At 44.9% G+C, this 57,671-nt stretch carries 48 protein-coding genes (1 of these 48 running past the window's edge); 24 read left to right on the forward strand and 24 right to left on the reverse strand.

What is annotated here, in order from left to right; genetic code table 11:
* Positions 1–113 precede the first annotated feature (113 nt).
* From VIS94_05470 to VIS94_05485, 4 genes are all read left to right on the forward strand, one after another.
* Entirely contained in the window at positions 114–5,804 is a 5,691-nt protein-coding gene (locus VIS94_05470) for an FG-GAP-like repeat-containing protein (GenBank protein ID HEY9160513.1), read from the forward strand.
* Between the two features lie 17 nt (positions 5,805–5,821).
* On the forward strand, positions 5,822–6,310 hold the full coding sequence (locus VIS94_05475; protein HEY9160514.1) for a hypothetical protein: 489 nt from the start codon (positions 5,822–5,824) through the stop codon (positions 6,308–6,310).
* Between the two features lie 232 nt (positions 6,311–6,542).
* Complete coding sequence (locus VIS94_05480; GenBank protein HEY9160515.1) at positions 6,543–7,235, forward strand: hypothetical protein; 693 nt, start codon at positions 6,543–6,545, stop codon at positions 7,233–7,235.
* A gap of 11 nt (positions 7,236–7,246) precedes the next feature.
* Complete coding sequence (locus VIS94_05485; protein ID HEY9160516.1) at positions 7,247–8,245, forward strand: GGGtGRT protein; 999 nt, start codon at positions 7,247–7,249, stop codon at positions 8,243–8,245.
* Between the two features lie 82 nt (positions 8,246–8,327).
* On the opposite strand, the gene VIS94_05490 is transcribed toward VIS94_05485, so the two are convergent.
* Complete coding sequence (locus VIS94_05490; GenBank protein HEY9160517.1) at positions 8,328–8,576, reverse strand: hypothetical protein; 249 nt, start codon at positions 8,574–8,576, stop codon at positions 8,328–8,330.
* The gene (locus VIS94_05495) at positions 8,555–8,815 is read right to left on the reverse strand and encodes a hypothetical protein (GenBank protein HEY9160518.1); all 261 of its coding nucleotides are present in this window, start codon (positions 8,813–8,815) and stop codon (positions 8,555–8,557) included. Before VIS94_05495 ends, VIS94_05490 begins: the two co-directional genes overlap by 22 nt.
* Before the next feature lie 160 nt (positions 8,816–8,975).
* Between VIS94_05495 and VIS94_05500 the strand changes: the two genes are divergently transcribed.
* Positions 8,976–9,665 (forward strand): potassium channel family protein, encoded by a 690-nt coding sequence (locus VIS94_05500; GenBank protein ID HEY9160519.1) that lies wholly within the window; start codon positions 8,976–8,978, stop codon positions 9,663–9,665.
* An 85-nt stretch (positions 9,666–9,750) separates the two neighbouring features.
* Here the strand turns inward: VIS94_05500 and VIS94_05505 are convergent, their stop codons facing one another.
* The 7 genes from VIS94_05505 to VIS94_05535 form a co-directional block, all read right to left on the reverse strand.
* On the reverse strand, positions 9,751–10,491 hold the full coding sequence (locus VIS94_05505) for an ABC transporter ATP-binding protein (protein HEY9160520.1): 741 nt from the start codon (positions 10,489–10,491) through the stop codon (positions 9,751–9,753).
* Positions 10,488–11,297 (reverse strand): cobalt ECF transporter T component CbiQ, encoded by an 810-nt coding sequence (gene cbiQ / locus VIS94_05510; GenBank protein HEY9160521.1) that lies wholly within the window; start codon positions 11,295–11,297, stop codon positions 10,488–10,490. Before cbiQ ends, VIS94_05505 begins: the two co-directional genes overlap by 4 nt.
* A 126-nt stretch (positions 11,298–11,423) precedes the next feature.
* Entirely contained in the window at positions 11,424–12,464 is a 1,041-nt protein-coding gene (locus VIS94_05515) for an energy-coupling factor ABC transporter permease (GenBank protein HEY9160522.1), read from the reverse strand.
* Between the two features lie 100 nt (positions 12,465–12,564).
* A complete protein-coding gene (gene nikR, locus VIS94_05520) occupies positions 12,565–12,981 on the reverse strand; it encodes a nickel-responsive transcriptional regulator NikR (protein ID HEY9160523.1) in 417 nt (138 codons plus the stop codon).
* A gap of 55 nt (positions 12,982–13,036) precedes the next feature.
* Positions 13,037–15,901 carry a glycosyl hydrolase-related protein gene (locus VIS94_05525; protein ID HEY9160524.1) on the reverse strand — a complete coding sequence of 955 codons (2,865 nt, stop codon included), beginning with the start codon at positions 15,899–15,901 and terminating at the stop codon, positions 13,037–13,039.
* 24 nt (positions 15,902–15,925) lie between these two features.
* Positions 15,926–18,520 carry a hypothetical protein gene (locus VIS94_05530; protein ID HEY9160525.1) on the reverse strand — a complete coding sequence of 865 codons (2,595 nt, stop codon included), beginning with the start codon at positions 18,518–18,520 and terminating at the stop codon, positions 15,926–15,928.
* A gap of 9 nt (positions 18,521–18,529) precedes the next feature.
* Positions 18,530–19,885, reverse strand: a complete 1,356-nt coding sequence (locus tag VIS94_05535) for a GH1 family beta-glucosidase (protein ID HEY9160526.1) — start codon at positions 19,883–19,885, stop codon at positions 18,530–18,532.
* Between the two features lie 105 nt (positions 19,886–19,990).
* On the opposite strand from VIS94_05535, the gene VIS94_05540 reads away from it, so the two are divergent.
* From VIS94_05540 to sppA, 6 genes are all read left to right on the forward strand, one after another.
* A complete protein-coding gene (locus VIS94_05540) occupies positions 19,991–20,698 on the forward strand; it encodes a PTS system mannose/fructose/sorbose family transporter subunit IID (GenBank protein HEY9160527.1) in 708 nt (235 codons plus the stop codon).
* Between the two features lie 12 nt (positions 20,699–20,710).
* Entirely contained in the window at positions 20,711–20,980 is a 270-nt protein-coding gene (locus tag VIS94_05545; protein ID HEY9160528.1) for an HPr family phosphocarrier protein, read from the forward strand.
* Positions 20,977–22,746, forward strand: a complete 1,770-nt coding sequence (gene ptsP / locus VIS94_05550; protein HEY9160529.1) for a phosphoenolpyruvate--protein phosphotransferase — start codon at positions 20,977–20,979, stop codon at positions 22,744–22,746. Before VIS94_05545 ends, ptsP begins: the two co-directional genes overlap by 4 nt.
* Before the next feature lie 77 nt (positions 22,747–22,823).
* On the forward strand, positions 22,824–23,291 hold the full coding sequence (gene smpB / locus VIS94_05555; GenBank protein HEY9160530.1) for an SsrA-binding protein SmpB: 468 nt from the start codon (positions 22,824–22,826) through the stop codon (positions 23,289–23,291).
* A 7-nt stretch (positions 23,292–23,298) separates the two neighbouring features.
* The gene (locus VIS94_05560) at positions 23,299–24,699 is read left to right on the forward strand and encodes a TldD/PmbA family protein (protein HEY9160531.1); all 1,401 of its coding nucleotides are present in this window, start codon (positions 23,299–23,301) and stop codon (positions 24,697–24,699) included.
* Positions 24,689–25,573: a signal peptide peptidase SppA gene (gene sppA / locus VIS94_05565; protein HEY9160532.1), complete on the forward strand. Its 885-nt coding sequence runs from the start codon at positions 24,689–24,691 to the stop codon at positions 25,571–25,573. Before VIS94_05560 ends, sppA begins: the two co-directional genes overlap by 11 nt.
* A 67-nt stretch (positions 25,574–25,640) precedes the next feature.
* Here sppA and VIS94_05570 read toward each other — a convergent pair whose 3' ends face one another.
* From VIS94_05570 to VIS94_05590, 5 genes are all read right to left on the reverse strand, one after another.
* Positions 25,641–26,381, reverse strand: coding sequence for a cyclic nucleotide-binding domain-containing protein (locus VIS94_05570; protein HEY9160533.1), 741 nt, complete (start codon positions 26,379–26,381; stop codon positions 25,641–25,643).
* 39 nt (positions 26,382–26,420) lie between these two features.
* Complete coding sequence (locus VIS94_05575) at positions 26,421–27,428, reverse strand: histone deacetylase (GenBank protein HEY9160534.1); 1,008 nt, start codon at positions 27,426–27,428, stop codon at positions 26,421–26,423.
* Positions 27,429–27,642: 214 nt separating this feature from the next.
* The gene (locus VIS94_05580; protein HEY9160535.1) at positions 27,643–29,364 is read right to left on the reverse strand and encodes an FAD-binding oxidoreductase; all 1,722 of its coding nucleotides are present in this window, start codon (positions 29,362–29,364) and stop codon (positions 27,643–27,645) included.
* A 30-nt stretch (positions 29,365–29,394) separates the two neighbouring features.
* Positions 29,395–31,032 carry a glycerol-3-phosphate dehydrogenase/oxidase gene (locus VIS94_05585; protein HEY9160536.1) on the reverse strand — a complete coding sequence of 546 codons (1,638 nt, stop codon included), beginning with the start codon at positions 31,030–31,032 and terminating at the stop codon, positions 29,395–29,397.
* Positions 31,029–31,757: a FadR/GntR family transcriptional regulator gene (locus VIS94_05590; protein HEY9160537.1), complete on the reverse strand. Its 729-nt coding sequence runs from the start codon at positions 31,755–31,757 to the stop codon at positions 31,029–31,031. The genes VIS94_05585 and VIS94_05590 overlap by 4 nt, the downstream gene beginning before the upstream one ends.
* A 123-nt stretch (positions 31,758–31,880) precedes the next feature.
* Between VIS94_05590 and VIS94_05595 the strand changes: the two genes are divergently transcribed.
* From VIS94_05595 to VIS94_05625, 7 genes are all read left to right on the forward strand, one after another.
* Positions 31,881–32,765, forward strand: a complete 885-nt coding sequence (locus tag VIS94_05595) for a fibronectin type III domain-containing protein (protein HEY9160538.1) — start codon at positions 31,881–31,883, stop codon at positions 32,763–32,765.
* 87 nt (positions 32,766–32,852) lie between these two features.
* A complete protein-coding gene (locus VIS94_05600; protein ID HEY9160539.1) occupies positions 32,853–34,445 on the forward strand; it encodes an acyl-CoA dehydrogenase family protein in 1,593 nt (530 codons plus the stop codon).
* An 84-nt stretch (positions 34,446–34,529) separates the two neighbouring features.
* Positions 34,530–35,198, forward strand: coding sequence for a response regulator transcription factor (locus VIS94_05605; GenBank protein ID HEY9160540.1), 669 nt, complete (start codon positions 34,530–34,532; stop codon positions 35,196–35,198).
* Positions 35,182–36,678, forward strand: coding sequence for an ATP-binding protein (locus VIS94_05610; GenBank protein ID HEY9160541.1), 1,497 nt, complete (start codon positions 35,182–35,184; stop codon positions 36,676–36,678). The genes VIS94_05605 and VIS94_05610 overlap by 17 nt, the downstream gene beginning before the upstream one ends.
* An 87-nt stretch (positions 36,679–36,765) precedes the next feature.
* Positions 36,766–37,080: a hypothetical protein gene (locus tag VIS94_05615; protein ID HEY9160542.1), complete on the forward strand. Its 315-nt coding sequence runs from the start codon at positions 36,766–36,768 to the stop codon at positions 37,078–37,080.
* Positions 37,081–37,109: 29 nt separating this feature from the next.
* A complete protein-coding gene (locus tag VIS94_05620; GenBank protein HEY9160543.1) occupies positions 37,110–37,481 on the forward strand; it encodes a hypothetical protein in 372 nt (123 codons plus the stop codon).
* A gap of 36 nt (positions 37,482–37,517) precedes the next feature.
* A complete protein-coding gene (locus VIS94_05625) occupies positions 37,518–38,162 on the forward strand; it encodes a hypothetical protein (GenBank protein ID HEY9160544.1) in 645 nt (214 codons plus the stop codon).
* Positions 38,163–38,202: 40 nt separating this feature from the next.
* On the opposite strand, the gene VIS94_05630 is transcribed toward VIS94_05625, so the two are convergent.
* Positions 38,203–39,972, reverse strand: a complete 1,770-nt coding sequence (locus VIS94_05630; protein ID HEY9160545.1) for an amidohydrolase family protein — start codon at positions 39,970–39,972, stop codon at positions 38,203–38,205.
* Between the two features lie 146 nt (positions 39,973–40,118).
* Between VIS94_05630 and VIS94_05635 the strand changes: the two genes are divergently transcribed.
* The 6 genes from VIS94_05635 to VIS94_05660 all read left to right on the forward strand — a co-directional run bounded on the left by VIS94_05635 (position 40,119) and on the right by VIS94_05660 (position 46,243).
* Positions 40,119–41,459, forward strand: a complete 1,341-nt coding sequence (locus VIS94_05635; protein ID HEY9160546.1) for a Gfo/Idh/MocA family oxidoreductase — start codon at positions 40,119–40,121, stop codon at positions 41,457–41,459.
* Positions 41,456–42,109 carry a GNAT family N-acetyltransferase gene (locus VIS94_05640; GenBank protein HEY9160547.1) on the forward strand — a complete coding sequence of 218 codons (654 nt, stop codon included), beginning with the start codon at positions 41,456–41,458 and terminating at the stop codon, positions 42,107–42,109. Before VIS94_05635 ends, VIS94_05640 begins: the two co-directional genes overlap by 4 nt.
* Before the next feature lie 69 nt (positions 42,110–42,178).
* The gene (locus VIS94_05645; protein HEY9160548.1) at positions 42,179–42,760 is read left to right on the forward strand and encodes a PilZ domain-containing protein; all 582 of its coding nucleotides are present in this window, start codon (positions 42,179–42,181) and stop codon (positions 42,758–42,760) included.
* A gap of 42 nt (positions 42,761–42,802) precedes the next feature.
* Positions 42,803–43,999 carry a MiaB/RimO family radical SAM methylthiotransferase gene (locus VIS94_05650; GenBank protein HEY9160549.1) on the forward strand — a complete coding sequence of 399 codons (1,197 nt, stop codon included), beginning with the start codon at positions 42,803–42,805 and terminating at the stop codon, positions 43,997–43,999.
* The gene (locus VIS94_05655) at positions 43,992–45,677 is read left to right on the forward strand and encodes a PHP domain-containing protein (GenBank protein HEY9160550.1); all 1,686 of its coding nucleotides are present in this window, start codon (positions 43,992–43,994) and stop codon (positions 45,675–45,677) included. Before VIS94_05650 ends, VIS94_05655 begins: the two co-directional genes overlap by 8 nt.
* Before the next feature lie 53 nt (positions 45,678–45,730).
* Positions 45,731–46,243, forward strand: coding sequence for a bifunctional nuclease family protein (locus tag VIS94_05660; protein ID HEY9160551.1), 513 nt, complete (start codon positions 45,731–45,733; stop codon positions 46,241–46,243).
* A 42-nt stretch (positions 46,244–46,285) separates the two neighbouring features.
* Here the strand turns inward: VIS94_05660 and rpoD are convergent, their stop codons facing one another.
* From rpoD to VIS94_05705, 9 genes are all read right to left on the reverse strand, one after another.
* A complete protein-coding gene (gene rpoD / locus VIS94_05665; protein HEY9160552.1) occupies positions 46,286–48,010 on the reverse strand; it encodes an RNA polymerase sigma factor RpoD in 1,725 nt (574 codons plus the stop codon).
* Complete coding sequence (dnaG, locus tag VIS94_05670) at positions 48,007–49,725, reverse strand: DNA primase (GenBank protein ID HEY9160553.1); 1,719 nt, start codon at positions 49,723–49,725, stop codon at positions 48,007–48,009. The genes rpoD and dnaG overlap by 4 nt, the downstream gene beginning before the upstream one ends.
* A 2-nt stretch (positions 49,726–49,727) precedes the next feature.
* Positions 49,728–51,968: a Smr/MutS family protein gene (locus VIS94_05675; protein HEY9160554.1), complete on the reverse strand. Its 2,241-nt coding sequence runs from the start codon at positions 51,966–51,968 to the stop codon at positions 49,728–49,730.
* Between the two features lie 45 nt (positions 51,969–52,013).
* A complete protein-coding gene (locus VIS94_05680) occupies positions 52,014–52,451 on the reverse strand; it encodes a GatB/YqeY domain-containing protein (protein HEY9160555.1) in 438 nt (145 codons plus the stop codon).
* Positions 52,451–52,654 carry a 30S ribosomal protein S21 gene (rpsU, locus tag VIS94_05685; protein ID HEY9160556.1) on the reverse strand — a complete coding sequence of 68 codons (204 nt, stop codon included), beginning with the start codon at positions 52,652–52,654 and terminating at the stop codon, positions 52,451–52,453. Before rpsU ends, VIS94_05680 begins: the two co-directional genes overlap by 1 nt.
* 96 nt (positions 52,655–52,750) lie before the next feature.
* Complete coding sequence (gene trmFO / locus VIS94_05690; protein ID HEY9160557.1) at positions 52,751–54,046, reverse strand: methylenetetrahydrofolate--tRNA-(uracil(54)-C(5))-methyltransferase (FADH(2)-oxidizing) TrmFO; 1,296 nt, start codon at positions 54,044–54,046, stop codon at positions 52,751–52,753.
* Positions 54,039–56,378 (reverse strand): type I DNA topoisomerase, encoded by a 2,340-nt coding sequence (gene topA, locus VIS94_05695; GenBank protein HEY9160558.1) that lies wholly within the window; start codon positions 56,376–56,378, stop codon positions 54,039–54,041. The genes trmFO and topA overlap by 8 nt, the downstream gene beginning before the upstream one ends.
* Positions 56,371–57,453, reverse strand: a complete 1,083-nt coding sequence (dprA, locus tag VIS94_05700; GenBank protein ID HEY9160559.1) for a DNA-processing protein DprA — start codon at positions 57,451–57,453, stop codon at positions 56,371–56,373. The genes topA and dprA overlap by 8 nt, the downstream gene beginning before the upstream one ends.
* 89 nt (positions 57,454–57,542) lie before the next feature.
* Positions 57,543–57,671, reverse strand: partial view of a YncE family protein gene (locus tag VIS94_05705; GenBank protein HEY9160560.1) — the final stretch only. Its footprint extends 1,014 nt past the window's final position; 129 of the gene's 1,143 nt are visible here — the last part of the coding sequence; the start codon falls outside the window, past its right edge; it ends in the stop codon at positions 57,543–57,545.

Below are 57,671 nucleotides of genomic sequence, written 5' to 3' on the forward strand. Positions count from 1 at the left end.
ACCCCGGCTTCTCTCTCCTTCAGTATCCGGATTATCTGCTCCTCTCCAAATCTCCCTCTCCTCATGGTACGATCCTCCTCTTACCTTTTTACCAGATCATACTCGCTTCAAATATGGCTTATTTTTCGGGGGGAAGGTCAGAAACATCTGATAATTCCAGGATATATGCACAGGGAAGAAGCGATAATACAGTCTTGATCTGGGCATTGAGTGAAATAAAAGACAGGGCTGGCAATAAAATAACATATACATATGGCAAGAATACAGATACAGGCGAATATTGGCCTACTAGGATTGATTACAGGTATCTTTCATCTAGCAATCCTACTTGTTCAATTATTTTCGATTATGAGGATAGACCAGATATGATTCAGCGGTACCTAGGCGGATCTGCTGATTTTATGACAAAAAAGTTAACCCACATAAAAACTTATTCCGGTGGTCGATTGATTAATGATTATTTTTTAAATTACGAACAGGGATTTTCAACTAAAAGGTCCAGGTTGAAGAGTATAACGCTTTACGACGGGAATAATAATTATATACCATCAACTCTCTTTACATGGAGTGACAATAATGGCGGGTTCCAGGATGAGGCACAATGGAAACAGGGATCAATTCCAAGCGGTGATGCACACTATGCTGATTTTGATGGTGATGGAAAGACAGATCTTTTAATCAGGAAATACAACTCTAATGAACTTATTGTATATAAATCAAATGGTAATAATTATGAAGCAGGTGTTCTGTGGGGAACATTGGATGTTGTAAATAATTCAACTGCAGAAATTTTTGTAGGTGATTTCAATGGAGATGGCAGAAAAGATATTGCTCAAATTTATGGAACATTTAAAGGCGCGATCTTAGTATATTTATCTAATGGAAATTCTTTTGAACCATATCAGGTATGGTTACCATATGGAGGAATATATAGTGATAGCAGAAGTTTTATAGCAGCAGATATGAATGGTGATGGCCGTGATGATATAGTTGGTACACCATCAACCTCTACAAGCAATGATAGGGATAAATTTTACGTTTATATATCAAATGGGGTTGCCTTTAATACTTACAATTGGTCTACTATATCATATGGAATAGATTATATTAAAACTGGTGATTTTAACGGAGATAAAAAAATAGATTTTATTGGCAAAGGAAGAGGTAATGGTGTCTGGTATACATGGTTATCTAATGGGAATGGATTTGACAGAATCGAATGGCCTGATAGCCCTTTTAATAACATATCTCTACTCAAAAACATACTTATTGGAGACATGAATGGAGACAATAAGGACGATGTAGTTGAGATCGGACCGAATGGCGATATTTATGTAAGAGTCTCCACATGTAAGGGATTGTTACCCAAACAGAGATGGGGAGGTGGATTGACATCAATTCCATTTACCTCGAATAACAAAACAACATATTCTTCTACAGCCAAAATCGGAGACTTCAACGGAGATGGTAGAGCTGATATTGCTGAAAATTATTCTCAGGGCAATTTAAACGTAACTCTTTCAAATGGAACCAGCTTTGCTCCTTTAACTTACTGGGGTAGAAATACTCAGTGGAATATGGGTGATTGGGTTTCAGTGGCTGACTTTAATGGAGATGGCATTGATGATTGTGTTACTGAAGCTAACCCAGCTATCGGAATTGATTATGATTGTGTTACGGTATCGAGATCAGGATTGCCTGATTACCTGCTGTCTATAACAAACGGCCTAGATGAATTAATAGAAATTGGTTATGGCCTTCTAAGTGACAGTAGCATTTATACTAGAATAACCACATCATTATACCCAATAGTAGATTATGAGGGTCCTTTAGCTGTAGTTAAAAACGTCTTCAGGAGCAATGGAGTTGGAGGTACACGAACATACAGTTATACTTACAGCAGTGCAAAAATGGATATAGTCCGCAGACGATTCCAGGGATTCTATGAGATCAGAATGCGGGATTATGATAGACAGATTGATACAATATATAATTATCTACAAACATTTCCATTCGTTGGTCTGGTGGAAAAAACTCAAACAGTTAAATCCATCAGCGGCATTTTGCTGAATTCATCTGAATACATATGGGAAATTTCAGTATATAAGTTCGGCAATTCATTTGATGCATCCTATGTACCAGTAAACACACTAAATTCGGAAAACTACAATCTGAGCTCATACAGCTCTATCTGGAATATCGCACAAACTTATTTTCCGTATGTAAAGCAATCTGTGCAGAGATTGTATGCCCTCCCACCAAAATCTATGTTGTTAAAGGAAACAACTACAGTACAAAGTTATACGGGTATGGGAAACCTCTTAAATAAAGAAGTTACCGCAACGGCAATAAGTAAAGACACTTTAAAAAAGAAATATAATTATAATTATTATCCAGTCAGAGTCATTGATCTGATCTGGAACACGGGGTTGTTGAAATCCGAAGAAATTACATCTGAATATACTTATATGGATCCTGTAACAAATGAATACAAATCTATTGATCCAGTAACGAATATGACATTATACGAATATTTTACTGATGAAACTCCTCTAGATAGCGATTTAAACCGGCCCAAATACGGAAAGCTAAAAAAGATAATAATAGAACCCAACGAATCGACTACTTCATCCCTTAAAAAAATTACCGAATATGATTATGAAACTAAATATGGTTGCATTGGCTCAGACAAGATTTCGGGGTATGGAGTATCAGCAAGAGAAACCACTTATTCATATGTCTATACGGATACAACACATACGCTTGAAACAAAGAATCCTTTGAATCACATAACAAAACAGAAATTTGATGATGGTTATGGCACAATAGTATCATTGATTGATCCGAATAATTTGGAAACCACCTTCTCAAATGACGGTTTCGGAAGAAAAATATCAGAAAAAAGACCTGACCAGACACAGACAACATATTCATATGGTTTTTCAAGTCTTGAAAACTGCGCATATTTTATAAAGAATGAAAGTTCGGGAAAACCACCGATAACAAGGCATTACGACATATTTGACCGTGCTATCTATACATATTCCATTGGATTTAATGGTGAGGATATTGTGATGTCATCCGGTTATGATGCTTTTGGCAGAAAAACTGTCGAAACAAGGTTCCATTATATTTTTGGCGACCCTCAGGCTACAAGCTACAATGAATATGACGACTATGACAGGCCGGGTATTATAACAAGGTATGATTCAGGTACTACATCATATACTTATAATGATGAAGATGGCATGACAACAACTGCAGTCAACCAGAAGGGACAGAAGACCAGACGCGCATATAATGTATTTGGTAGTATTGCCAAAGTTCAACAGTTGGATGATTCAATTTCAACAACCTACGCTTATGACCCGCTGGGAAATTTAACAGAGATTAAAGACAAATCGGGTAATGTTATCAAAATGGTCTATGATAAGTTAAGCAGAAAGACGAGCATGACCGATCCTGATATGGGTACATGGAGTTATACATATAATCCTTTTGGTGAACTGGTAATTCAAACAGATCAAAAACAGCAGACTATAACCAACGGGTACGACCTGTTGGGGCGTATAAAAACAAGGGAAGCAATTGAAATACAGGGAACCGATGATACAAAACCTAAATGTTTTGCATCAACAGCAAAATCAAATCTTTTATCTGAAGTATTCGGAACAACAAAAACGAAAGAAACTACAACCTGGATATATGATAAAACACAGACAACCCTTGGTTTACTTTCAGATATTAATGTTACCGCACCGGACAAAACATATAAAGAAACCTATCAGTATGATTCATACAACAGGCCTACAATAGTTACAAAGACTATTGATGAAAAGGAATATGTCATTACTACAACATATGATTCCGAGAGCCGTATTCAATCGATAACATATCCGGAAACAAGTGAATCGACCAGGTTCATGGTTACATACGGATACAAAAACGGATACCTGGAAAAAGTGTATGATTCAACAAAGGAATACTGGAAAGCTAACTCACTTAATGCACTTGGACAGGTTACAAACGTAAGTCTGGGTAACGCCCTGACGACAGAGTATATTTATGATAATAGCACAGGGCGGCTTGCCGAAATCAACACTTCAGGGAATGTTCAAAAATTATCATTTACTTATGATGAAATTGGAAACATGAAAACCAGGGCTGATGCATCAAACCCCTCAAAGACGTTAAATGAAACGTTTGAATATGACAGATTAAACAGGCTTAGAAGCTCCAAGATATCAGGCGTTACAGATATGACATATGATTATTACGATAATGGAAACATCATGACAAAAACTGATATGGGTACTTACCAGTATGGCTCAAAACCGCATGCGGTAAGCACAATTAAAAAATCCGGCAGTGAATTGAATTATAGTTATGATGATAACGGGAATATGATCGAGGAGTCTGAGAAAAAAGCAGGTGTATCCAATTCATTGAGAAAGCTGACCTACAACGCATACAACATGCCTTACAAAGTCACAAAAGGCTCAGATTCGGCAACATTTACTTATGGCCCGATGCTTGAGCTTATCAAACAGGAAATCGTGATCAACGCAAACACAACAACTACTGTCTATTGCAGTGAGTTGTTTGAAAAAGTCAGCACAGGTGATGTTGTTGACTACAAACATTATATTCAGGTTGCAGGCGAATCTATTGCGATTCACAATATACACAGAGAAAACTCACAATCGGATGTTAAAAATTATTACCTGCATAAAGATAACCTTGGGTCGATTACCTGTATTACAAATGATCTGGGGCAAAAGGATCAGATATCCAGCTACAGCACCTATGGTTCAAAGCGTGATCCCGCTACTTGGGACTGGAAAACTGTTCCTACCTTGACAGGTTTAATAACCAATCGTGGGTTTACCGGCCATGTGCAGTTGGATGAGTTAGGCTTGATCCATATGAAAGGCCGTATATATGATCCCAATATGGGGAGATTCATAAGTCCTGATCCGTTTATTCAGGCTCCTTACAACTCGCAGTCATTAAACAGATATAGCTACTGTATGAACAACCCTCTCGTATATATTGATCCGATGGGATTTTTATGGGGTATATCCGCGCCATCTGGTTTTCGTGTGAATGGAAGCAGTTCCGGAATTTCAACGGGAAGCGGTTCCAGCTCAGGGACAGCAAGTGCACCATCTACAGAGAAGAATAGCTCCTCGTCAAAAGACAGTAAATCCCATTCATGCGGTCAGGATTTCTTTGGAATTCATATTGGTGCACCGCATAGGAGTACAATGGCTAGTGCAGGACTGCCTGGGGGATTATCTGACAGCGCTTATGAAGCACAAAAAAGGAATTTTGATAGTTGTAATAAACAGAGAGGAGTGAGTAATCCTGGTGACAAAGAGATCGGCGATACTAAAGTAACTAATAGCAAAAACATTCAAAATGATGAAACCTATTTAAATGGGAACATGCAATTTGAAATAGATACACGCACACCGGATGAATTCTACAGTGAAATTGAACCTATATCATGGGAAGAAACAAGATGTTTTCTTGAAACCCTCGGTATAATAGGTGATGGTGTAGATCAAGCAGAAAAAGCAAAAGCTGCTGATAAATGCATTGATGAATATAAGAATGCTAAGTGGAAATGTGATATGGCTCTAAGAGCTTATGATGCTTGTCCAAACTATAGAGAAAAAGGCATGCAAAAAGAGTATAATGATTGTATTTCTACTGCTCAGAGATGGCAAGAAGAATGTATTGAAGGAATGAGTGGTCTGAGAAGATCAAAAAATGTGGGGAAAGTAAGTAATCCTTTTTAAAAAAGGTATTAAAAGTTATGAAAAAGAAAACTCAAAAATATTACAATATATTGGTTTTTATTATATTAATTTTATTTTCTTGTTCATCTAATAAAGAATCAAGCAAATTTTATGACATGAATAAAACAATAATATGGAATGGTATGAAAATAACTTACCCAAGTGATAGAATATCAAGTTATATTAATGGGGATCTTGGACTTCATTTAATTTCAATTGATACAAAATATGTGGATGGTCTTCAAATTATAAAGTATTCAAGAGGTCCTTTGACATTTTCAAATATAAAAGAATTTACTGAAGGTAATGGAAATAGAATAATAAAATATGGAGAAATTAATTATAAAGGAAATAAAGCATTCGAAATATCTTATCTGAACAATAAATCTAAATATATTTATGAATTATATGTAAAAAGCATTAACATGGTCTTTATGTACCAAGGGAATGAAAATAGATTTTCTGAATATAAATTAATTATTAATAACATAGAACTCATTGAATAGGGAAAATACACAAGAAAGCAAACTGGTTACCCATTAAAATTTAGTACCTTCAACTTGATATGACAGCTCTCCTTTCCGAGGGGATCTGTACATTAAAGTTTAAGCTTCCAAATACTCATGGCATTTTTTTGAGAAATACAAATTTAAGGCTTGATGGGAGAGCTTAAAATATTCAACAATATACATGAGAATTTCCGCTAAAACATAAAACCTTTAAAAGGAGAAAATGACCGTGGAATACACAGAAGAGATTCAGCATATGTGTCAGGTGGCAAAAGGCCCCAGAAACGGCCCTGCACCGATTCCCGAGGAAGGCAAATGGGTAATGGCGAAAGAAATAAAAGATATATCTGGACTTACGCACGGTGTGGGCTGGTGCGCACCGCAGCAGGGGGCGTGCAAACTTACACTCAATGTCAAGGATGGCATAATTGAGGAAGCCCTTGTCGAAACAATAGGCTGCACCGGTATGACTCATTCAGCAGCAATGGCAGCTGAAATTCTTCCAGGAAAGACCATCCTTGAGTCCCTGAATACAGACCTTGTCTGTGATGCGATCAACACGGCGATGCGTGAGCTGTTTCTTCAGATTGCGTATGGACGGACACAAACTGCATTTTCAGAAGGGGGTCTTCCGATAGGTGCTTCCCTTGAAGATCTGGGTAAAGGCCTGTGCAGCGTTTGCGGGACCATGTTCGGGACAGTTGCCAAAGGTCCGCGTTATCTGGAAATGGCCGAGGGTTATGTACTGGAACTTGCATTGGATGCGGACAGCGAGATCATCGGCTATAAGTTTGTCCATATCGGCCGCATGATGGAAATGATAAGGAACGGGATGGATGCAAACGAGGCGCTCAAGAAAGCAACAGGGACTTACGGCCGTTTTGCCGAAGCTGTCAAGGTAATCAATCCGCGGCACGAATAGGGGAGGAGAATATGGCACTATTTGAAGGATACGAAAGAAGGATAGCACAAATAAATCCGGTGCTTGAGAAATATGGTATTGCCACAATTGAAGAAGCTGAAAAAATCTGCAAGGACAAAGGGCTTGACGTATATAAGATAGTCAAGGATGTCCAGCCGATATGCTTTGAGAACGCATGCTGGGCGTATATTATGGGTGCGGCTATTGCAATTAAGAAAGGTCAGAAAAAGGCTGCCGAAATCGCCGAAACGCTGGGTGAAGGCCTTCAGGCTTTCTGCATTCCGGGCTCGGTCGCGGATGACAGGAAAGTAGGCATCGGCCACGGCAATCTTGCCGCAATGCTGCTCCGTGAAGAGACAAAGTGTTTTGCGTTTATTGCCGGCCATGAATCATTTGCTGCGGCTGAAGGCGCCATAGGCCTTGCGAAATCCGCAAACAAGGCTCGCAAAGAACCGCTCAAGGTAATCCTTAACGGCCTCGGCAAGGACGCGGCCCATATCATTTCCCGTGTCAACGGGTTTACCCATGTTGTGACAAAGTTCGATTACCTTTCGGGCAAGCTCACTATTGTAAGCGAAATGGCATATTCGACGGGCGAACGCGCAAAGGTGCGATGCTACGGTGCTGACGATGTGCGCGAAGGCGTGGCAATCAATCATCATGAGGGCGTTGACGTGTCGATCACGGGAAATTCTACTAATCCTACCCGCTTTCAGCACCCGGTAGCAGGCACATACAAAAAGGAATGTCAGGAACAGGGCAAGAAATATTTCTCTGTTGCTTCGGGCGGCGGAACAGGCCGTACGCTTCATCCCGACAACATGGCTGCCGGACCTGCTTCCTACGGTATGACAGACACCATGGGCCGCATGCATTCGGATGCACAGTTTGCAGGCTCGTCATCCGTGCCCGCCCACGTAGAAATGATGGGCTTTTTGGGAATGGGCAACAATCCGATGGTGGGTGCGTCAGTGGCTGTTGCGGTTGCGGTGGAACAAGCCATGAAATAGGAAAGCAGGGCCTGACAACTTAACTCAGGAGCTTCAGCTGATAAGCTGTTGAGCTGTTAACCAGAATCGATACGATGGAGGCTTAGAACTGAAGCTTTAAATCAGCGCCGGTGGCCCATCCGCTGAAGTATTCTCCCCAGAAATAAGACGCGCCAATACCCAGCCAGCGGGTTCTCCAGAGGTTGCCCATCATGTCGAGCACAATGCGGCCGTTCACCGTATAAATGAGGTCTTCATGGAAGCCTTCAGAGGCGTCACCGAACAGGCCTGTTGCCGCTATAAACCCGCCGGTATGAAGCTCTCGTTTCGTCAGTCTGATACCAAGCGGCACGTCAACATCAAGCTTGTTTTCCCATTGAGATTGTCGGTCGTCTTGAATTCGTAGAATCCGTCTACGGCACCGTTGTTGCCGCCGAGAATAGTAACCGCTTCGACGCGCTGTTCAGTGGTATTCTCAAGCTGTTCGATTATTTCAGAAGGCGGGGCAGGCAATGCGTAAACCGAAAGAGGGGTGGATATGAGGAATATCAGTATTAGGAAAACCTGGAAGAACCCTTTTCGGTGCCCCATGTTTGGCTGGCTTTACATGCGGTGTTCATCCGGGTATTTTACAGGTGTAGTTATCACCATGCAACGCTATCCTTCATTATTATCGAAAATGATGCCGATTAACATGTAAAATGAACATGATTGAAAGAGCGTTTTCTTTTAAGCATATTCGGGGTGAGACATGGGAGAAAATAAACAATTAAGAGAGACAAGATTCCTTTTCATATGGCTCTTCATATTCATTCTCTTGAACATGCTTATAGAACCCTTTATGCAGGACAACCTGCCGGTAAGGATGCTTAATGACGTCGCATTGATCATTGTTCTGGGAATCGCCGTGTTTATTCTGAAAAAACGTTTCATCGGTACGATTCTTTTCATATTGACAGTTCTCAGCACAGCATCCACATATCTGCTTTTGAGCAAAACAGCGCTTGTGATCACCTGCATAACGTCCAGCTGTTTTCTATGTATGGTCATTTATCAGATTGTTGCCTATATTTATTCCCAGGAGAAAATAACGGCAGACGCGGTTATAGGCGGATTCTGCGCTTATATGCTGATCGGTGTATTATGCGGCATTCTCTATATGAATATCGAAACGATAAATCCTGGTTCTTTCGATTTCGGTCCTCATGCCACAATCAGTGAATTCGGAAGAAACAGTTCCCTCCTAAACTATTACAGCTTCTCAGCTCTTCTTACCATAGGAATGGGAGATATCATTCCCATCTCACCTACGGCAAGGGCGCTCACAATAATTGAAGGTCTTTTAGGGCAGTTCTATATAGTATTTTTCATATCATCGCTCGTCGGTATGTTCATTTCACAAAGGAAGGTCCGGAAAGAATGGCCTGACGATGAGGAGTGAAGCTATTACACAATCCGGCAAAAGTGTCTGAATAATGAAATCAGACAATATAGCCAGCTTTTTTTATCGACATGGCTGATCGGCTTCAAGTCGATTTTATTTGCATGCTCAGGGGTTTTTCCAAATGGTTGACTTCCAGGAGCATGGTGTCCGAAAAAATATCATGAGTATTTCCATCCGCCGCAACACGACCGTCATTTATGACTATTGTTCTTTCGCAGACATCAAGCACGAGATCGAGGTCGTGAGTCGCTATTATCTTCGTATGATGAAAGGACTTGAGCCAGTCGATGAGCTGCCTTCTCGATTTGGGGTCGAGCCCGCTGCTGGGTTCGTCAAGGAGCAGTATGTCGGGCGTCATGGAAAGGACTGTTGCGATTGCCACCGCCTTTTTCTGCCCTCCCGAAAGCCTGTACGGCGGCCTGTTCTTCAGGTGTATTGCATCAACCATTGCAAGTGCTGTTTCCACCCGGTTTTTTACTTCTTCAATGGGAATGCCCATATTGAGCGGACCGAAAGCTACATCGTCATAAACAGTAGGCATGAAAAGCTGGTCGTCGGGGTCCTGAAAAATCGTGCCGACCCTTTTACGCACATCTTTGACTGTTTTATCAGTAAGCGGAAAATCGCCGATCCTGACAAAACCCGATGACGGAGTAAGGCAGCCGTTTAAAAGCAGAAGCATCGTTGACTTGCCTGCACCATTAGCTCCCACAATGCCAACGCTTTCCCCGTGGATTATTTTGAAATTTATACCGTCAAGGGCCTTTGTGCCGTCCGGGTATGTGTATTCAAGGCTGACAGCTTCAACAATATGATGGCTCATGATACTGTCCTTATTATCAGATGGCCAAGGGCCTGCGGCAGGTTATAAGTTCTGCACAGAAAGAAGAACACGCACCAGAATATCATGTATGAATAGTCAGCAGGTCTCATTCTCATTGTTTTCATTATTCTAACCTCGCCGTCGAAACCTCTTGAAATCATTGCGTTGTGGATTCGCTCCGCCCTGTTCATTGACCTTAACAGAAGTTGACCGACAAGGGAGCCGGTAATTTTTATGTCAGGGTAAGTGCGGAATGACCTGAGACTGTATGCGCGGATCATTCTTAATGCTTCATCGAACAGCACATATATATACCGGTACATGAACAGAAGCTGAACCGCAAAGACCCTCGGGATCTTGAGCCTGATGAGACCGGCACACATGGTCTCGAATCCGGTTGTAGCAACCAGTGTAAGAGCGGTTCCAACTGTCAGGATAAACTTAATCAATATCGATATGAATGAAATTGTACCGCCTGAGATGTCCAGGCTGCCGATACTCATTACAGTCTGACGGTCAATAAAGGGGTTTGCAATACCTATGGCGATGGCGAATGGCGACACTGCAACGATTTTCAGGCCCATGTTCTTTAAGGGTACCCTTCCCAGAGACATTGTGGCAACCGGATATATGATCAACGGCAGCAGACCTGAAAGTTCATACTTCGGAAAAGAAACGGTAATGAAAATAAAAAAAACGGTCACCAGAATCTTTGAACGCGGATCAACCCTGTGAACGGGTGTGTCCTGGAGGGACAGCAGGTTAAGGCTGCCGATAGAGTTCAGTGCTTTTTCAATACCTGCCAAAAATATTCTCCGTGATATCCAAACAGCCGATTTAAATCATCCGGGGGAAAGGAAGAGGGCCTTGTCCCCCGGATGATTGATATCATGCAGTCTGCATGATACTCGCAACAGAAAATCAAATCAATTTTATGTTTTTGCCTGATTGCCCGCTTTTCTGAGAACTGTGCCAATGAGAAAAGCTAATGCCAGGGTAAGGATTCCTCCGATGATTCCGGCAAAAGAAGTTCCTGCACTTATACCCGGCCAGGACTCGGAAGTCTCTGCCACTTCGGATTCACTCTTCGAAACGGTCTGTTTGAAATTATAGTCGGGCAGTATTGCGGTCTTTTCCTGAATTGATGCAAACGCTTTGTGGATACTGTCTGCGGGTGCGGCCAGTTCTTCTTTTCCGGCAGTACGGAACATCGACCATTCGAGACCGTCCGGTTGCGATGAAGCGAACCATGCGAGGATGCCTCCTATAAGCGCAGCAGCGATGCCGATTGCGATGACGACGCCTTTTATCGGGGTGTTCATTTTAAGCCCTGCCCCCTGTGCGACAATTTCCGGTTTTGCCTTCCAGACAAACGAGACTACCGCGGCGGTTACAACACCCTCGACTATGCCGATTGCAAGGTGTATCGGCTGCATGAGCAGGACGAATGTATTGAACGGAAGCTCGCTGATTCCCGAAGACATTGTTTCAATGACTACACTGAAGGCTCCGAGCTGGAGACCTATGATTGCGGCGAGGAGAGACCCTGTAATAATTCTTCCCTGTGTGGGCTTTTCTCCCGCAATCTTTTTGTAAATGAGGGGATAGGCGACAAAACATGTCCAGAAACCGAGATTGAATATGTTACAGCCGAGGGCAAGCAGTCCACCGTCACCGAATATGAGGGCCTGTACAGTAAGGATAGAAGCCATGACAATGAACCCTGCGTAAGGCCCCAAAAGAATCGATAGAATAAGCCCCCCTCCAAGGTGTCCGCTCGATCCTGTTGCCGGGATCGTAAAATTAATCATCTGTGCTGCAAAGACGAATGCCCCGAGTACACCCATGAGTGCTGTTCGGCTGCTCTGATCCTCGCTTGATACCTTTTTGGACGAATAAGCCACAAGTCCCGCCGAAACAGCCCACATCGCACCACCTACAGCCGGTGATATAAGCGCATCCGCCATATGCATGATTCGAACCTCCGGAATAAGAAGTGAAGATAGCGTAGCACGAAATTAAAAAAGGTAGCAAGATAAAAGTACGTTTTTTAATTTAATAACATCAATATTATCACTCGATTTCTTTACCTGTAGACGTCATGCTCAGATCGCCGTGGCGGACGCCTTTAACCGACCTGAGAGCGTATGCAAGCGCCACGACTTCTTCGGCCTTTCCTTTTACTGCTATTATTTCCAGGCAGTTGTCATGGTCAAGGTGGATATGCTGGGAAGATATTATCGTTTCCTGATAGTCATGCTGTATATGGGCCAGTGTGTGGAGCAGGTCGCGCTTGTGGTGATCGTATATGAATGTGATTGCGCCGGCTACATCCTGGCCCTCCTCCCATTCGTCCTTTACAAGTTCCTGGCGGATGAGGTCACGGATTGCCTCGGAGCGGTTGGTATAGCTCCTGTCCCTGATGAGCTTGTCGAATTTATCCAAAAGCCCTTTTTCTACCGATACGCCGAATCTTACAAGCTCTGACATAAATCACCTGCATATTATAATAGTTTAGTACAGCGTGATAAACCACGTGTAATGCCTATTTAAGTCTTATGGTAACGATCTCCCTCGGCCGTGCGGAAAAACGGATAACGCCGTCATGTATGGTGACCGGTTCAATTGCCGTCTCGTCAAGCATCACCCTTAAGGCTGTTTTGAATTTCAAGAGAGGCTTTAATGAAACCTCTGTCACCTCATCGGCAATGCTGTAGCCGCGAACTATTATCCCTTTGCCGTCTTCTGCGGGTTTAATTGTGCTTATGATGAATGATTGAGGTTCAGTCTTCAGCATCGATGCACTTGCAGGAAGGCTGCCTTTGTGAATCGTCGTTTGAAGACCGGTCATGGGGGAGTTGAACGAGTATGCAAGGTTTGCAGCATTTATGCAGCCGCCCTTATGCGGAATTATGGAATAGTAAAACGCATGACCGCCTATCATCTGCGCATCCGGAGTCGGGGTAAGCGGCGGGCCGGCATGGCCCCTGCGGTTTGCAAAGTCATCCCTGGAAAGCCAGCCGACACAGTTTAAAAGTGTAAGGGCTATTTCGGAGCCGTCGCTGGTCCTGATTACTTCAACCTCAGGCAGTCCGCGGCTTGCTATCATCATGCCGTTTTTGCTGTCGTTAACATCGGTAAATGACTTTTGCGGGACTTCCGGTCTTGCATCTTCCGGCCACGCCGGATTGGGTGCGGCACAGCCTAGCGGCCTCTCGATTACATCGAAATGGCCGTCATAAAATGCGGAATCAGCTTTAAAGGGCGTCGGGAAATGGACCCTCAGCCTGTGGTCGCTCGAGAGGTTTTCAACATAGGTCTCGATGTCGATTCTTTCAACATTATCAGAGATTGAAACACGCGTGATGATTTCAAGCGGAAGTGTTATCTCATCCCTTGATTTTCTGTCTTCAGTAAGGGCCTGCGGGATATTCAGTATCTTGTGTATCTCAAGCGTCCTGGCGCAGGGTGTTTCCACGGCAAGTATCGAAAGTATTTCGGCGTTGTCAGAGGATACCATACGGTCGTTCTCAGGCGGGCAGTAGTTGTATTCATCGCCCTTGTTGCCTCCGTCCCGGAAACTGTTAAGACCTTTGAATACGATCCCCGTCCTTTTGTCGGTAACGGTAAGAGTCCCGGTGGACATATCCGCCTTTACCGCAAACATGCTGTTTTCGATTCCGTTAGAGTTTTCGTATGAATAATCATGTGAAACATCCGATTTTTTCACTCCGAATACGGCATAGCCGATTCCGGGGACGTCTTTTGCAAGGAATCTTATTGCAGCGGGTTTTACTATCCTGACGCGCAGATGAAAATCTTTTATGGAATCGTCATTGAGCCATGTATTGATCTTTTCATCCATTAATGCGAGAGGTTCTGCAATAACTTCATCAACATCGCAAATTCCTATTTCAAGTTTGAGGCAGTCGCCGTCCTTTTTTGCATCAATATCATAGATTTTTATGATTTCGGGAAGCTTTCCCTGTTTGGCCATCTCAATCATTCCCAGGATGCCGGCCTTGTCCATCTCCGAGTCGAGATAGTTTTCAGATTGCATCGGTTCGATAATTTCATATGGAACGGTGTTTCCATCCGCATCTACAATCTCGACAGAGCAGGAGCCGATGGGCATCAGAATGTCTGCGGTAACAACTTGGGTTGCCTGCCGGCTTGCCGGGTTATAGACAAGAATCGACGAGAACAGCTTTGAAGAGTCCACAATAGAAGAGGTATTGATATTCATCCCTAGGCTGGTGAGGCCGTGCCGTGCGGCATTCTCTCCGATCTGCATGACCTGATCAAAACGCGAGTGCATTTCTTCATGAACCTCATCGATCGAGCAGCCGCAGATGGAGTCGTGAGGGTGGCATTCCAGAAGCAGTTTCCAGGCCCTTTTCACAAAAGGATAGATATCGCTGATGAGCCAGGAGTCTTTCAATGCCCTCACTTCTGCGCCCGTTCCTTTAAGCAGACGAGCCCATGCCGAAGCCGGTTCGGCAAGCTTTTCAAGAAGAGTTTCGCATGCATGATTATCCTGCTTTATCCACATCCTCATGGAGAGAACGCCCGGCAGCAGATGATTTCTGGCGGGAGAGCGCAGTTCTCCCTTTATGACGGGCAGTTTCAGGTTTTGCCTGTCCACTTCTGAAAATATCCCGTCAAAATATTGAGTAAGCGTCGAATGAATTATTTTATGTTCTTTCAGTACCTTGCAGGCCTTTTTGAGATGGTCCGGCGTCGTCCTGTCGGGTTCAAGGTGGTCGGTCCCCTGCATTAGAAGCACATGGCCGGTTTTTATGTGAGGCAGAAGCGAATCGATGATTGCCTTAAGCTCATTCGGTGAATTTTCCCCGGTCTTTGCCGGATAGAAACTCGCATTTCCATAATGATCCCTGAGGTATGACAGAAGCACGCCTGTTCCGTCAGGCGCCTCCCATATCAGCTCTACCGGCTCATCTGACAGACCCCTGGCAAGTGATGCGCCCCTGAAACCGAATCCGGCAAATATCTGGGGAAGCTGGCTGATGTGGCCGAATGTATCCGGAATATACCCTATGGGCATGACGGCACCGAACTTCCTGCAGTCGGCTTTTCCGATAATCAGGTTTCTTATTATGGCCTCGCCGCTTACCAGAAACTCATCGGGCAGGCAACGCCACGGGCCTATCAGTATGCGTCCTTTCTTTATGAAGGCCTTCAGTTCAGCTTCTTTTTCAGGTCTTATGTCCAGATAGTCTTCAAGAACCACCGTCTGGCCGTCGAGCATGAAATGTTTATACTCCGGATCGCTTTTAAGAATTTCCAGCAGCTTGTCCATCAGATGGACAAGTCTCATCCTGAACGTCTGGAAGGTCTGATACCATTCCCTGTCCCAGTGGGTGTGGGATATTATGTGTATTACGGCCATTGTTAGGCTCCTTTCATAATTCAGCTACAGTTCCACCTTTTCTTTCATCAGGGACTGCGCCTCGATAAGTGCCTCATGCCTTATCGTAATCGGGAAGCGGTTATGCAGGGGGCTTATCCTCGCGCCAATCTCCCCGCATTTATAGAAGAGCATCGAGAGAGGCTTCATGAAATTGCTGAGCTTTGCACCGTGCTTGAATTCTTCCAGGGTCTCGTTGTCCCATCCGCCGAAAAACGCATAGAGGAAGCTGAACAAGAACATCCCGGGTACTGCACCTACAAAGAACAGTATCATGCTGGTGATCTGATCGCATTTCCACGTGTATGTACCGAAGACACGCAGGATGCCGTACATCACGGCTCCCGACAGCAGCGGCGCACCGATCGACTGCCAGAAATAGAAGCGCTGCTTGAAGCAGACTTTATTGTTAACAAAATACGAGACGATGTCTTTTGTCAGAAGTCCTACGAAATAGGCTATTATTAGTCCGACCACCTGGTATTTGTCCATCAGTACGAAGACAAGCGTTACCCTTATCGCCTGCTCCATCGTGCACAGGGCAGTAATGAGCCACGGTTTGTTGGCGCCCCTCTGCACGTTGTCTCCTATCCAGGAAGGATATTGTATCGTGCCCCATATCATGAGCGGTATGGAATAAAGGGCAGCCCTGGCGAACTGTGGGCCGGTTGCACCCAGGATGAACCTGTCTGATACGGCAAGCAGGAAAGAACCCAGGAAAGCGCTTATCATGCCGCCGTATTTATAGGCAAGAGTCGCATAATACTGGCTGAGGATCTTCCTTCCCCTGGAAAATGCTTCGGAAATTGCTGGCATCAGGTTGTTGTACAGCGTTCCGATGACCTGAAATGCAAAGACGAAGTTCTTGGCGAGCATCCAGTTTCCCCATATCTCGGTGTAGTTTATGAGCTTTGTCTGGGTGATCAGTATTTCGAGGGCCTGGGCTCCTGAGACCACGAGGGATCCCATCATGTCGAAAACGCCGAACTTGAGGCTCTTCTTGACCACTTCCCAGTCGAAATGAGCCAGAAAGAGCAGTTTCATGCTGTAACCGACCCTGCGGTAGAGGATATAGCCGATGATGAATGTAAGGAGTTCCGTTCCATAAAGCGCAAATGCCATGCCCAGCGCCCCGCCCAGAGCGGGACCGATCATTGGATTTGAAAGTCCCCATTTGTACACGGGATAGACAACAATGAGCTGGGCTATAATAGGAAAGACGACTGCAAATCCTATGTCCACGATCTGTGCGTAATCGAAGCGCTGGAAGCCTGTAAGTGCGTAGCGCATCAGCTGGTATATGCCGGGCATCTGAATTATTGCGTGCGTTATGATTATCCATGTGTAAATGGCATAGGTTGTTTTGGGCAGGAAAAAGCTGGAAAGCGCCACAAAGATTGTTACCTGAAGAGCTCCTGTCAGCATTTGCCACCAGACATACATCTGACCGAACTGAATGCCTTTTCTGGGGTCTTTTATACGGTATTCGCTCAGGAACTTGACAAAAGCAAAACTGGTACCCATGTCGAAGAACATCCATGCCACCTCGAAAAACTGCAGCACTCTGAACCACAGTCCGAGTCCCTGTGCGGAAGGCAGAAGGAATGATGGAAGAATGAGGTTTTGATAGATGATAAGCGGGACAAAAAGAATCAAACCTATTGTAAGTGCAAACAGAAATCCGCCAAGCGGCCTGTGGAAACCTATGTTTTCCCAGTCGGTTCCCTGTTCGCGCTCTTCATAATTTTCCCGGTTGCTGACGATTGAATCAAGGGCCTCAGGGTGTTTCCTGCTGTAGCGTCTGACGATTACGAACAGGCCGAAGAATGTCACATTTATAAGTAGAAGAAGGGTGATGATTGTCATCTGCTCATCTTTGTGGGGGACTGGTGATGCGGGATAATCGGCAAATGACTGGGGTGTTCGTCCCGAAGCGCTTACAGTAAGATTATAAATGAAATAATTGAAATAAGGCCATTCCTGAAAGTCTTTGTTTAAGAGTTCATCCCTGCCGTCTTTGTCTCTTGACATCACAAGGTGAGGTGTCAAAATATAGACTTGGCCTTTACCCAGTGCGGACTTTCCGAGGATTGTTTCCTTGCTTTCGTATCCGTAAACGAGTGTATTCAGTTTCATACCGCTGATTTCGGTGCGTTCTCTGACCTGGGGTGCACTGTTCCATACGATATCGGTAACAACAGAACCAGCGGCGCCTGGAAGGTTGTCGATGCTTTCCTCTTTTTTCAGCAGTTCTTCCACTACAGGGGTTTCAAACAGCTTCTTCAGCTGTTCCTGGCTTATCTGCGGACCCATGATAAGTATAAGGCCCGCGCCTTGTTTGACTTTTAACGAGATATTTTCTGGATCTGGAATCGAGTTGTTCAGAACATACACATCCGCATCAGAAGAAGGTGTTATTTCAAAATCCTTTGCCAGACTGAGCGCCCGTGTGACACTTCCCTCAGGGCCTGCATAAAACACTTTCAGTCCGCTTCCTGCAAACGAAGCTTCAGGCAGCAGGAATACTGCAAGAAGAATGAAAGCACTTATGAATAAACTTATATTTCTCCGGACGAAAAAATTAGATACGGGGTTATTCATAGCGGTGCCTTATCCCTTGAAACCGTTATCTTTAATGACCCGGCTGAACCAGTGCCCGCTTTCCTTTATAATTCGCTCTTGTGTTGGATAATCGACATAAACAAGGCCGAACCTCATCGTGTAACCAAAGGCCCATTCGAAATTATCCAACAGAGACCAGTGGAAGTATCCTTTGACGGGAATACCTTCGGATATGGCCCGGTGCACCTGCTTCAAGTGGTCCCTGACATAGCGTATTCGGCGCTCATCGCGGACGCGACCGTCAAAGTCGACGCCGTCCGGTACGGGTATGCCGTTTTCGGTTATGATTATTTTCCCGGGCTTATAATCTTCCCACACCCTCTTGATGATTTCATAAAAGCCTTCGGGATATATCTCCCACATCATCGAATATTCATTGCCCTCTGGCTGCACCTGTGTCGCTTCCACAAAGGGGAAATCCGGGTCGTGTTTGAAAACACCGCGCGTATAATAATTGATTCCGAGAAAATCGACAGGTTTGCTCATTATTTTAAGGTCTTCGGATTTTATTTCGGGGAAGAAACCGCCGAAAATCGATAGCATGTCTTCGGGATAGCTTCCTTTAAATACAGGGTCCAGAAACATGCGGTTGAAAACACCATCCATGTTCCGGGCAGCTTTTGCATCTTCGTCAGAGCCGGTCGCTGGGTGTACGGGGCTCAAGCTTAATACTATGCCTATTTGAGAATCTTCCGGCAGTACTGCGCGCATGACTTCAAGTCCGAGTCCATGTGATAGGATCAGGTTATAGGCTGCATTCATTGCCGCGACGGGGTCCTGCCTGCCGGGTGCGTGTTCACCCATGAAATATCCGGCAATGGCGACAACGAAAGGTTCGTTATGTGTTATCCAGTTTTTTATACGGTCGCCGAATTTGTCTGCGAGGATTTTTGCATATTCCGAGAAATGAACTGCCGTGTCGCGGTTGGCCCATCCGCCTTTGTCTTCAAGCGCCTGCGGAAGGTCCCAGTGATAAAGCGTCGGGTAGGGTGTGATGCCTTTTTCAAGAAGCCTGTCGATAAGCCTGTCATAGAAATCAAGGCCCTTATGATTCACCATGCCGGTTCCTGCCGGCAAGATGCGGGGCCATGAGAAGGAGAAACGGTAAACGTTAAGTCCCATGGCCTTCATCAGGTCGATGTCTTCGGCATAACGATGGTAATGGTCATCTGCAATTTCACCGGATGAGCCATCCTTGATTTTTCCGGGTATGCGGCAGAAGGTATCCCATATGCTTTCCCCCTTGCCGTCTTCATTCCATGCGCCTTCTATCTGATATGATGCGGTTGCCGAGCCCCACATGAAATTTTCAGGAAATTTGTATTCAGCCATCTTAACCTCCATCAAATGATATTGAATCACGCTAAACGCGCAGTAAATAAATGTCAATCATCAAGCTTAAGGCGACTTCATTGACGCAGCTTGCAGGCTTATGGTAGGTCAATAATTGTGGGACTTTCGATAAAGACTATATTGAACATACTGTTTCGTTCGCTGTTCATACAGGGTGCATGGACATTCAAGAACATGCAGTATATCGGTTTTATCTTTTCGATTGCACCCGGAATCAGGGCATTGAAATCAGTGAATCCTCAAATAAGGGAAGAACTTGGCAGCAGATATTTCAACTCACAGCCCTATATGGCGCCTGTCGCCGAAGGGATTTATCTGAACCTTGTCGAGCATGGAAACGCGGCTGATGCGGCCAGGGTTCTTCCTTCCGTCTCCTGCGCGCTTGCCGCTCTTGGTGACAGCTTCTTCTGGGCCGCGCTCAAACCGATTCTGTGCCTTCTGTGCCTTATTCTGGGGCTTTCAAGCTGGCTCTGGGGGATACTCATAGCAATCCTTATCTATAATGCTATTCATTTTGGGATAATGGGGTGGGGATTCTGGGAAGGATACAGGAATGGACCTCAGGGCGCTCTCGCCGTAGGAAAGATTGTCTCTATTGAAAGAGCAGATAAGATTTCACTTTTGATTCCCTTATTATGCGGGATCTGTCTTGTAATAGCACCTGGAAAACTCGGGGTGGAATATTATATAGCAATACCGGTTTTCATGTTAAGTATGCTGGCTTTTTACAAAAAGATTAATTTTTTATTAATTTTTTATGGGCTCTTTATTCTTATACTGATAATGACGATTATAGGAATATAAGAATAAAAATTTATGAAACAGGAAAAGATTATCATACCGAACAAATTGGGAATGCACGCCAGATCTGCGGCAAGTTTCGCCAAGATGGCGGCTTCATTCAGATCGAAAATCGAGGTTGCCAAAGACCATGTCAAGGCGGACGGCAAGAGCATCATGGAACTTCTAACCATATCTGCAGCTATGGGTACCGAGATTACAATCAGTGTTTCAGGCGAAGATGAAGAAGTGGCATTATCGGCACTTTCAAAGCTCGTGAAAGAAGGGTTTGGAGAAATGCTGTGAAACAGCATCATGTCCACATACTGCACGGGGTAGCCGCTTCGGCCGGTATTGCAATCGGCAATGCAGTCATAATAGACAGAAAGACAATAGAGCGTTACCCTAAAATTCGCATTACAGAAGGCCTTGTCGAAGACGAAATCAGGCGTTTTGATAATGCGATTGAAGCATCATACAAACAGATAGAGGAAGCGAAGAAAAAGCTTGAATCCCATAATGCGGTCAAGGATCATGCATTGATTCTGGAGACCCATCTGCTGATGCTCAGGGACCCGTCACTTATCGACAGAGTGAATAAACTTGTCAGGAAAAACCTTATCAACGCTGAATGGGCGTTGAAAATAGCACTTCAGGATATTGAAGAAAGTTTTGCCTCAATCGGTGACGACTATATCCGGAGCAGGGTAGCCGATACGAATTTTGTAGGCGAACGTATCATGATGAATCTTATTGGCCGCGAGATCAAGGGATTCCACCTGGTGGATAAAAGCATAATCGTATCGCATGACCTGTCTCCGGCTGATACGGCGATGCTCAGCAAGGATCATGTCCTCGGGTTTGCAACCGATGTCGGAGGTCCGACATCCCATACGGCGATAATCGCCCATTCGCTTGAAATTCCAGCCGTCGTGGGACTCGAAAAGGCCTCGACGTCTATCAACCCCGGTGACAAGCTTATTCTTGACGGCATATCGGGCGTAGTCATCGTGAATCCTACTGAGAACCAGATATCCGATTACGAGCAGCGGGCAAAGTCACACCTTACCCTTGAGCTCAAATTGAAGGAAAAGGCCAGGGAGCCCGCAGTAACTATTGATGGAACAAAAATCAGCGTGCTAGGTAATCTTGAATTCAGGGAAGAAGTGAAGACGGTCCTTGACCATGGGGCTGAGGGTATTGGTCTCTACAGGACTGAATTTCTGTATATAAACCGTGAAATCATACCTACCGAAGAAGAACACTTTCAGGCATACAAGGCCGTCGTCGAGACCGTCTCACCGTTTCCGACAACAATCAGGACGCTGGATCTCGGGGGAGACAAGCTAAATTCAAACCTGGGGGATATGAAAAAAGAGACGAATCCCGCAATGGGATTGAGGGCCATAAGGCTTTGTCTGAAAGAACCTGAGCTGTTCAAAACTCAGCTGAAAGGCATATTGAGGGCGAGCAACTACGGGAACACGTCAATTATGTTTCCCATGATTTCAGGCATAGAAGAACTGCACAGGGCATTGGAGATACTTGAGAAAATCAAGCATGATTTCAGGAGGAAGGGGATACCGTTCGATGAAGAAATCAATGTGGGCATAATGGTCGAGGTCCCGTCCGCGGCGATAATAGCCGACCTTCTGGCCAAGGAAGTTGACTTCTTTTCGATAGGAACCAATGATCTTATACAGTATTCGATAGCTATCGACCGCGGAAACGAATATGTGAACTACCTTTACGACCCTCTTCACCCGGCGGTTCTGAGGCTTATCAAATACATTGTTGATTGTGCGCACAAGGAAGGCATCACGGTGTCCATGTGTGGTGAGATGGCTGGAAGAACAATATACACACCGATCCTGCTGGGAATGGGAATAGACCAGTTCTCAACGAATGCCTTTGCCATCTCCCATGTAAAAGAAATGATAAGGAAGATTGACCTTACGAACTGTGCAAATATCGTTAATTCCCTGCTGGAAATGAAGACGGCAGAGGAGATACAGGCGTTCATTTTTGAGGAGTACAAGAGACATTCTGATTTCGAGACCATTCTTGACTGAGTGTTTCATTGTCCACTGAGATGATAAGATACTATGTTTAAAGTGTGTTATAATACCCTGGATAAAGGAATATCCCAGTGAAACAGGAGATTAAGACCAAGACACTTTGCCATAATTCAAAGGCAAGGTTCTCTTATGATATAAGTGAAACCTATGAGACGGGCATTGTGCTGTCCGGTTCGGAAGTCAAGTCTTTAAGGCAGGGCGGTGCAAGCATGAAGGACTGCTATGCCGTTGTAAGAAACGGCGAGATGATACTCCTTAACCTTCATGTCAACCCTTATCTTCAGGCGAACATATTCAACCATGACCCGAGGGCGCCGAGGAAACTCCTGCTTCACAAACGGGAGATATTGAGACTTTCAGGTAAAATCAAGGAAAAAGGGCTTACCCTTGTACCTTTATCGATATATCTGAAGGGAAGCCACATAAAAGTCGAACTGGGACTGGCTAAAGGTAAAACATCCCCGGATAAAAAGAATGCAATCAAGGAAAGAGACATCAGGCGTGACATGCAGAGGGAACTTAAAAATATCGGGAGATAACAGAAAAGTGAATTCATTTGATGAGATTAGAAATATCGATGTTGAAAAAATCCTGAAGAAGGCACTCTCCGGAGGGGGTGATTTCTCTGAAATATTTGCAGAAAAAAGGACAGGGACCGTCATTTCATCAGAGGCGAAAAGGATTGAAAAGTTCAATCTTACGAGTGATTTCGGCATCGGCATCAGGGTGGTGAGAAAGGACGTCAGCGCCTATGCCTATACCAATGACATCAACAGTCTTTTCGAACTGGCATCAACGGTAGCCGAATCAATAAAAAGCGGAGAGAAGGGCGGTGTAGTAACCCTGGAGAAAAGGTCTGCGCCGAAGGTTACTCAGGAAAAAATTCTTTCATGTTCAGTCGAACCGGAGAAGAAGATCTTTCTTGTAAAATCCGCAGAGGAATGTGCATGGAAACATGACAGCAGGGTCGTTCAGGCCAGAGTTATGTATTCTGATTCGAACAGGCAGATTTTTGTTGCAAATTCCAATGGATTTACCTGTGAAGATGATACCGGTGCAATAGTTTTCCTTGTCCAGTGCGTGGTTTCAGACGGCCACATTATGGAAACCGGATATGAGCCGATGGGAGGCGCACGAGGTTTCGAGATTTTTGAGGAGACGGCTCCGGAAGAAATCGCCCGAAGGGCAGTGGCAAGAGCGATACAAACCCTTGCTGCCAGGAGCGCACCGGCAGGGCTGATGCCTGTTGTGCTTTCAAGCGATGCAGGTGGGACAATGGTACATGAGGCCATAGGGCATGGTCTGGAAGCCGATTTTGCGGGCCAGGGCCTTTCAGTCTATTCGGGGAAGATCGGTGAACAGGTGGCGTCCAGTGCGATAACGGTAATAGACGACGGGACAATTCCGGGAAGAAGGGGAAGCATAGGGTGTGACGACGAGGGAACGCTTTCAGAAAAGACTGTTCTTGTGGAAAACGGGATACTGAAATCATATATGACCGATCTTATCTCCGCGGTAAAATATGACCTCAGACCGACTGGAAACGGGCGCCGCGAGTCGTTCAGACACAGGCCGGTTCCGAGAATGACGAATACCATGATCGCTCCGGGAAAGGAAACGCCGGACGATATCATCAGGCTGGCCGAAACCGGGATTTATGTCAAGAAAATGGGCGGAGGTCAGGTAAATCCGGTAACCGGGGATTTTGTATTTGAAGTTTCCGAAGGATACATGATTGAAAAGGGTAACATAGGCGAGCCCATAAGAGGGGCTACACTCATAGGAAACGGTCCGAAGATACTCCTGTCGATTGAGCATGTCGGCAGCGATCTGGGCTGGGGCATAGGCACCTGCGGCAAAGACGGACAGGGCGTGCCTGTCGGGGATGCGCAGCCTACGCTTTTAATACCCGAAATTACCGTGGGAGGTAAAATTCATGAAGAATAGAAAGATGTTACTGACGGTTTTAATTATGTTCACAATACTGGGAATGGGCGGTTGCGCATTTGTAACAATCGACCTCATGAGTCTTATGAGGATTCCCAGCATGCATGAACGGGTTCTTTACAAAGGTACTGACGGCAAGGTCCTTGTTGTGGAAATTCTGGGTCTTATAACAACCACAGGGGTCAGGCAGATGTTTTCTTCCCAGGAAGGGACATATGAACGTCTTGACGCCATATTGAATATTGCAGACAAAGATCCCTCAATTAAAGCCATGGTAATAAAGATTGATTCCCCCGGGGGTTCTGTAACTGCGTCGGACCTGGTGTACAGACGGATTGTAGATTTCAAGACCAAAAAGAAAATTCCTGCCGTTGCCTGCATAACGAACATGGGTGCATCAGGGGCATATATGATCGCCCTTTCAGCGGATAGGATAGTGGCATTGCCTACATCGATGGTGGGAAATGTGGGAGTATTCATTCCATTCATAAGCTTTCAGGGTCTGATGGATATGCTGGGAGTACGCGACGAGACGATAGCATCAGGCAAATACAAGGTTGCAGGCTCGCCGAAGAAGGACATGACTGAAGAGGACAAGGCGATATACAAGGCCATAATAGATGAAATGTATGCCGATTTTATGGCGAAGGTGAAGAAGAACAGACCTGCAATGACGGATGAAGACATCAAAATAGTCGGTGACGGAAGAGTCATGGCGGCAAATACAGCCGTCAGTTATCACGCAATTGATGAAGTGGGATATTACGAAAACGCGGTTAAATCGGTAGAGAAACTTGCTGGGATAACAAATCCCACAGTTGTTGTGTATCGAAGGGACGGGGAAAAACAGGGCGGATTCTATTCCTGGCCTTGATCGATAAATCGAATTCAAGACGGCAGGTATGGTATAAACCATATCTGCCGTCTTCTTTTGTCGGGATTCAATAAAACCCGTTCAGCAGTTTAAGGTTCGCCTCCTTGAGTCTGTTGGCGAGACCTGTAATAATCTTATCGGCAATTTCGGGGTTTTCATGGATCATCTTTTCAAAGCCGATATCTTTAACGTTCATGATTTCGACAATGCTTCTGCCTATGGACCTGATGGTAGCGCTTCTCGGCTCATCCAGTATGATGCTGATTTCACCGAAGTATTCACCCACGTTGTTAATGACAGCAATCGATTTTCCTTTCTTTGATACCTCCAGTCCTCCCTCTGTCTGGATGAGTCTGAATACTTCCATACCATAAGTGTCCTCTTCGATAATGATTTCACCGTCAGCATATTCACGTACATCCAGGTTTATTACTTCAGTGTAGGGTATGTTGGCTTCTGCTATCGAGGTGGTCTGTTCAAGCTGCATATAGGCAGACTTAAGTATAATCGATACAAAGGACGGGTTTGTATATGAAATATCTTCTATGTTTTCGCATCGGTAAGTGGCTATTCTCGATGTTTTTCTGGCCCTGGCGGTGGTGCTGTAATTGATTCCCCTGAAATAATTTTCAAGCCCGAATACATCATGGTCTGTAAGAATTCTGATGGTTTTATCAAGCTGGCTTATGCGCACTTCACCATCAAGGATAACATAGAAATACTCGTTGGGATCACCTTCCCGGACGATGATTTCGCCCGGTTGATATTCTTTGACAACAACGGCCTGGATAAAGTTGGATTCCGGCATAATTGGTGTTTCGGAAATGCATGGAAAAAACTTTACATTTTACTGTAAAGGCCAATAATTTTTATATTGTTCAATGATACTTTCAAGCTCGCTGCATTCTTCAGACGCAATTACAGGCGCGCTTTGACCTTTTAGAACATTTATGACTTCCGATATGGATTCCTTCTGGCCCTCCAGACTGTAACCGCCCTCAAGGACGTAAACCACAGGGGCGTTTACAGTGTTTGCCGCATCCTTTATAATCCCTGCCAGCATCCCGAACCCATGGCTTGAAAGCTGCATGCCGCCTATGGGATCGGCCACATGAGCGTCAAATCCGGCTGATACGAGTACTAGTCCCGGTTTGTATGCTTTAAGGACAGGTGCCAGGACATAATTGTAAATTGATGCGAACTCTCCGTCAGTCTTGCCGTGGCCCAGCGGACAGTTGACTGTGAACCCCTCCCCTTTGCCGCGTCCTGTTTCCTTCAGTCCGCCTGTACCAGGATAATAGGGGTATTGATGGCTTGAAAAATAAAGTACGGAATCGTCTTCATAAAAGCTGTCCTGCGTTCCGTTTCCATGATGGACGTCAAAATCGATTATCATGACCTTTTCTATCCCGAATTCCGAACGTGCCTTTTGTGCTGCAATGGCGACATTGTTGAACAGGCAGAATCCCATTGCCCTGTCATGAAGGCTGTGATGCCCGGGGGGTCTTACGAAAGCAAAACCGCTGGTTATTTCCTTCTTGAGGGTCATATCAACCAGTTTGATAAGGCTTCCCGCGGCCTTCAGGGCTGTATTGAAAGATTCTGACGAATATGCAGTATCAGGGTCGAGGTAACCGCTTCCTCTTTCACAGCTTCTTTTTACTAGCTCGATGTACTCTTTCGTATGGTTGAGATGGATGTCCTCTATCGAGGCATTAACCGGGGTTACAAGCTGAATTCCCTCTCCCGGCGGCGAAAAAAGCGAGTGGATATATGGGATGCGGTAAAGAGTTTCCGGGTGGTTTTCCCCGGTATCGTGGTTCATGAAAACAGGATCGGAAACAATTCCTATCACTGGTACCTCCGGTTTTTCATCATGTGCCCGATTATATAAACCCGGGATAAGCAAGTGATTTGAAATTAAGCCAAAAGAGAGGTTGTGGCAAGATATAAAAATAAAATTTGTTTTTCTGAAGATGTAAGAAAAATTGTGAAAAACCATTATAACATCATAAATGAGCAATCATATCTGCTGCTCATTCATGATGTCGGTGATCCTTGACGTGCCCCTATTTTTTCAGCAGTTTTTTCCGTTTATCATCGGAATCGAGTCCGAGCTGACCGCCGGGGTTCATGATGTTGTTCGGGTCGAAGTGGTGTTTGAGCGTTCTGAGTACGGCCATTTGTTCGGGTCCGAGGTGAGAGTCCATCCAGGGGCCGATAAGTCTTCCCACTCCATGGTGATGACTGAGGGAACCTCCATGCTTCTGTATTGCATCTATAATGCCTGCATGGAATTCCCTGAATTCTTCCGGGTCATCCAGTTTTAATATAAAAATAAAATAGAGATTGGTGCCCTGCGGATAGAAATGCGAAGCGTGGGTCATGCACATTGTACGCGGTCTGGCCTTTATGTACTTGCGTACACCCATATGAAGATTGTGCAGGTTGTCCCATGTGACGCCTGCCTCGAGTGTATCTATCTGTATGCCGTAATCACCAAGATCTTCTCTCATATATGGTTCGGTATAGCGTGTTTTTTCCCACTTCTTGACGGCATAACCGCTCAGGTTTATCGCCCCGTGTTTTTTGACTATACAGGCTATCTTGGATTTGACCAGTTTCGTGTAATCCGCATCACCTTCAGAGTTACCAAGGCAGAGGCAGCGTTTCATGGGCATAAAACCTTTTTTCTGCAGGAACTTGTCGACAAAACCGGGCATGCCGTAAAGCTTCAGTCCCCTGTCCGTTTCTTCAGGGTCAGATATGCGGTAGATCGCGGGTTTTCCGAACTCGGACTGCATAATTTCACGGCTTGCCTCGACTGCAGCTTCCCATGATGGAAACATGTAGCCGAAACGCTGACGGTTTTGAGGCATATAACGGAATATCTTCATAGTGCATTCAACGAGGATTCCGAATGTGCCTTCGGAGCCTTTCATTATGTCGTTGATCTTGGGTCCGGTCGCTGTTGCTGGAAAGTCCAGAGTTTTGAAGTTGCCTACGGGTGTAACGTACTCCTGGCTGAACACTATGTCGTATGCGTCTCCATAATAAGTGGATGCCTGGCCCGAACCCAATGTAACGATCCATCCTCCGACAGTTGAATATTCGAATGACTGGGGAAAGTGTCCGCATGTATATGCAAGCTTTGTCCCGAAGAGGGTTGGCGCATTGTTCAACGCATGCTCATAAGCCGGGCCGAACATGCCGGGCTGGACAAGAGCTGTCTGGTTCAGCTCGTTAATTTTGAGCAGCTTGTTCATGTGTGTGCTGAGTACGAGTGTGACCCCGCCTTTTGCAGGCTTGCATCCGAAGTTAACTGATGATCCCGCAGCAAAAACGGTTACAGGAATTTTTTCGCTGTTGCAATATTCAACTATTTTCGCGACATCATGCTTATCCCTGGGATGAAGGACTACATCTGCAATTTCACTTATAATGCCTTTCCTCAGTTCAAGCATTTCCTCCGTAGTTTTGCCGTATGAGAATCTGACGCGTGAAAAATCATCAAGTGATACATTCTCATTACCCACGATTGCTGAAAGCTTTTCTATCTGCCCGGGATTCAGTGCCGGCGGTCTGTTCAAAACCACCCGTGTATTTCCTTCATCCTTCTTCTTTTTAAAATCGTCATCAGTCAGTCCGAATTCTTCTTTCATCATTTCATACCAGTGGGCACTCGGATGCTTGAAATGGTTGGGATCTCCGTATTTAAAAATAGACCTGTAGGAACCTGTTGCCGGTGCCGTTTCCGTCCATGATGGGATGAAGTGATTTTTTCCAAACATAATAACTCTCCTTTAATAAGGTATTAAATCCTATTCGGCAGGTACCCTGAGCAAGTTTACCGTTTCTTCAATTTCGTCACTGATGCGTTTTGTATTCCAGTGCAATTCGCGGCCTGCCGTTTCGGCAACTTTTTCAAGTATATCGGTACCCGGATTTCCAAGTGTCGCTATCCCTGTCCTTCGAAGAACGATATCCGATAGCTTTTGCGCCATTTCATTTCTCACGGCATGTGAAACCTGTGCAAGGATTTCTCCATCACTGTCAAGAACATCTGTCAGATGCTTCTCTGACCTGGCGATTCCCATAACGTCAAAGCATTCCGTACCGTAGTTTCTGCCGAGATATTCCACGGTCTCTCCTGAAAAGTCCCTGTTGTTTTTCTGAAGGTCATACATGAAGGTGTTCATGTCCTTGATCTCGCAGCCCCAGAGATATTTTCTGCCGGTTATAGCTGCCCCTGCGGGAATGCCCATTTTATGCATAACCAGATTCATGCAGTTTTCAGCCAGATTACGGCTTGTAGTATACTTTCCGCCTTCAACGGTGACCAATCCGTCCAGGCCTTCATTTTTATTATCATAAATTTCATATTTTCTGGAACTTGAATATGTCTCCTCTGTCTGCTCCTCGACCAGCGGGCGGAGTCCGCCAAAGGCATATCTGACATCCTCATATGACAGACTGCCGTCGCCAAAAGACATGTTAACTTCATTGATCAATTCAATAATGCTCTCTTTTGTAACCCTGTAATCATCAGGAGAACCCGAATATGGTTTGTCCGTAGTGCCGATAAGGGTGTGGTTTCTCCACGGAATAAGGAAGAAGTGCCTTCCTTTTGGCGTAATCGTGCCGACAACGTATTTTCCTGAAAGCATTTTCTTGTTCGTTATTATGTGGATACCTTCAGAACGCCTGAGCGAGCATGAAGAACCTGGTTTTGCCAGTCCGAGTATGATGTCGGCCCATGGTCCCCCGCAGTTTATCGTTATCTTTCCCCGTATTTCATGGGTGGCGCCGTTAAGTGTGTCGGTGACCTTGACCCCTGTAACGCGGTTATCTTCAATCAGGAATCCGTTGACAAGTGTATAATTTGCAGCCTTTGCTCCGTAAGAAACTGCTGATTTGATAAATGCGAGCGTAAGGCGTTCGGGGAAAATGCTTGTGCAGTCGTAGAATATAGAAGCCCCGGTCAGTCTGTCTTTTCTCACATTCGGTTCATTAATGAGAACTTTATCCTTTGACATGCTGTGATGGTAGGGAACCTTCTTGCTCTTGTCCCAGGTAAAACCTTTATCGAAGGAGAGCATATCATACAGGAGCATGGCCACCTTCATTACGCGTTTTCTGTTTGATATCGGCAAAGAGCTGTGTGTCATCATGATTGGGGTGGGATAAACAAAATTCGGGGCGATGTTTTCCAGCACACGCCTCTCTCGCAGCGATTCCCTTACAAGGCCGAATTCTCCGTTCGCCAGATATCTGAGTCCCCCGTGAATCAGTTTTGAGGTGACAGAAGAAGTGGCCCAGGAAAAGTCTTTTTTTTCAACAAGTGCAACCTTAAGTCCTCTTGTCGCCGCGTCATAGGCAATCGATGCCCCGGTAATACCGCCTCCAATTACAATAATGTCGAAGTGTTCGCCCTGGTAATTATCAATAAATCTTTTCATAGCTCAGACTCCTGAGTTTTATTAAGATATTCTCTTGTCGCGTTTTCAGTAAATTCAAGGATTTCCTTCATTATGCTTCTGGCTCTTAATGCATCGCTGTTGTTGAGGGCCTTGAAAATCTCCTTATGGAATTTTTCTGTCCTTTTTACATTTTTTTCATTGTTGAAATAGAGATAGCTAAGGTCGCGGTATGTCTGATTAAAGAAATTAAGCAGTATTATATACAGTATGTTTTTTGTAGATCTGGCTATCAACTGATGAACCAGCAGGTCTTTTTCCTGAATTGGAATGGATGAATCCTGAACGGCCTTTTCAAGCTCGGCAAGGTCTATTTCCGTACGCCGTTGGGCGGCAAGCCCCGCCATTTCCGTGCATAAGGTATTGCGGGCTTCAATGAGAGAGAAGAATATGTCCTTGTTAACAGAGCCGTTCCCGTGTGCGATAATGCTCTTAATAAGCTCCAGATTGCCGTTCATGGCGAAATCCTTAACATAAACACCATTTCCGTGCTGAATTTCGAGGAGACCATGTGTTTCAAGTCTTCTTATGGCTTCACGCACCGTGGCACGGTTTACTCCAAAAGTGAGTGCGAGTTCGCGCTCGGACGGAAGCCTGGACCCGGGCTGTATTTCGCCCCTGATTATCTTCCCCTCTATCACCCCGGCTATCTCTTCATGAAGCCTTGTCCTGGTCAACGGCTCGGCAAATATTTCCGGTACAGTCACATATGCTCCTATAAATGGTTGGGTGGTACAGTGGTTGAACCAATAAATTAAAAATACTGAGATTTCAAGAAAATATTTTTCTTTTTTATTATAAAATTATATTAATATTTATGAGGGGATTGCATGAAACCATCGTACAGAATGATCTGGATTATGGCTCTGATTGGTATCTTTATCACTTCAGGCTGCTCAAATGATAAAGAAGAAAGCGGTTCCGGTTCTGGGCGTTCGCTGTTCCGTAGTGACAATATTCCTCCTGTTCCGGGGAAAAAAATTACATTAACGCAGAAGACTCCCCAGAACATAGTAGTTACGTGGGATGCATCCTCTGATTATGAAACGCTTCAGAAGAACCTGCAATACAAGCTTGTTTATTCAGCAAGGAACAATATAGGCACTGTCGATAGCGCAGAAAGAAACGGTACGGTAGTTATGGGATGGACCCCCGGGACTCTGTCAAGGCAGGTTAAAGGCTTGCCATCAACCGGTGCTTATTATTTTACGGTACTTGTAAGAGATGAGGCAGGCAATATGGCTGTATATGTTCCCCAATCCCTGTCCGCTCAAGAGTCTAATCTCTCTGTTGCAAACATGTCGATGAGAGATGAAGCCGGAAACAAAACCGTTTTCACGCCGCGTAAATCGTCTGCTCATGACACGAATACACCTCAAGTCGTATCAGGCCTTGTTGTTAGCGATATAACATTTGACGGTGCCACTGTTTCATGGGAGCCTGCAGACGATGATGTTACACCGCCTGACAGACTGCAGTATAAGGTCATATATTCAACAAACCGGGATATGGATAATGTGAAAGATGCTGAAAATAACGGACAGTCTGCAATGGAGTGGACGGCAAATATAACTTCCCACAGGATAAGCGGCCTTGAACCTTCAACAACCTATTATATTGCAACTCTGGTAAGGGATGAGGCTGGAAATACGGCCATCTACGAGCCCCGTGAAGTAACGACAACATCACAGTCAGGCAAGGGTTCAGGTGAGTAAAGAAATCAGAGATATTAACAGTATGGAAGAAGAATGTACTTGCCGTATCTCTGATGAAATATATTCATAAAAGATCTGGAGGTCCGCATGTCTTTACCGAACAGGCAAAACCCGTATTCTTTTGACGACTTTCTTTCCTGGAGGAAATCCATAGATTATTACCTTGATGACAAATTTCTTCAGAAGGTTCTGAAGCATTTTTCCGCAGGCGACTGGGATGATGTGGACCATGAACTAAGGAGAATGTCGGCAGATGTATCTTTTAACTGGCGCGATCTCAGCGATGCCATAGCCGTCCCCGAAAAAAGACCTTATGTGATGCATTATGACGGCCATAATCACAGAATAGACAGGATTGTGAGGCCGGCGGAGACTCTTAAACTTGAAAAAGAGATATTTTCCCAGGCGATATTTTCTGAAAAAACTAATCCCTGGGTGCGCCTTGCCAAGATGTTTCTCATCTACCAGAACGGTGAGGCTTGCGTAGCCTGTCCCATGGTATGCACGGAAGGCCTGGTTGCACTCCTCGATCGTTATGCAGATACGCCGGTGCTTAAAAATATTCTCAGGCATTGCAAGGAAGGGATAAATGGCGATTTCGGCATTGGTGCCCAGTATCTCTCGGAGATACAGGGCGGATCAGATGTCCCTTCAAATCTTATTGAAGCTGTAAGGGATGGCGATGTCTGGCGGATATACGGAACAAAATTCTTCTGTTCGGCAACTCATGCCGATTATGCGGTTGTAACAGCAAAGCCTTCAGGCAGTGAAAAAGTTGGCCTTTTCATAGTCCCTTCATGGCTAGAGGGGGATAAGGAAAAAGAGAAAAGAAACGGTTTTACGATAGACAGGATCAAATGGAAGATGGGTACCAGCGAACTTACTACTGCCGAGATTACCTTTAATGGATCAATCGCATATCAAGCAGGCCCTCTGGACAGGGGTCTAGCAAATGTCGTCGGTATCGTTCTTACATATTCCAGGCTTACAGTGGGTCTGTCTGCGGCTGCAAGCATGACCCGTGCGGCGAGAGAGGCAAAGGGATATGCGGAAAGGAGATCGGCCTTCGGTTTAAATATTGATTTATTCCCCATGCTCAAAGGCCAGCTTTCAAAGCTGGATCTTAATGCGAAAAGGACAACTGCCGGGGCTTTCAAGCTGTATCATGAATTCCTTGCACTCCCCGGAGGACTGAAAGGCGGAATTGTTACCGACGAACCAGAAGATACCAGAAAAAAGCGGTTTGCGATAAGAGAGCTTATAATGCTGCAAAAAATTGCAGCCTCATGGGATGCAACCGATATGCTGAGGCTCGCAATGAGTGTCTTCGGCGGGCATGGGGTAATGGAAGATTTTTCGTCCCTGCCGAGGCTTTTCAGGGATGCGGCCATAAACGAACTGTGGGAAGGACCCCGTAATGTTCTCCTGACTCAGATTCACAGGGATCTATCGAGGGCTGCGGCATGGTATGCACCTGAAGAGTTTGTTAAAGACATCCTCTCAGGTGCTGATAATGTGATTATTTCAGGTATGTCCGGAAGAATGAAGGAACTGTCTCAATGCAATCTGCTGGGTAATGATGATTCTTCAATATCTGCATGTGAAAAATGGGACACATTCTGCCACGATCTTTTCCATGCCTATCAGGATATTGCACTGACAGAGGTCAATGATGGCTGAATGCAATTTTTCTGGTAAGTAAAAACAGGTTTGATATAATCGTTCTGATTGTTAGATAAAACCTTGAATATTAAGGAGCCTCAAATGAGGATACTGGTAATTGAAGATGAAAAAAAGGTGGCAGGATTTCTGAAGAATGGTCTTAAAGAGGAAGGTTATGCAGTAGATGATGCTTTTGATGGACAAACCGGCTTTGATATGGCCATCGAAAATGAATACGACATGATCATCCTGGATCTCATGCTCCCGGGGCTTGACGGGATTACACTGTGCAAGAAGCTCAGAGAACAGGGCAACAATACCCCCATTTTAATGCTTACAGCCAGAGAGGCCGTCAAAGACAGGGTAATCGGGCTTGATGCGGGAGCCGATGACTATATGACAAAACCTTTTGCATTTGAAGAACTTCTGGCAAGGGTCAGGGTGATTCTGAGAAAGAGGCCGGTTGCGCAGGAACTGAAACTGGAAGTAGGCGATCTGGTTCTTGATCTTATTACACATAAGGTAAAACGCGGTGGTGATGAAATCGAACTGACTACAAAGGAATATGCACTGCTTGAATTCCTGATGAGGAATGCCGGAAATATAGTAACGCGAACCATGATAGCCGAACATGTATGGGATATAAACTTTGAGACCTTCACCAATGTTATCGATGTTTACATAAACTACCTGAGAAACAAGATAGACCGCGACCATGACGAAAAGCTTATACATACGGTGAGGGGAAGGGGATATGTTCTTAAAAAGTGACCTTATCCGGTCTATTAGAATAAGGTTTATTGCATGGTATGCTCTTATCCTGACTGTTACATTCCTGTTGTTCAGTACTGTTCTTTATGTATATCTTCAAAAGAGTCTGAGCTCTTACCTTGATTTTATACTTGAATCGAAGGCCGAGGGTGTCGCAGCATCCATAAATACATATTGGGAAACCGAGAAAATGGTTGCTGTTCACAGTAAAGGCATCAGCAGGAAGACTCTTAGCAAGATTAATAATAAAAACTTTCTGAAAATTGCAAACAGATGGGTTGAAGAGCGGTCTAATGATCCGGACCTTGTAAGCGTTATCATTCAGATTTATAAACCGAACGGTGAAATAGTCGCTTATTCGAAAAGTGCACCTATTGTTAATCTGCCCGGGGAAGCAATTGATAAATTAAAAAAGGGTCAGGATTTCTATGGAAATGAAAGAATAGAGATCTCGGAAAAAACCTTCCAGGATTTCAGGTTTGTGTCCATACCGGTAAAGGAAGGGAAATCGGTAGCATACATAGTTCAGGTCGCGAGTCCCCTGACTTTCATTTATACAACACTTAACAGGGTCAAGCTGATTCTGTTCGTAACACTTCCGCTTACAGTAATAATAGCCAGTATACTTGCTGGGATGTTCCTGGCAAGTATAACACTCAAACCATTGAACAAGATGATCGGGACCGTACGTCAGATTACCGGAGCCAATCTTGACACAAGAGTTGATATTCCAGAGAACATGGATGAGATCAGGGAGCTTGCAGAAACATTTAATGACATGCTCGAAAGGATTAACCGTTCATTTGCCGTACAGAAGCAGTTTATGCAGGATGTTTCCCATGAGTTGAAAACTCCCCTTACTGTTATAAGAGGTGAAATGGAAGTTGCACTCAAGAGAGAGCGCTCTATTAATGAATACAGGGATATACTTGAAAGCAGTCTTGATGAGATAAAAAAGATAAACCGTATACTTGAAAGTCTTCTCGCACTTGCAAGATTCGACAGTGATGCTGTCTCATTACATAAAGAGTCCACTGATGTAACAGAGATGATCAAGGAAATTCTGAATGACATTGAGATATTGGCATTACAGAAAAACATTGAGATTACGATTATCTCTGAAGCCTCTGATAATATAGTCAACATTGACAGGGAAAGGATGAGAAGGGTCTTTTACAATATTTTTGACAATGCCATCAAATATTCCAGTGAAAAAGGAAAAATCGAGGTTGATGTTGAAAGGGTTGATTCGGAAATATTAATTAATATCAGCGATTCAGGACCGGGTATTTCCGAAGAAGATATTCCATATATTTTTGACAGGTTTTATCGTGCGGACAAAGCCAGATGCAGTGAAGGTTTTGGCCTTGGCTTAAGTATTGCGAAATCGATAGTCAAAGCTCACAACGGAAATATCGAAGTCAGAAGCGTTCCAGGCTCGGGTGCAACCTTTACAATTTCTCTGCCAGCCAGCTTATAGACCCAATTATAATATTTTAATATGTTTCTAATCATCTTTTAATCGATACAATCATATAGGAAGAAAAAAATTAAGGAGGCAGTGTTTATGAAAAAAGTATTAGTAAGCTTTTTAGTACTCGTAGCATTCACGTTCATGGTAACCGCAGCATTCGCAGCAGATGCAGCAGCACCGGCAGCACCGGCCGACAAGGCAGCCACCGCAGTTTCAGCTGACAAAGCGGCACCGGCAGCAGACAAGGCAGCTCCGGCAGACAAGAAAGCAGACAAGAAAGCAAAGAAGACAAAGAAAGCAAAAAAGGTCGACAAGAAAGCAGAACCGGCAACTCCAGCAGCCCCAGCTGCCCCGGCAGCACCGGCAGCACCAGCAGCACCGGCAGCCCCGGCAGCACCAGCAAAGTAAAATAGTTATTAAAAATAAATGGTCTGAGAATGAGAAGGACAATAATACTGTTGATCATTCTTGGACTGACTTCAACGATTTGTTTTGCAGACAAGGCGGCAGACCCGAAAAAGACTGCCGCCTTGTCTTATAAAGATACAAAGGAATATGTTGCGACAGGGTATGTTGAAACAGTTATTCCCGAAGATCCGAAACAGGGTGAAAAATCAAAAATCATCATTGTAACCGATGACAACAAAAGAATAATTTTCTTTGTAAAAAAAACCACCACAATCTACGATATTGATATGAAGGCCAAAACACTCTCCGCAATATTTGTTAAGACAAGGGTGACAATAAGATTCAGATCTGACAAAGATGGATTTTATGAAGCCTTGTCTATCGTCGAATTAGGAAATTAGACTAATTTTCTTCACTTGCCGGAGAAATCCCTATCCATGAAAAAATTGAACTTGATTATTACCCTGATCATGTTGTGCCTGTTTATTAAGGTACCACTTTCGGCTTTTAACTGGGATAATCCCGATTTCGGTCAGGACGGTATGGCTGGACTGACTGATTCAGAGAAAAATGAACTGAAAAATGGCAGGATTGTTTTTTCTGCAACCGACAAGGAAAAAGATAATTCCATGATAGAGGCAACCATTATCTTCAACAAACCTCCTGAAGAAGTATGGGATATGCTCTCTAAGACAGAAGAACAGATCAAATACCTAAAAGAGGTGAATAAAATAAAACTCATTGATAGAAACTGCAACACGGACACAATGTGGTTTCAGTTAAAAATAATCCTTTTCACGTTAAGATATCAGATAAACCATCATTACAATAAAGATTATATGTGTTTCTACTGGTCGCTTGATCCGTCATATAAAAGTGATTTCAGGGAACTTAAAGGCTTCTGGAAGTTTTATCCTTATGAGAATAATAAAACAGTTGCACGATATGGAAGCCTGGTAAACATAAAATTTTTGCCCTTATGGCTTCAGGATGCAATAAAGAAAAAAGGTGTCGAAAAAGCGCTCAACTCAGTCAAATGCTATGTTGATTCAGGTGGAACCTGCAAAAGGAAGGGATATTAAAAAGGGCTTTTGTCTGCCCTTATAATAGTAACCGTTTTCTTCAGATATTAGATTTACTTACGGCCTGATCCTGCTTCCTGAGGATCTTGCCGGAAAGCACTCCCTTTTTGAGTTCTCCATTTTCAACGACTACTCGGCCGTTAATCATTACTAAATCAAGTCCGGTCGGATGATGTACCGGGTCGCGGAAGACAGCTTTTGTTTTGAAATTTCGAGCATCCATTATCAGCAGGTCTGCAAAATATCCTTCCTTTATCAATCCTCTATTCTCAATGCCGAATTCCTTTGCAGGCAGACCAGTACATTTGTATACGGCAGTCTCAAGACTGATCAGGCCTTTTTCGAATACATACCTGCCGATAAATTTGGGGTAGCATCCATAAAACAGGTATGAGGGTTTGCCGATACCAAGCAGGATGGTATCGGTAGTGATCATTACAGAAGGGTCGACAAGAGCAGGAAATGTGTAGCCTTCCGTAAATATATCATCAGGTTCGCTCATGGATTCAAAAACCAGTACATGGCCGTCCTCTTCTATGAGAAGGTCGCACATGACGTCAAACGGGTGGATTCCACGTTCTTCTCCAATTTCAGTAAACCTTCTGCCTTCAAGGTTTTTATTTTTATGGCTGCCTACGGCCATAATGGTCACGGCATCCCATCCCATAAGCCGCATGAAATTCATTGACCAGCTGTTCCTTCCTCTGTGAGGCCATACAGGTTTTCCCACTTCTATGTCTTTTTTTATGATCGCACGTGTCTCCTTGTCAGAGATTTTATCAAGTACGTCTTTTTTGCCTCCGACCAGAGTCCAGGGAGGGAAGAATGCAAGCAGATGGGTGAACCCTGCGGTTGTAGGCATAATGTCCAGTGTTACATTGCCGCCCTTCTTGCGTTCGTTTTCAAATAACCCCAGAATTCGATTCATTTCCATGTCCAGTATAGCTTTGGGAATAACTTTAGTGGCCAGTTCGGCATTTCTTGCAAGCCATTTGAGCCCTTTTAATGCCAGATCATGGAATGGGCCCGCCCAGGGTACGGAAAATATATGAGCCGAGTGGGTATGTATGCCGCACCTGCGTGAAATTTCACCTAGTTCTCCAACAGCCTGAGGCATTGTCGATGATGTATAAGACCTCAGGTGACTTGCATGGATACCATCATACCTGGCCAAAGGTGTTGAGAGTTCAACAAGCTCCTCGGTATCTGAGTTGAGTCCGGGTGCATACTGCAGTCCGGATGAGAGTCCGAAACAGCCTGCTTCCATGCTTTCTACGAGCTGATTCTTCATATGTTCGATTTCTGATTTCGCAAGCAGACGGTTGTTTATTCCGGAAGCGCTTATCCTAAGGATTCCATGAGGTACCAGCAGGGCCATGTTTGTAAGCATGCCCCTTTTTTCAGCAAATTCCATGAAACTGTTTACATCGCTCCACTTGATGTCATTGTCATAATCCATTTGAGTGAACACTTCGAGATAGGTCTTGAGGCCGGAGGAATTTACATTTGTTAGCGGTGCAAGCCCCATACCGCAATGACCGCCTACAAATGTGGTAATGCCCTGCTTCACCAGTGGAGAGAGTATGTTTTCAAAATCATCTTTGAAAAGAGCAAGATCGGCGTGCGAATGAGCGTCAATGAAACCCGGACAGACTGTCCTGCCATGGGCGTTTATTCTCCGCTCAGCTTCGCTTTTTTTAAGGTCTCCTATTACCTCGATCAGGTTGCCTTTGATTCCTATGTCGGCTTTATAGGACGGTTTTCCCGAACCATCTGTGATATCGGCGTTTTCAATAATAATGTCAAACATTGTTGATCTCCTCAAAATTTTCATGTTTGTACAAACAGGTCGGATAGATATATTTCAGTTGCATATAAAAGGCAATTATTTAACATTTAATCAATAATGAAATAATATTTGCAGGTATCAATGATTTATTTGGAGGCTGTTTGAATATGATTAAAAAGGTTATCCTAATAGGTGCCGGTGACCGTGGTCAGGTTTATGCCTCATATGTAATGAAAAACCGGGACAAGCTGAGTCTTGTTGCCGTTGCAGACCCGAATGAGACGAGAAGGAACAAGGTGGCCGGGGCTCATGGTATAGGACCTTCAAGCCGGTTCGAATCATGGGAGGAAATTCTGTCTCAGCCTCAAATGGCTGATGGGGCAATAATAGCCACACAGGATAATCTGCATGCAGTACCTGCGGTAAAAGCTCTAGAATCGGGATATGAGGTTCTGCTTGAAAAACCGATGGCTCTTACAGTAGAAGATTGTGAAATTCTTGTTGAAACTTCAAGAAAGACAGGGCGCACATTGAATGTATGCCATGTTCTCAGGTATACGGACTTCTTTTCCAGGATAAAGTCAATTATAAATCAAGGTATTATTGGAGATGTCTACACTATATTCCACGCAGAAAACGTCTCATATTATCATATGGCCCACTCATATGTCCGTGGAAACTGGAGGAACATCCCGAACTCATCACCTATGATACTTGCCAAATGCTGCCATGATCTTGACCTGATAGCCTGGTTTGCCGCGGCGAAACCCGTGAAAATAAGTTCAATTGGCGCATTAAGCCATTTCAGGCCGGAAAATGCACCTGTAGCAGCACCGCAAAGATGTACCGACGGTTGCCCGGCCGGAAAGGAATGCATGTTCAATGCAGTAGATATATACCTTTACGGCAAACATATGAAACTTGCACTGGCAAAGGAAGGGCCACCCGCAATCTCACTTGCTGCAAATATCATGCTGAAATATCCCGGCATTTCAGGGATTATCCCGGGGCTGAAAGAGTATTCCGTCTGGAAAGAGTGGCCCACAAGTACGATTACTGATGATCTTTCAAAAGACGGCATCATGAACGCTCTGAAAAACGGGCCTTATGGCAGATGCGTCTATTTCTGTGATAATGACCAGGTCGATCACCAGGAAACGGCAATTGAGTTCGATAACGGCATTACGGCCGTTCTGAGAATGCACGGACATTCTGAAATAGAGGGAAGGACCATACGTATCGACGGAAGCAAAGGGACTCTCAAAGGAAAATTCGGAGGAAAAACCGGGCTTGATGTTCATATTCATGCAACCGGGAAAAAAATCGTTTTCCCGATGAAAGCGGATATACTTGGACACTCCGAAGGTGATCGCGGAATAATGGATAATTTCCTATCCGTGCTGAATGGAGGAAAAGGCCAGACCGATGCTGCCGAATCGATTGTCAGTCACATGATGGCTTTTGCCGCATATGATTCAATGACTCAAAATAAGGTTGTCGAATTATGAACATAATATACCGTCAATGTGTAAAGGAAGACATAGAAGGTATTTCGGAAGTATTATTCAGGACCGGATTCATGGGAGAAGATCTTACGCCGACCGGCCGGTTCAATGATAAAAAACTTTTTGCCATGGTCAATATCGAGGGCTATGTTAGATACGAAGCAGAAAACGGATTTGTCGCACAGGACAGAGATACCGGAAGAATACTTGGATATATAATCGGTACGGCAAACACACACAGATATGAGAAAAAAATTGCCTTGAGAATATACTGGAGGATTTTTCTTCGCCTTTTCCTTGTCACATGGTGGCGCTATCCGGAATCATTCAGAACGGTTATTTACTGGTTTTACACATATGAGACAAAATCTATCGAGCACCTTTACAATGAATATCCGGCCCACCTGCACATAAATATTCTGCCGGGATATCAGCACATGGGCATCGGGAAAAATCTCCTGGACATGTTTATGGCGAATATGACTTCCAAGGGTGTTTCGGGAGTCCATCTCGGGACTTCCAACTACAATTTCAAAGCACTCCCCTTTTACAGAAAAAACGGATTTTCGGTTATATTTGAAAGAAAAAATCTATTCTGGCCCGGAGTTGAGAATCAGATTTCAATGATCTTCGGCAAAGGCTTGAGACCCTGATGTCTTCATTATTGAGTCTGGAATTTGTAAATTCTTGCATAAAGCCATTGTTTGAATTATGGATAATTGATGGAAAAAGATGAGTTTGAAAAATCCCTTGAGGAATTTGAAAAGCTTGTAAGAAAAAAGCTTCCCGCAATGATAAACATGGCAATGGCTGCCAAAGACAACCGTGAAATTCAAAGCAACTTCAATTTTTTCATAGAAACGTTGAAACGCGAGAAGAATGCAATAAACAGAGATATCGAAAGGGTTGCCAGGCCTGCCCAGAGAATGAGGTTTTTCAATACCATTAATACAATGGAATCCCTTTTGAGGGCAATGAAGGGCAGAAACAGCATACAGGAAAGACTTCGGCAGAAGCAGCATACTCTTCACGAGCATATAACTTACAATTCAGGACAGGGGGCTGTTGACGGTGAACTGCTCAATGTCTTTCAGGATGGTTTATTACTGAAAACCTCGGAAAAATTGTCGATTGATAAAGAAATAGAATTGGTACTCGATGACGGCAGGAATATGCGCGGCAAGGTAATATGGTCCATACCGGAAGGGGACGGTTGTGTTGAAACCGGTGTGAAGCTCGATAATGTGTCAAGCGCGCTGGATGATGAATTACATAAACTTATTGACGAAAAGCTAGATACCTGATGAACCGGCTTTCATAATCATTCATGCAGAAAGTAATTTTCTATGAAATTCAGAATCGAAACACTTGGATGCAAAGTAAATCAATATGAGAGCCAGCAGATAAGACAGGCCCTGTTGACCGCCGGTTATGCCGAGGCATCTGATAATGAACATGCTGATCTGGCTATTGTGAACACATGTACGGTCACACACCGTTCTGATTCCGATGCCAGAAAACTTCTGAGAAAGGCGCTTGATTCGGAAAAAGTTGTGGCAACAGGCTGCCTTGCATCTATAAGATCCGAGTTGATCAAGTCTGTTTCTGACAGGATCATGGTTGTACCGAAGGGTGAAATTGATAAAATCACAGGTGTATCCCTGCCCGAGACTATTTCGAGCTTTTCAGGCAGAGCCAGGGCCTTTATCAAGATACAGGACGGTTGTTCCAATTTCTGTACATTCTGCATAGTTCCCTTTGCAAGAGGTTGCCCTTCGAGCAGGCCGGGAAGTGAAATAATTGATGAGGTGAACAATCTGTTCAAGAACGGGTGCAATGAAATTGTTCTGTGCGGAATAAATCTCGGGCTTTATGAAGGCGGCTTCTCCACCATGCTTAAGCGTCTTCTCAGAGAAACTGATATTCCAAGGATCCGCATAAGCTCGATTGAGCCCTGGACGGTAAAACAGGATATCATAGAGCTTTTTTCAGAGCCGCGTATTTGCGCTCACCTGCACTTGCCCCTGCAGAGCGGGAGCAGAAAGATTCTTGCCAGGATGGCAAGGCCTTATGATCCGTCATATTATAAAAATCTCATCGGAGAGCTTATCTCGGTAAGACCCGAAGCGGCAATAGGTACCGATATAATGGCCGGTTTTCCCGGAGAAAGCGCCGATGATTTCAATGAGAGTTTTAATTTCCTTGAAAGCCTTCCCATTGCATATATGCATGTGTTCCCGTTTTCAAAACGGCCCGGAACAAAAGCGGCGGGTTTCAGCGACCAGGTTGATGAGGTCGAGAAGAAAAGGAGGGCAATGCTTCTTAGGCGACTTTCAGAAGAAAAAAGGAAGGGATTCATTCAGGTAAGGATTGGTGAGATATGCAATGTTCTTGTAACCGATTCAGAGAATGGTGTCTGTCGTGGGATTACTTCGAATTATATTACTGTTGTTTTTAATTCAAATTCCTCTATCGGAGATATTGTAGAGGTCAGGCTTGAGAAAATTCAGGGTCGTCAGGTGAAAGGCATATTTAATGGATAAACGCGAGGCAGTAACATTGTTGAATGACATGGCGGATGCACTGGAGTACCTTGACGAACCTTTCAGGGCAAAGGCATACAGAAAAGCCGCCGATGCTCTATCCATGCTTAATGTACCAATAAGGACATTGATTGCTGACGGGAGTATCAGAAACATTTCCGGAATAGGCAAGGGAATATCCTCAACACTTGCTTCATGGGAGCAGGGTGATTTCAGCGGACTTTCGGAACTTACAAGCAAGCTTCCTGCCGGGCTTCCTGAACTCCTGAAAGTCCCGGGGCTTGGCATAAAAAGAATCAGGGAACTTCAGCTGAAAGGCATTGAGACGCTTGAAGATCTGAATACTGCTCTTGAGAAAGGCAGACTCAATACTTTTAAAGGTCTGACCGCCAGATTCGAGGCCAGAATCCGCAAAGCGATAACCGATATAATCGAGGGCAGAGGACGCATACTTTTGGACAGTGCATTCGAAATCGCCCTGCACATGAATGAAATTTTTAAGTTGAACGGGATTGACGCCTGCATAACCGGGGAACTCAGGCGGACGGAAGAGACTATAAGTTCTGTTGACTTTCTTATTACTGAAGAAAACGACACCGAACTTAAACTGAAAGAAATATTCGGTGAACAAATTGTCAGATCCGATGGAATTTTGACTATCAATATGAGAAAGGCGCCAAAGATCAAAATCTTTCTGACGGAAAAAAAAGCCCGCAGCATTTCTCTTTTCCTTACGACCGGATCAGGCGTTCATGTTGAAAAGGTCAAGGCTCGATCCCGTATTCATGGCTGTGAAATAAATGAATCATGTATATTGAAAAATGGTGCACCCTGTTTTCCTGATACTGAAAGAGATCTCTATGAGATGATAGGTCTTTCATATATCCCGCCCGAAATAAGGGAAGGAGAGAATGAAACAGATTTTGCTTCAAGGGGTGCCGTTCCTGTACTTATTGGTGAAAAAGATACTGTTGGAACAATACATAATCATACGACATACAGCGACGGCAGGGCATCTCTTGCTGAAATGGCTCAATCAGCCTGTGAGCTGGGATATAAATGGATAGGGATATCCGATCACAGTATTACAGCACACTATGCCGGGGGTATGAGTTTGAAGTCCCTGCGCAGGCAACATGCCGAGATCGATGCGTTGAATGAAAAGACGGGGATCCGCATATTCAAAGGGATCGAGTGCGATATCCAGCAGGACGGTTCGCTTGATTACGGATATGAGGTACTTAATTCCTTTGATTTCGTTATAGCAAGCATCCATACAAAAATGGATATGGATGAGGGTCAGATGACCCAGCGGATAATAACTGCCGTCCGTAATCCTGCAACATCAATACTTGCCCATCCCACAGGGAGGCTTCTTCTTGCAAGAAGCCCTTATGAAGTGGATATGGATGCAGTTCTTGAAGAATGCCTTTTAAATAAAGTGATTGTTGAAATAAATGCCAATCCTCAAAGGCTTGATCTCGGATGGAGGAAGGTGAACGAATTCATAACAGCCGGTGGCATGGTGGCCATAAGTCCTGATGCCCATAATACAGAAGGTCTTAATGATATGAAGTTCGGGCTGATGATGGCAAGGAAGGGACTGGTTGAACCTTGTTTCTGTATAAACTCTTTCGATGCGGAAGAAGCACTCGCTTGCCTGAAAAGATCCAGATAAATCCCTGATGCCTCACTGTTGACTATAAGAGTCTGGCTATTATTTTAATACATATGCATAAACGTACTTTCATCGAGATGAGAGTTGCCGGGATTGCTCTCGATCCCACAAACAATGCGCCCATAGTCCTTTTGAGCGATGTGAACAACAAATCCTTCCTGCCCATCTGGATAGGAATACTGGAAGCAAGCTCAATTGCAGCCGCCCTTGAGGATATTAAAGCGGACAGGCCGATGACCCATGATCTTTTATGCTCGATTGTGGAATCTCTCGGGGCAAGGGTTGTAAAGGTGGAAATAACCGATTTGAGAGAGAACATCTATTTTGCAGATGTTGTGTTGGAGCAATCGGGTGAGGTCAAATCAATTGACTCGAGGCCTTCAGATGCCATTGCCGTTGCTTTGAGAACACATGCAAGAATTTTTGTTTCCAGTCATGTAATAAAGGAAACGATCGGTGAAGATATGCTGTCGCAGGGTATCCTGGGATTTGAGCAGAACAGAGACAAACTTCAGGACATACTTGAACGTATGGACCCGGAGGATTTCGGTAAATTCAGGGCGTAGGAACAGGTTTTCCTCCCCGCCTGGCGGCAGGGAGGAAATGCCTCAATTGTCAATAAAGGATCTGAGCTTTTTCGAGCGGACAGGATGCCTGAGCTTTCTCAAGGCTTTCGCTTCGATCTGCCTTATCCTTTCTCGTGTTACGGTAAAATCTTTTCCGACCTCTTCAAGCGTATGATCTGATTTCTCTCCTATACCGAAACGCATACGCAGCACCTTTTCCTCTCTCGGTGTCAGTGTTGCGAGTACCCGCCTTGACTGTTCAGACAGGTTCTTGGCGATTATAGCTTCCGCTGGAGACGGCACCTTCTTGTCTTCTATGAAATCACCGAGGTGAGAATCCTCTTCTTCACCGATGGGAGTCTCAAGGGATATGGGCTCCTTGGCGATCTTTAGAATCTTTCTTACCTTGTGTTCGGGATATTCCATCTTTTCAGCAATTTCTTCAGGTGTCGGTTCCCTACCGAGTTCCTGTACCAGGGCCCTTGATGTCCTAATGAGCTTGTTTATTGTCTCGATCATATGTACAGGAATTCTTATCGTTCTGGCCTGATCCGCTATTGCCCTTGTAATGGCTTGACGTATCCACCATGTGGCGTATGTGGAGAATTTGTAACCGCGCCTGTATTCGAATTTCTCAACCGCTTTCATAAGCCCGATATTGCCTTCCTGTATGAGGTCAAGGAACTGGAGTCCGCGGTTTACATATTTCTTAGCTATGCTTACCACAAGTCTGAGGTTTGCCTGAATCAGTTCTGTCTTTGCTGCATTTGTTTTCAATTCCGCATCTTCAAGGATTCTCACGGCCTTTTTCAAACCCTGTGCGGTAAGACCGCCTTCGATCTCTATCTTTTTTATCTCCTTGCGTAGTGAGGCCAGATCTGCAGCAACCAGACAGAACTCATCAGCTGACATGGACTGACTGGTTAGAAATTTATCATGCCTGCCTTTGCCGTTCTGGATTTTATGGTACATATCCAGGATATCCTCGCAGCAGATTCCGAAACGGGCTTCATAATATGCAATTCGATGTTCCTTTAATTCGAGCTGCTTCTTCAGTTCCTTGAGTCTGTTCCCAAAACCGTCAATCTGTTCGGGCACGAACTTGATTTCATTTATGAGCCTGACGATTTCACGGCTTACTTTTGCCATATCATTTTTAATCTTCTCACGCCTGTTCTTGGGCGCACGGAAAAGTTTGGATTTAAGCAGTTTGATCTGAGCCTGATTGGCCTCTATGGTCTTAATAATATCCAGGGTTTTCTGTCTTGCGGGGTGCTCCTCGATCTCGATCTCATTTTCGACATTGAATATATCTTCAAGATCAATGACGTCCTTGAGCCGGATGCTGCCTGTTTCAAGCATCCTCCCGATATTTATAACTTCTTTGACGGTGACGGGTGAATTTATAATTACATTAAGTATCTGCCTCTGTCCGGCCTCGATACGTTTGGCAATCTCGGTTTCATCCTCTCTCGAAAGTAATGATACCGATCCCATTTCATGCAGATACATCCTTACAGGGTCAGGTGCCCTGAATGCCCCGTCATCGGTGATTTCAATCTCCTCTTCGGTTTCGAATACTGAATCGGATTCAGAGACGTTAATCTCCTTGTCTGAAAACATGTCCATTACGTCTTCAAGGTCATCAGGCGTCAAGACATCTTCAGGCAATGATTCATTTGTTGTGGGTTCCTCAAAAATGAATTCTTTAGGCTTGGACATTTCTACGAATTTCTGATCTTTTTTGAACGCCTTTTTGTCGGTCATTTCTTTCCCAGCGCCTCCGTTATGTATTGGGGAATATTTTTTCTCTCCTCGACCAGCATTTTTCTTCTGGTAAGCAGTTTGAATTGCAACTCTTTTTCAGATACGGCAATCAAGTCCTGCAATTCCTTCAATTCCCTGTCGTACCGTCTGGCCAGCATTCTGCCTGCAACATCTGACAGCGCCTTTCTTCTGTCGCCTTCAGGTCCGTCCAGACCAAGCAGCTTTTGAGCAGTGATTCTTACATTTTCAGGACAGTCTGCGTGATTATCTATGCAATTTCCATGCTCAAGAATCCATCCGGCAAGCGTGGAAATATCTTCATCCTTAAACTCTCCGGCCAGGTTGAAAACGCTTAGTATTTTTACAGCATCCATGTCAAGGAGTATAAGTTTGCCGAACATATCTTCAAGGGGATCACGATTAATTATAACGGTTTCATTAATCTTGACATCACCCTTTCCCCTTATCAGCCGTGATATGGTATCCCTCTTTATACCCGTACGCTCTGAAAGTCTCTCTTCAAGCATATCTCTCAGAGCTATATCTTTTACCTTTATTATACTCTGCGTTAATTCATTCAGTATTGCCTTTTTCCCATCCATCTTTGATGCGTCATGTTTTTTAAAGGATTCATCAAAAATAAAGTCCCACATTGTAACAGCCTGCTCCAGAATCGCATTCCAGCCGGCCATATTTTTTCTTGCCAGATCATCAGGGTCCATCCCCTCGGGCAATATGGCGACCCTCGGTATTATGTCAGATGAAAAAAACTGCTCCAGTGCTCTGTGCGTCGCATTCCTACCGGCGGCATCGCCATCGAAGACGAGCGTTATCGAATCTGTGAATCTTTTCAGGAGTCTGACATGATCTTCACCGAAAGATGTTCCCAGTGCGGCCACCACCCTCGAGAACCCGGCATTTGCAAGAGATACTACGTCCATATATCCTTCTACGACGACCACCCCGTGATTCTTTATCAGGTTTCGAGCATTGTTGAGATTATAAAGTACCTTCTTTTTTTCAAATACCGGCGTTTCCGGACTGTTTAGATATTTGGGTTCGCTTCCGTCAAGAACCCTTCCGCCGAAAGCGACAACCTCACCTCCTCTGTCTATTATAGGGAACATGATCCGGTTTCTGAACCTGTCGTAATACCCTCCTGATTTTCTTTCAACCGTGAGCCCGGCCTTGAATGCAATCTGTTCCGGGATGCCGTTCTTTTTAAGATGAACAATCAATGCATCCCATTCATCAGGGGCATAGCCGATTGAGAAAGCGTTGATTGTCTCATCCTTCAATCCCCGGGCCTTAAGATAATCAAAAGCGATGCTTCCCCTGGGGGATCTGAGCATGGAAACAAAAAAGTCCATGGCTATGCGGCCTGCGTCATATATTGCCTTGATCTCGCTCCTGTTATGTTTTATCTCTTTTTCCGGTCGCTCAATACCGGCTTTGTCGCAGAGTTCGTCAACGGCTTCTCGATAGCTGAGGCCTTTTGTCTTGATTATGAAATCGATTACGTTGCCGTTTTCCTTGCAGCCGAAGCAGTAAAACATCTGTTTGGCCTGATCCACTGTAAATGACGGGGCATTTTCCTTATGGAAAGGGCAAAGCCCCCAGTGCTTGCCGCCTCTTTTCTTGAGAGTGACATGCTCCGAGACGACATCAACGATATCGTAATGTGAGAGTATTCTGTCTTTTAAATCATGCTGCATCTTCAGACGAACCTCACAATAGTTTTTGCTCCGCCGCTATCCTCGGGCTGTGCATCATGAAACCCTTTCACATCAGGGACCTGTTTCAGGTAATTCCTGACAGCTTTTTTCAGAATTCCGGATCCGCTGCCATGAATGATTTCAAGTGTTTCCTGACCTGAAAGTATTGCAGTATCTATAGCCTTTTCAATTACGGGAAGCGCCTCGTCCACCCTCATTCCGACAATAATAATGGGAAGCACGGAAGGAGCAAAAGATTTTATGTGTCCGGTCTTGAAAACCCGGTCTTTTTCGTCATGTGACGGTTCAAGCTGATCGATGTTTACGGTTATCCGTTTCGAGCCGCATGTGATTTCAGCCGTTTCAGGATCAAGGGATGTTATTATGCCTGATACCTTTGTGTTTATTATGCGGACTTTCATGCCTTTCGAAAAACCGAATACTGTGGATGAGTGCTCAGGAAGCTCTGTTAATGCCTCTTCAAGCTCACATGCTTCAGGCAGTTCCTTTACTGCCCTGACATCATTTTTTTCAGGCCTGCTTATGAGATTTTCGAGTCTTTCAATGAGCCTTTTATACCTGAGTGCATATTCAAACCGCTCCTTTTCCCTGAATCTGGCTTCGTTCTCGGCAGCCTCTTTAATAATGGCCGCTTCATCCAGAGCGGCTTGTGCCTCAAGTCTGAGTCTTGAAGCCGTGCCGATATCTTCAACTGCCTTCATCAGGCTGTTGCCCCCTTTGCCTGTTGTAATGTCTGCAGCCATATCTATCAAAGCCTCAGGGAAAGAAACGGATCTGAGTATTTCAAAGGCCCTGCTTGAGCCGATGACTCCATATTGGATAGAATAAAGCGGTTTGACGGTATTCTCATCGAATGTCATTGAAGCCAGCTGTATGTCAGGGTGGGACAGACCGTATAGTTTAACGGTTTCAGAATGTGAAGTCACAACAACGGTCGAGCCTTTTTTCCTGTAGGCGTCTATACAGGCAACTGCGATTGCCCCGCCGTGATCGTGGTCCGTCCCGGTTCCGGGTTCATCAAGGAGGATGATATCTCCGGAACCCGCATTTTCATATATCTCTTTTAAGGATTTGACATGTGCAGTGAATGTCGAGAGACCATGTGAAATGTCCTGTGGCGTATCCATCTCTACGAGCAGGGAATTGATCCGAGGTGTTATGGAACCTTTGTCCGCAGGTATCGGCAATCCGCTTTTCGCCATGACTATCAGCAGGCCCAGCGTTTTAAGAGCAACTGTTTTGCCTCCTGCGTTTGGCCCGGTGATAATCAGGCAGTTGCTGTCTTTGGAGAGCCTTATATCGAGAGGCCTGCAGTTATGACCGATGCTCTGAAGCAAAAGGGGATGCCTTGCGTTTATAAGGCGGATTTCATTGCCGAGTTCCGGGATGGAACACTCTGTTCTTATGGACCATAAGGAAGCGGCATGCAGAACATCCAGACGGGCGAAGATTGATATGCCTTCTTTTATATTGCAGGATTCTTGGATTACCCGGGTTGTCAAATGCCTCAGTATTCTCTCTTCCTCTTCCCTTATAGCTGATTTCAACTCTATAAGGGTGTTGTTGTCTTCAACTACATCGAATGGTTCCACATATACCGAATGCCGTGACCCTGAATAGTCATGGGTGATACCCTTTATAAAAGCTCCGAAATCGTGTCTTAAAGGTATTACAAACCTGTTGTTTCTTATTGTGATGATCTCTTCCGTCACGATCTGCCTGAATTTAGATATGATTCCTTCCAGCTTTTCCAGGACTGTATGGCGCAATGTCCTGTGCTTTATTCTCATCTTTTTCAATACGGGGTTTTTCAGATCCGACACCTCACCTGTCGGGAGCAGGGAGGTTTCAATTTCCTTTATCAACGAAACTGGTATTGATATGTTCGCAGTCAGCCCGGAAAGGTGCTCTGCCCTGTCAAGCTGGGACTTCAGCCTGTTGATTTCTTTTAATAAAGATGACACCTTCAGCAGGTCCTGGCCTTCAAGGACGGTGCCTTCTTTCATCTCAAGCAGCGGGCTTATGTCTTCGATCGGATTGATGCTTATCCTGTTGCCGGTTATCAGATCAGTCATCTCGGAGATGAATTCCCATTGGGAAATCGCATCATCCCAGGATTCATAAGGATTCAGCTCTTCCAGTGCGCTTAATCCGGCATCGGAAACGATATTGTTTTTTATATAGCCCTTAACGGAATTAAATTCTAAAAGGTCACCCTTCATCTGTACTTCTTATCGGAAATGGTTTTAAAAAATGCTGCCGGTCTGTTATGAAAGTCTGCTGTTTACCAGGCTGTTTACCTTTTTGCCGTCGGCCCTTCCTGCCGTTCTTGAAAGGACAAGCTTAATAACTTTGCCCATATCTTTCTTGGTTGCACTTGTTTCGGCTATGCATGAATCTATAATGGCGATCAGTTCTTCATCATTGATTTCCGAAGGAAGATAGGATTTCAATATCTCCAGTTTTACCCGCTCGATTTCAGCCATGTCCGTTCTGCCTGCGGCGCCGAACTGTTCGTACGATTCATTTACCTGCTTTATCTCGGTGCGAAGAACCCCTGTTGCTTCCGTATCATCGAGCGGTTTTCTGAGGGCGATTTCCTTGTTTTTTATTGCACTTAAAAGAACCCTGAGGCAGGATACCTTTTCCTTGTCTCCTGCCTTGAGGGCATCGGTCATATCTTTTTTTAATTTTTCAGTCAGCATCAATAGAACGACCTTACTTTCTGCATTCTCTTGACTGCACGTTTGCGTGCGGCAATGGCTTTGCGCTTCTTCTTTACACTTGGCTTCTCGTAAAACTCGCGTTTGCGGACTTCCGAGAGGACTCCCGCTTTTTCAACCTGCTTTTTAAATCTCTTTACTGCGCTTTCAAATGGTTCGGTATCTCTGATTCTGATTCCGGGCATGAATTAAAAACACCCCCTCTCCATTACGGGTTTCTTCTAAAACCACGTCCTTATATAAGATGGCATAATGGGTGTCAAGGATGAAACAAGGGATTCTTAGTGTTTAACCCATCCGAAAATATTATTCAGAGCAATTTCATGTATAGTCGATTTTTTGTCTTTTTTAGGTACATCTGGAGACGGAATGATGCCGTAATTTATGTTCATAGGCTGGAAATTTATGACAGCCGGGTCCGTAATATAATTGATCAGGGAACCTGTTGCGGTCTGGGGGGGAGGCGGGATGAATTCCATGCCTGAAATCTTTGCTGCCATGGACATGCCTGCGATTATCCCGGAGCAGGCTGATTCCATATATCCCTCAACACCTGTAAGCTGGCCTGCAATTATGATATTCGGATGAGAGCGCAGACTCAGGTCTTTTTCAAGCATCCTGGGCGAATCAATGAATGTGTTTCTGTGAATAGAGCCGTATCTCAGAAAGACTGCATCTGCCAGACCCGGTATGAGTCTGAAGACCCTGTCCTGTTCCGGATAACTTAGCCTTGTCTGGAATCCCACCATGTTGAATGCATCCCCCTTGAGAGTTTCCTTCCTGAGTTGAACGACCGCATAAGGCCTTTTACCTGTACCGGGATTCTTGATACCAACAGGCCTCATCGGCCCGAATCTTAGGCTTTGAGAACCGCGCTCGGCAATAACTTCAACAGGGAGACATCCTTCGAAATATTTCGTGTCTTCAAAGGTATGAAGTGAGACTCTATCGGCTTTTATCAGCTCATCAATAAACAGGTTATATTGGGCCTCATTAAATGGGCAATTGATATAATCACCTTCATCATCTGACCATCTGGAGCCGAAAAACGCCTTTTTCATATCAATGCTGTCCGCATCGATTATGGGAGCAATGGCATCATGAAAGAACATTCTGCCGGAACCGGTAATATTAGATATATCATCTGCAAGCGCATCGGATGTGAGAGGCCCTGTCGCGATAATGCAGTTTGTATCTTGAGGAACGGATTCAATTTCGGAGCGATTGACCGTTATAAACGGATTTGAACTGATTGCATCGGTGATGAAAGCCGCAAAGCTTTCCCTGTCAACCGCCAGGGCTTTACCGGCAGGCACCCTCGCTGAAAGGGCCGCCTTCATTACAAGAGAATCCATGATTTCCATTTCCGCTTTCAACAGGCCGTGTGCCGTAAAAGGATCCGTGCCTTTGAGAGAATTGCTGCATACGAGTTCGGCCAGCATGCCGGTCGAATGGGCCGGCGTCATTTTTTTCGGTCTCATCTCAAAAAGCTCAACGCAGATCCTTTTTTTGGCAAGGATCCATGCGGCTTCGCAACCGGCCAGACCCCCGCCGATCACGATAACCGGACTATTCATTTTCTTTATGTTCGCAATCGGGATTGGGGCAGATAAGCTGCTTTCCTTTTCTGATAAGGAACATTGCCCCGCATGCGGGGCATTTCTTGTCCACGGGTTTTGTCCAGCACCGGAAGTTGCAGTCCTTGACAGTACAAGAATAAAAGGCCTTTCCCTTTTTTGACCTGCTCTGACGGATTTCACCGGTGCAACCTGGTACAGGACATTTGAATCCCATTGTGACGGGGGAGATGTTTTTGCAGGCTGGATATGAGCTGCACGCAAGAAAAGGTCCGAATCTTCCACGTTTGAGAATCATTGAAGAACCGCATTTGTCGCATTTTCTTTCCGTCATCTCATCTTTCCTGACGGGTTTCGTATTCTTGCAGGCAGGGTAGCCGCTGCACGCAAGGAACACGCCATAGCGACCTTTTTTCATTATCATGAAGGAGCCGCATTTCTCACAAGTCTCCTCGGTGGTTTCTTCGGGGGGCGTTTCTTTAGATACAATGCCGCCATTTGTATCCCTGGCGTATTCCTTCGTATTCGTGCATTTTGGATATCCCGAGCAGCCAAGGAAATAGCCGTTTTTGCCCAGCTTGATCATCATTTCCTTTCCGCATGTCTCGCATATTACACCTGAGGGACGGTGGCCGGTCTTGATGTTCTCCATCTCTTTAAGGGCCTTTTCATGTTCACCGTTATAAGTGGAAAAGAAATTTTCCATGGTGTTGAGGTAGGTGTCCTTACCTTCCTCGATCTCGTCCAGCTCGTCTTCCATTTTTGCAGTAAAGCCCACGTCAAGAATATTGGGGTAGTGTTTTACAAGCAGTCTGTTTACATCCCGGCCGAGTTCGGTAGGCATGAACGCCCCGTTTTCGATTACAACGTAGCCCCTGTCCTGAATGGTCGAGATAATGGGTGCATAAGTGCTCGGTCTGCCTATGCCTTTTTCCTCAAGTTCCTTTATAAGGCTTGCTTCGTTGTATTTTGCGGGTGGCTGGGTGAAATGCTGCGAGGGATCAATAGATACGATCTTGAGCCTGTCTCCTTCCTTGAGGCCTTCAGGCAGAATGCCCTCATCCTCTTCGTCCTGTGACTTGTATAACTTCAGGAATCCGTCAAATTTCAGCACCGAACCCGTAGCGCGAAGACCGATGCCGCTGGCGGTGAAATCTATCGATGTCTGCTCGAACATTGCGCTCTTCATCTGGGATGCGACGAAACGTTTGAAGATGAGGTCATAGAGTGCGAACTGGTCTTTGGTGAGAAATGATTTTATCAATTCAGGTGTGTTTTCAAGTGTGGCGGGTCTTATGGCCTCGTGTGCTTCCTGTGCCGATTTCTTGGCCTTGTAGAGTATAGGCTTTTCCGGCAGATACTCTTTTCCGAAAGCGGCAGGTATAAATTCCCGAACCTGGCCAAGGGCATCTTTCGAGACGACAGGCGAGTCAGTCCTCATGTATGTGATAAGACCCGTCATGTCGCCCGTTTTCCCTATGGCTATTCCCTCATAAAGCTGCTGCGCTATGAGCATGGTTTTCTTGGATGAGAACCTCAATCTCCGGGAAGCCTCCTGCTGAAGAGTGGAGGTGATGAAGGGAGGTAAAGGATTGCGGGAACGAGCCTTTTTTTTGTATTCCCTGATTAGAGCTTCCCCCGCCTTCTTTATTTTTTCTGCAATTGAAACGGCGGTTTTTTCGTCAGGTATATTTTTGGGGTCAATGACCTTGGCCTTTATTTCCTGGCCGGATGACGTTTTCAGGCACACCTCGATCGTCCAGTATTCCACCGGTTTGAAGGCCTCGATCTCATCCTGGCGCTCGCAGATAAGCCTTACTGCAACTGACTGAACCCTGCCTCCTGAAAGTCCCCGCTTTACTTTCCGCCAGAGAAGCGGGCTCATGGTGTAGCCAACAATCCTGTCCATTGAACGTCTTGCCATCTGTGCATCATACAAGTTTTTATCAAGAGATTTGGGGCTTGCAACCGCCTCTTCAATCGCCTTTTTCGTTATCTCGTGAAAGATTATACGGCTGACTTCCTTATCCGGTCCTGCCAGCTCTTCCGCAATGTGCCAGGCTATTGCTTCACCCTCGCGGTCAGGGTCGCTTGCAAGGTATATGTGGCTTGATTTTTCAGCTGCCGCCTTGAGTCTTTTAACGACATCCTTTTTTTCCGGCTTCACGCTGTATGCGGGTGAAAAATCACCTTTGACATCAACTCCCAGAGTCGATTTTGGAAGGTCTTTTATATGCCCCATGGTTGCCTCGACCTCAAAATCCCTGCCCAGAAAACGTTTTATTGTCTTCGCCTTTGTAGGTGATTCAACAATAACAAGAGCTCTAGCCATTTTTTCTCCTTATCGAATATCTGCCGCCATCAATCCTGGAAATAAATCCTCCAAGCTCCAGCATGGTCAGATCCCTTAATACATCTGAGACATCCGCTTTAAGCTCGGATGCAACTTCATCAATACTCATCGGACGTGCCGAGAGAAACTCAAGCAGTTGGTTTTCCGGTTCATTCTCATTGTTCTTCAGGATAGCTTTTAAATGAGGCGCTATTTCAGCGACGATATCCTCGGCGCTTTCAACCAGGACAGCCCCCTGCCGGATAAGGCTATGCGGGCCTTTCGAGCGGATGTTAGTGACTGCCCCCGGAACAGCCATGCATGTTCTTCCCTGTTCCGCAGCGAGTCTTGCCGTTATCATCGCACCTGAATTAAGAGTTGCCTCTACAACTATTACGCAGTTTGAAAGGCCTGAGATAATGCGGTTTCTCCTCGGAAAGTTTTCCGGCCTGGGTTCTGTGCCCGGAATGAATTCGGTAATTATCGCGCCGCTTGCTGAAATTCTTTCAGCCAGACTTCTGTTTTCAGGCGGATAAATTTTATCAAGCCCCGAGCCCAGAACCGCAACCGTCCCTGATATGCCTTCAAGTGCGCCCAGATGTGCCTGTGTATCTATGCCGCGGGCCAGACCCGATACCACGGAGATTCCTCTCAGGCTGAGGTCTCTTGCCAGGGAGAAAGAAATTTCCCTGCCGTAATGTGAAGGCGCCCTGGTGCCTACAATCGCCGCCGCCGGTTCAACCGAATTTATGTCTCCGATTATGTAGAGGAGCACGGGCGGGTCTGAAATCTGCTTCAGCAGCGATGGGTATTCAGGGTCATTCAGGCAGACAGTGTATGCATTGGCATCCCTGAGCGTTTTTATTGCAGCCTTTACTGAGGATGATTCAGGCCCTTTTATAATGGCCTCTATCTGGGTTTTTTTTAAAAAATCAATCGACCTGATATCACCTGCCTTAAGGCTGAGTACTTTTTCGGCAGAACCGAAACGTTCCACAAGCCTTGAAATACTTGCAGGTCCTATGCCCTGAATAAGGTTAAGGGCTATCAGGTCTTCATGGATTCGGTTTGCCATAACGGTCTTCGGGGTACAGTAAAGGAACATGGGGTGTCAAGTGCGTTTGTGTGATGTCAGTCCGTGTTGTCTGATATAATCTAATGATATCAGGGTGTTCTAAAGTCAAATATCTTGAGCGTTCCACTCAGATAGTTGCATGTCCATAATTCGGTAATACCGCTGTCTTCATAGATATCAATTCCTACAGGGTGTTTCGATGATTCCCATTCTCCCAG

Source organism: Desulfomonilia bacterium (genome assembly GCA_036567785.1).
Taxonomy (GTDB): domain Bacteria; phylum Desulfobacterota; class Desulfomonilia; order UBA1062; family UBA1062; genus DATCTV01.

Excerpts from the sequence above, each read along its gene's own strand:
- VIS94_05470 (HEY9160513.1), top strand. The coding sequence starts at position 114 with ATGGCTTATTTTTCGGGGGGAAGGTCAGAAACATCTGATAATTCCAGG.
- VIS94_05635 (HEY9160546.1), top strand. The coding sequence starts at position 40,119 with ATGATTAAAAAGGTTATCCTAATAGGTGCCGGTGACCGTGGTCAGGTT.
- VIS94_05585 (HEY9160536.1), bottom strand. The coding sequence starts at position 31,032 with ATGAAAAGATTTATTGATAATTACCAGGGCGAACACTTCGACATTATT.
- VIS94_05570 (HEY9160533.1), bottom strand. The coding sequence starts at position 26,381 with ATGCCGGAATCCAACTTTATCCAGGCCGTTGTTGTCAAAGAATATCAA.
- rpoD (HEY9160552.1), bottom strand. The coding sequence starts at position 48,010 with ATGACCGACAAAAAGGCGTTCAAAAAAGATCAGAAATTCGTAGAAATG.
- VIS94_05660 (HEY9160551.1), top strand. The coding sequence starts at position 45,731 with ATGCATAAACGTACTTTCATCGAGATGAGAGTTGCCGGGATTGCTCTC.
- VIS94_05620 (HEY9160543.1), top strand. The coding sequence starts at position 37,110 with ATGAGAAGGACAATAATACTGTTGATCATTCTTGGACTGACTTCAACG.
- VIS94_05535 (HEY9160526.1), bottom strand. The coding sequence starts at position 19,885 with ATGGAGGTTAAGATGGCTGAATACAAATTTCCTGAAAATTTCATGTGG.
- VIS94_05495 (HEY9160518.1), bottom strand. The coding sequence starts at position 8,815 with ATGGGGCACCGAAAAGGGTTCTTCCAGGTTTTCCTAATACTGATATTC.
- VIS94_05525 (HEY9160524.1), bottom strand. The coding sequence starts at position 15,901 with ATGGCCGTAATACACATAATATCCCACACCCACTGGGACAGGGAATGG.
- VIS94_05640 (HEY9160547.1), top strand. The coding sequence starts at position 41,456 with ATGAACATAATATACCGTCAATGTGTAAAGGAAGACATAGAAGGTATT.
- VIS94_05645 (HEY9160548.1), top strand. The coding sequence starts at position 42,179 with ATGGAAAAAGATGAGTTTGAAAAATCCCTTGAGGAATTTGAAAAGCTT.
- VIS94_05610 (HEY9160541.1), top strand. The coding sequence starts at position 35,182 with ATGTTCTTAAAAAGTGACCTTATCCGGTCTATTAGAATAAGGTTTATT.
- VIS94_05530 (HEY9160525.1), bottom strand. The coding sequence starts at position 18,520 with ATGAATAACCCCGTATCTAATTTTTTCGTCCGGAGAAATATAAGTTTA.
- VIS94_05500 (HEY9160519.1), top strand. The coding sequence starts at position 8,976 with ATGGGAGAAAATAAACAATTAAGAGAGACAAGATTCCTTTTCATATGG.
- VIS94_05485 (HEY9160516.1), top strand. The coding sequence starts at position 7,247 with ATGGCACTATTTGAAGGATACGAAAGAAGGATAGCACAAATAAATCCG.
- VIS94_05595 (HEY9160538.1), top strand. The coding sequence starts at position 31,881 with ATGAAACCATCGTACAGAATGATCTGGATTATGGCTCTGATTGGTATC.
- topA (HEY9160558.1), bottom strand. The coding sequence starts at position 56,378 with ATGGCTAGAGCTCTTGTTATTGTTGAATCACCTACAAAGGCGAAGACA.
- VIS94_05655 (HEY9160550.1), top strand. The coding sequence starts at position 43,992 with ATGGATAAACGCGAGGCAGTAACATTGTTGAATGACATGGCGGATGCA.
- sppA (HEY9160532.1), top strand. The coding sequence starts at position 24,689 with ATGAAGAATAGAAAGATGTTACTGACGGTTTTAATTATGTTCACAATA.
- VIS94_05600 (HEY9160539.1), top strand. The coding sequence starts at position 32,853 with ATGTCTTTACCGAACAGGCAAAACCCGTATTCTTTTGACGACTTTCTT.
- nikR (HEY9160523.1), bottom strand. The coding sequence starts at position 12,981 with ATGTCAGAGCTTGTAAGATTCGGCGTATCGGTAGAAAAAGGGCTTTTG.
- VIS94_05650 (HEY9160549.1), top strand. The coding sequence starts at position 42,803 with ATGAAATTCAGAATCGAAACACTTGGATGCAAAGTAAATCAATATGAG.
- VIS94_05605 (HEY9160540.1), top strand. The coding sequence starts at position 34,530 with ATGAGGATACTGGTAATTGAAGATGAAAAAAAGGTGGCAGGATTTCTG.
- VIS94_05675 (HEY9160554.1), bottom strand. The coding sequence starts at position 51,968 with ATGAAGGGTGACCTTTTAGAATTTAATTCCGTTAAGGGCTATATAAAA.
- VIS94_05505 (HEY9160520.1), bottom strand. The coding sequence starts at position 10,491 with ATGAGCCATCATATTGTTGAAGCTGTCAGCCTTGAATACACATACCCG.
- VIS94_05625 (HEY9160544.1), top strand. The coding sequence starts at position 37,518 with ATGAAAAAATTGAACTTGATTATTACCCTGATCATGTTGTGCCTGTTT.
- VIS94_05515 (HEY9160522.1), bottom strand. The coding sequence starts at position 12,464 with ATGCATATGGCGGATGCGCTTATATCACCGGCTGTAGGTGGTGCGATG.
- VIS94_05545 (HEY9160528.1), top strand. The coding sequence starts at position 20,711 with ATGAAACAGGAAAAGATTATCATACCGAACAAATTGGGAATGCACGCC.
- VIS94_05580 (HEY9160535.1), bottom strand. The coding sequence starts at position 29,364 with ATGTTTGGAAAAAATCACTTCATCCCATCATGGACGGAAACGGCACCG.
- rpsU (HEY9160556.1), bottom strand. The coding sequence starts at position 52,654 with ATGCCCGGAATCAGAATCAGAGATACCGAACCATTTGAAAGCGCAGTA.
- dprA (HEY9160559.1), bottom strand. The coding sequence starts at position 57,453 with ATGGCAAACCGAATCCATGAAGACCTGATAGCCCTTAACCTTATTCAG.
- trmFO (HEY9160557.1), bottom strand. The coding sequence starts at position 54,046 with ATGAATAGTCCGGTTATCGTGATCGGCGGGGGTCTGGCCGGTTGCGAA.
- dnaG (HEY9160553.1), bottom strand. The coding sequence starts at position 49,725 with ATGCAGCATGATTTAAAAGACAGAATACTCTCACATTACGATATCGTT.
- VIS94_05630 (HEY9160545.1), bottom strand. The coding sequence starts at position 39,972 with ATGTTTGACATTATTATTGAAAACGCCGATATCACAGATGGTTCGGGA.
- VIS94_05680 (HEY9160555.1), bottom strand. The coding sequence starts at position 52,451 with ATGCTGACTGAAAAATTAAAAAAAGATATGACCGATGCCCTCAAGGCA.
- VIS94_05615 (HEY9160542.1), top strand. The coding sequence starts at position 36,766 with ATGAAAAAAGTATTAGTAAGCTTTTTAGTACTCGTAGCATTCACGTTC.
- VIS94_05475 (HEY9160514.1), top strand. The coding sequence starts at position 5,822 with ATGAAAAAGAAAACTCAAAAATATTACAATATATTGGTTTTTATTATA.